This is a genomic window from Vibrio sp. 10N.222.47.A9 (assembly GCF_963872585.1).
GTDB classification, from domain to species: Bacteria; Pseudomonadota; Gammaproteobacteria; order Enterobacterales; family Vibrionaceae; genus Vibrio; species Vibrio splendidus.
Genome location: NZ_CAWNBB010000033.1, coordinates 1 through 57671 on the forward strand (window position 1 = coordinate 1; position 57671 = coordinate 57671).

At 40.3% G+C, this 57671-nt stretch carries 54 protein-coding genes (1 of these 54 running past the window's edge); 10 read left to right on the forward strand and 44 right to left on the reverse strand.

Annotated elements, in window-relative coordinates; all coding sequences use genetic code 11:
- Window positions 1-62 precede the first annotated feature (62 nt).
- Window positions 63-572, forward strand: a complete 510-nt coding sequence (locus AACT19_RS09470) for a methylated-DNA--[protein]-cysteine S-methyltransferase (protein ID WP_076646063.1) — start codon at window positions 63-65, stop codon at window positions 570-572.
- Between the two features lie 46 nt (window positions 573-618).
- On the opposite strand, the gene AACT19_RS09475 is transcribed toward AACT19_RS09470, so the two are convergent.
- Both AACT19_RS09475 and gpmM read right to left on the reverse strand, forming a co-directional pair.
- Window positions 619-1101, reverse strand: a complete 483-nt coding sequence (locus AACT19_RS09475) for a hypothetical protein (protein ID WP_065608328.1) — start codon at window positions 1099-1101, stop codon at window positions 619-621.
- 497 nt (window positions 1102-1598) lie between these two features.
- Window positions 1599-3131, reverse strand: coding sequence for a 2,3-bisphosphoglycerate-independent phosphoglycerate mutase (gene gpmM / locus AACT19_RS09480; protein ID WP_076646064.1), 1533 nt, complete (start codon window positions 3129-3131; stop codon window positions 1599-1601).
- Between the two features lie 351 nt (window positions 3132-3482).
- On the opposite strand from gpmM, the gene wecA (AACT19_RS09485) reads away from it, so the two are divergent.
- Window positions 3483-4547: a UDP-N-acetylglucosamine--undecaprenyl-phosphate N-acetylglucosaminephosphotransferase gene (gene wecA / locus AACT19_RS09485; RefSeq protein ID WP_065608330.1), complete on the forward strand. Its 1065-nt coding sequence runs from the start codon at window positions 3483-3485 to the stop codon at window positions 4545-4547.
- Window positions 4548-4791: 244 nt separating this feature from the next.
- Here wecA (AACT19_RS09485) and wecA (AACT19_RS09490) read toward each other — a convergent pair whose 3' ends face one another.
- From wecA (AACT19_RS09490) to AACT19_RS09570, 18 genes are all read right to left on the reverse strand, one after another.
- Window positions 4792-5871: a UDP-N-acetylglucosamine--undecaprenyl-phosphate N-acetylglucosaminephosphotransferase gene (wecA, locus tag AACT19_RS09490; RefSeq protein WP_065608318.1), complete on the reverse strand. Its 1080-nt coding sequence runs from the start codon at window positions 5869-5871 to the stop codon at window positions 4792-4794.
- A 102-nt stretch (window positions 5872-5973) separates the two neighbouring features.
- Window positions 5974-6840, reverse strand: a complete 867-nt coding sequence (gene galU / locus AACT19_RS09495) for a UTP--glucose-1-phosphate uridylyltransferase GalU (protein WP_076646065.1) — start codon at window positions 6838-6840, stop codon at window positions 5974-5976.
- Window positions 6841-7032: 192 nt separating this feature from the next.
- Complete coding sequence (locus tag AACT19_RS09500; protein ID WP_076646066.1) at window positions 7033-8199, reverse strand: nucleotide sugar dehydrogenase; 1167 nt, start codon at window positions 8197-8199, stop codon at window positions 7033-7035.
- 184 nt (window positions 8200-8383) lie between these two features.
- Entirely contained in the window at window positions 8384-9235 is an 852-nt protein-coding gene (locus AACT19_RS09505) for an ATP-grasp fold amidoligase family protein (protein WP_076646067.1), read from the reverse strand.
- A gap of 5 nt (window positions 9236-9240) precedes the next feature.
- Entirely contained in the window at window positions 9241-10065 is an 825-nt protein-coding gene (locus tag AACT19_RS09510) for a glycosyltransferase (RefSeq protein ID WP_083717876.1), read from the reverse strand.
- On the reverse strand, window positions 10062-10967 hold the full coding sequence (locus AACT19_RS09515) for a glycosyltransferase family 2 protein (RefSeq protein ID WP_076646068.1): 906 nt from the start codon (window positions 10965-10967) through the stop codon (window positions 10062-10064). The genes AACT19_RS09510 and AACT19_RS09515 overlap by 4 nt, the downstream gene beginning before the upstream one ends.
- Window positions 10936-12087: an O-antigen ligase family protein gene (locus AACT19_RS25525; RefSeq protein ID WP_076646069.1), complete on the reverse strand. Its 1152-nt coding sequence runs from the start codon at window positions 12085-12087 to the stop codon at window positions 10936-10938. The genes AACT19_RS09515 and AACT19_RS25525 overlap by 32 nt, the downstream gene beginning before the upstream one ends.
- A 23-nt stretch (window positions 12088-12110) precedes the next feature.
- Window positions 12111-13229 carry a glycosyltransferase family 4 protein gene (locus AACT19_RS09520; RefSeq protein WP_076646070.1) on the reverse strand — a complete coding sequence of 373 codons (1119 nt, stop codon included), beginning with the start codon at window positions 13227-13229 and terminating at the stop codon, window positions 12111-12113.
- Window positions 13226-14290, reverse strand: coding sequence for a glycosyltransferase family A protein (locus AACT19_RS09525; protein WP_076646071.1), 1065 nt, complete (start codon window positions 14288-14290; stop codon window positions 13226-13228). Before AACT19_RS09525 ends, AACT19_RS09520 begins: the two co-directional genes overlap by 4 nt.
- A complete protein-coding gene (locus AACT19_RS09530) occupies window positions 14274-15569 on the reverse strand; it encodes a hypothetical protein (RefSeq protein WP_076646072.1) in 1296 nt (431 codons plus the stop codon). Before AACT19_RS09530 ends, AACT19_RS09525 begins: the two co-directional genes overlap by 17 nt.
- 47 nt (window positions 15570-15616) lie before the next feature.
- Window positions 15617-16369 (reverse strand): glycosyltransferase family 2 protein, encoded by a 753-nt coding sequence (locus tag AACT19_RS09535; protein ID WP_076646073.1) that lies wholly within the window; start codon window positions 16367-16369, stop codon window positions 15617-15619.
- Complete coding sequence (locus AACT19_RS09540) at window positions 16370-16696, reverse strand: cupin domain-containing protein (RefSeq protein ID WP_207551960.1); 327 nt, start codon at window positions 16694-16696, stop codon at window positions 16370-16372.
- On the reverse strand, window positions 16686-17777 hold the full coding sequence (locus AACT19_RS09545; RefSeq protein WP_076646075.1) for a hypothetical protein: 1092 nt from the start codon (window positions 17775-17777) through the stop codon (window positions 16686-16688). Before AACT19_RS09545 ends, AACT19_RS09540 begins: the two co-directional genes overlap by 11 nt.
- Window positions 17770-18405 carry an HAD family hydrolase gene (locus AACT19_RS09550; RefSeq protein ID WP_076646076.1) on the reverse strand — a complete coding sequence of 212 codons (636 nt, stop codon included), beginning with the start codon at window positions 18403-18405 and terminating at the stop codon, window positions 17770-17772. Before AACT19_RS09550 ends, AACT19_RS09545 begins: the two co-directional genes overlap by 8 nt.
- Window positions 18395-19030, reverse strand: coding sequence for a hypothetical protein (locus tag AACT19_RS09555; RefSeq protein ID WP_076646077.1), 636 nt, complete (start codon window positions 19028-19030; stop codon window positions 18395-18397). Before AACT19_RS09555 ends, AACT19_RS09550 begins: the two co-directional genes overlap by 11 nt.
- A 19-nt stretch (window positions 19031-19049) precedes the next feature.
- Window positions 19050-20174: a non-hydrolyzing UDP-N-acetylglucosamine 2-epimerase gene (gene wecB, locus AACT19_RS09560; RefSeq protein WP_076646078.1), complete on the reverse strand. Its 1125-nt coding sequence runs from the start codon at window positions 20172-20174 to the stop codon at window positions 19050-19052.
- Between the two features lie 386 nt (window positions 20175-20560).
- Window positions 20561-20881, reverse strand: a complete 321-nt coding sequence (locus AACT19_RS09565; RefSeq protein ID WP_076646079.1) for a hypothetical protein — start codon at window positions 20879-20881, stop codon at window positions 20561-20563.
- Between the two features lie 99 nt (window positions 20882-20980).
- The gene (locus AACT19_RS09570; RefSeq protein WP_076646080.1) at window positions 20981-22114 is read right to left on the reverse strand and encodes a helix-turn-helix domain-containing protein; all 1134 of its coding nucleotides are present in this window, start codon (window positions 22112-22114) and stop codon (window positions 20981-20983) included.
- 286 nt (window positions 22115-22400) lie between these two features.
- Between AACT19_RS09570 and AACT19_RS09575 the strand changes: the two genes are divergently transcribed.
- The 3 genes from AACT19_RS09575 (at window position 22401) to AACT19_RS09585 (ending at window position 24176) form a co-directional block, all read left to right on the forward strand.
- Window positions 22401-22874, forward strand: coding sequence for a hypothetical protein (locus tag AACT19_RS09575; RefSeq protein ID WP_076646081.1), 474 nt, complete (start codon window positions 22401-22403; stop codon window positions 22872-22874).
- Window positions 22826-23431: an N-acetylmuramoyl-L-alanine amidase gene (locus AACT19_RS09580; RefSeq protein ID WP_165689843.1), complete on the forward strand. Its 606-nt coding sequence runs from the start codon at window positions 22826-22828 to the stop codon at window positions 23429-23431. Before AACT19_RS09575 ends, AACT19_RS09580 begins: the two co-directional genes overlap by 49 nt.
- 409 nt (window positions 23432-23840) lie before the next feature.
- Window positions 23841-24176, forward strand: coding sequence for a hypothetical protein (locus AACT19_RS09585; RefSeq protein WP_076646083.1), 336 nt, complete (start codon window positions 23841-23843; stop codon window positions 24174-24176).
- Window positions 24177-24439: 263 nt separating this feature from the next.
- Here the strand turns inward: AACT19_RS09585 and AACT19_RS09590 are convergent, their stop codons facing one another.
- From AACT19_RS09590 to rfbB, 22 genes are all read right to left on the reverse strand, one after another.
- Window positions 24440-26611, reverse strand: a complete 2172-nt coding sequence (locus tag AACT19_RS09590; RefSeq protein WP_076646084.1) for a polysaccharide biosynthesis tyrosine autokinase — start codon at window positions 26609-26611, stop codon at window positions 24440-24442.
- A 171-nt stretch (window positions 26612-26782) separates the two neighbouring features.
- Window positions 26783-27223, reverse strand: coding sequence for a low molecular weight protein-tyrosine-phosphatase (locus tag AACT19_RS09595; RefSeq protein WP_076646085.1), 441 nt, complete (start codon window positions 27221-27223; stop codon window positions 26783-26785).
- 171 nt (window positions 27224-27394) lie between these two features.
- The gene (locus tag AACT19_RS09600; RefSeq protein WP_076646086.1) at window positions 27395-28528 is read right to left on the reverse strand and encodes a polysaccharide export protein; all 1134 of its coding nucleotides are present in this window, start codon (window positions 28526-28528) and stop codon (window positions 27395-27397) included.
- Between the two features lie 782 nt (window positions 28529-29310).
- Window positions 29311-31578 carry a YjbH domain-containing protein gene (locus tag AACT19_RS09605; RefSeq protein WP_076646087.1) on the reverse strand — a complete coding sequence of 756 codons (2268 nt, stop codon included), beginning with the start codon at window positions 31576-31578 and terminating at the stop codon, window positions 29311-29313.
- Window positions 31578-32495 carry a capsule biosynthesis GfcC family protein gene (locus AACT19_RS09610; protein ID WP_076646088.1) on the reverse strand — a complete coding sequence of 306 codons (918 nt, stop codon included), beginning with the start codon at window positions 32493-32495 and terminating at the stop codon, window positions 31578-31580. The genes AACT19_RS09605 and AACT19_RS09610 overlap by 1 nt, the downstream gene beginning before the upstream one ends.
- A 21-nt stretch (window positions 32496-32516) precedes the next feature.
- On the reverse strand, window positions 32517-33221 hold the full coding sequence (locus tag AACT19_RS09615; RefSeq protein WP_076646089.1) for a YjbF family lipoprotein: 705 nt from the start codon (window positions 33219-33221) through the stop codon (window positions 32517-32519).
- Between the two features lie 113 nt (window positions 33222-33334).
- Entirely contained in the window at window positions 33335-33586 is a 252-nt protein-coding gene (locus AACT19_RS09620; RefSeq protein ID WP_065606481.1) for a hypothetical protein, read from the reverse strand.
- A 485-nt stretch (window positions 33587-34071) separates the two neighbouring features.
- A complete protein-coding gene (locus tag AACT19_RS09625) occupies window positions 34072-35994 on the reverse strand; it encodes a polysaccharide biosynthesis protein (RefSeq protein WP_065606483.1) in 1923 nt (640 codons plus the stop codon).
- Between the two features lie 258 nt (window positions 35995-36252).
- Window positions 36253-37074 (reverse strand): aldolase/citrate lyase family protein, encoded by an 822-nt coding sequence (locus tag AACT19_RS09630; protein WP_004733259.1) that lies wholly within the window; start codon window positions 37072-37074, stop codon window positions 36253-36255.
- 8 nt (window positions 37075-37082) lie between these two features.
- On the reverse strand, window positions 37083-38003 hold the full coding sequence (locus tag AACT19_RS09635) for a branched-chain amino acid transaminase (protein ID WP_004733257.1): 921 nt from the start codon (window positions 38001-38003) through the stop codon (window positions 37083-37085).
- 5 nt (window positions 38004-38008) lie between these two features.
- Window positions 38009-39223, reverse strand: coding sequence for a decarboxylase (locus tag AACT19_RS09640; RefSeq protein ID WP_017093649.1), 1215 nt, complete (start codon window positions 39221-39223; stop codon window positions 38009-38011).
- Between the two features lie 6 nt (window positions 39224-39229).
- Window positions 39230-39853, reverse strand: a complete 624-nt coding sequence (locus AACT19_RS09645; protein WP_004733254.1) for a sugar transferase — start codon at window positions 39851-39853, stop codon at window positions 39230-39232.
- A gap of 11 nt (window positions 39854-39864) precedes the next feature.
- Complete coding sequence (locus tag AACT19_RS09650) at window positions 39865-41097, reverse strand: glycosyltransferase family 4 protein (RefSeq protein WP_076646090.1); 1233 nt, start codon at window positions 41095-41097, stop codon at window positions 39865-39867.
- Entirely contained in the window at window positions 41097-42275 is a 1179-nt protein-coding gene (locus AACT19_RS09655; RefSeq protein WP_004733250.1) for a hypothetical protein, read from the reverse strand. The genes AACT19_RS09650 and AACT19_RS09655 overlap by 1 nt, the downstream gene beginning before the upstream one ends.
- The gene (locus AACT19_RS09660; RefSeq protein ID WP_076646091.1) at window positions 42272-43105 is read right to left on the reverse strand and encodes a rhamnosyl transferase; all 834 of its coding nucleotides are present in this window, start codon (window positions 43103-43105) and stop codon (window positions 42272-42274) included. Before AACT19_RS09660 ends, AACT19_RS09655 begins: the two co-directional genes overlap by 4 nt.
- Window positions 43102-44217 (reverse strand): O-antigen polymerase, encoded by a 1116-nt coding sequence (locus tag AACT19_RS09665; protein ID WP_076646092.1) that lies wholly within the window; start codon window positions 44215-44217, stop codon window positions 43102-43104. Before AACT19_RS09665 ends, AACT19_RS09660 begins: the two co-directional genes overlap by 4 nt.
- Window positions 44218-46305 carry an alpha-L-rhamnosidase-related protein gene (locus AACT19_RS09670; protein WP_242658939.1) on the reverse strand — a complete coding sequence of 696 codons (2088 nt, stop codon included), beginning with the start codon at window positions 46303-46305 and terminating at the stop codon, window positions 44218-44220.
- Entirely contained in the window at window positions 46292-47338 is a 1047-nt protein-coding gene (locus AACT19_RS09675; RefSeq protein WP_076646093.1) for a hypothetical protein, read from the reverse strand. Before AACT19_RS09675 ends, AACT19_RS09670 begins: the two co-directional genes overlap by 14 nt.
- A gap of 31 nt (window positions 47339-47369) precedes the next feature.
- Window positions 47370-47933: a dTDP-4-dehydrorhamnose 3,5-epimerase gene (rfbC, locus tag AACT19_RS09680; protein ID WP_076646094.1), complete on the reverse strand. Its 564-nt coding sequence runs from the start codon at window positions 47931-47933 to the stop codon at window positions 47370-47372.
- 3 nt (window positions 47934-47936) lie between these two features.
- Window positions 47937-48818: a dTDP-4-dehydrorhamnose reductase gene (gene rfbD, locus AACT19_RS09685; RefSeq protein WP_076646095.1), complete on the reverse strand. Its 882-nt coding sequence runs from the start codon at window positions 48816-48818 to the stop codon at window positions 47937-47939.
- Window positions 48818-49708 (reverse strand): glucose-1-phosphate thymidylyltransferase RfbA, encoded by an 891-nt coding sequence (gene rfbA / locus AACT19_RS09690; RefSeq protein ID WP_017093642.1) that lies wholly within the window; start codon window positions 49706-49708, stop codon window positions 48818-48820. The genes rfbD and rfbA overlap by 1 nt, the downstream gene beginning before the upstream one ends.
- Complete coding sequence (gene rfbB / locus AACT19_RS09695) at window positions 49708-50823, reverse strand: dTDP-glucose 4,6-dehydratase (RefSeq protein ID WP_004733238.1); 1116 nt, start codon at window positions 50821-50823, stop codon at window positions 49708-49710. The genes rfbA and rfbB overlap by 1 nt, the downstream gene beginning before the upstream one ends.
- Before the next feature lie 273 nt (window positions 50824-51096).
- On the opposite strand from rfbB, the gene AACT19_RS09700 reads away from it, so the two are divergent.
- The 5 genes from AACT19_RS09700 (at window position 51097) to AACT19_RS09720 (ending at window position 55802) form a co-directional block, all read left to right on the forward strand.
- Window positions 51097-51531: a rhodanese-like domain-containing protein gene (locus tag AACT19_RS09700; protein WP_012603060.1), complete on the forward strand. Its 435-nt coding sequence runs from the start codon at window positions 51097-51099 to the stop codon at window positions 51529-51531.
- Between the two features lie 116 nt (window positions 51532-51647).
- Window positions 51648-52124, forward strand: a complete 477-nt coding sequence (secB, locus tag AACT19_RS09705) for a protein-export chaperone SecB (protein ID WP_004733234.1) — start codon at window positions 51648-51650, stop codon at window positions 52122-52124.
- Between the two features lie 284 nt (window positions 52125-52408).
- Window positions 52409-53491 carry an NAD(P)H-dependent glycerol-3-phosphate dehydrogenase gene (gene gpsA / locus AACT19_RS09710; RefSeq protein ID WP_076646096.1) on the forward strand — a complete coding sequence of 361 codons (1083 nt, stop codon included), beginning with the start codon at window positions 52409-52411 and terminating at the stop codon, window positions 53489-53491.
- Between the two features lie 247 nt (window positions 53492-53738).
- The gene (gene cysE, locus AACT19_RS09715; RefSeq protein ID WP_009847961.1) at window positions 53739-54560 is read left to right on the forward strand and encodes a serine O-acetyltransferase; all 822 of its coding nucleotides are present in this window, start codon (window positions 53739-53741) and stop codon (window positions 54558-54560) included.
- Window positions 54561-54650: 90 nt separating this feature from the next.
- Window positions 54651-55802: a murein hydrolase activator EnvC family protein gene (locus tag AACT19_RS09720; protein WP_076646097.1), complete on the forward strand. Its 1152-nt coding sequence runs from the start codon at window positions 54651-54653 to the stop codon at window positions 55800-55802.
- Window positions 55803-56061: 259 nt separating this feature from the next.
- Here AACT19_RS09720 and AACT19_RS09725 read toward each other — a convergent pair whose 3' ends face one another.
- Window positions 56062-56700, reverse strand: coding sequence for a TetR/AcrR family transcriptional regulator (locus AACT19_RS09725; RefSeq protein ID WP_004733226.1), 639 nt, complete (start codon window positions 56698-56700; stop codon window positions 56062-56064).
- 157 nt (window positions 56701-56857) lie between these two features.
- On the reverse strand, window positions 56858-57671 hold the 3' portion of the coding sequence (locus AACT19_RS09730; RefSeq protein ID WP_076646098.1) for a nucleotide sugar dehydrogenase. It continues 350 nt past the right edge of the window; 814 of the gene's 1164 nt are visible here — the last part of the coding sequence; its start codon lies off the right edge, out of view; its stop codon occupies window positions 56858-56860.

The following is a 57671-nucleotide window of genomic DNA, read 5'->3' on the forward strand; positions in this document are numbered from 1 at the left end:
TAGAGCAGATGCGAGATTCGAAGAGCTTGAGAGCAGAAAGAGACTAGAAGAAGGAAGATGACATGGAAGACACCACTTACAAAATGCTTTATGACGCACCAATAGGCAAGATGATCATTGTGAGTAATGGTGTGTCGCTTATTGAAATTGACCATGTAAATCATGAAGAGCTAATGACTAGCAATCCAGATGACCTTTGCCAACGGGCGGCGAAACAGTTAGATGAGTACTTTGCAGGAAAACGTACAAGCTTTGATTTACCACTGCTGCCAAAGGGGACTGATTTTCAACGCAAGGCATGGACAGCTTTAACAACCATTCCTTATGGCGAAACCATCAGTTACGGTGAGCAAGCAAAGAGAATGGACAACCCAAAAGCCGTAAGAGCTGTGGGTGGCGCAAATGGCAAGAATCCATTTAGTATTGTTGTTCCCTGCCATAGGGTCATCGGCGCGAATGGAACATTAACCGGCTACACCGGCGGCATGAACCGCAAAGAGTGGTTGTTGGATTTCGAGCTAAAAATGGTAAACAACGAGCTAAAAATCTCAAACAAACAGATAGCCGAATAAACCAAGATACGTGTTTAAGTGCTCTTTAAATCTTCGCGACAGCCCTTTAAATCTTCGCAACAGCCATAGCGGAACGTTGTTTTTTCGCCACCCATAACCCGCCAACGATAAGAACAAAAAACAGAATATGCAGCCATAACTTTGGCCCGACATCGGTGTTCAGTGCAGATAACGTACTGATAGACGGTAACTGTTTTGTCGTCACGAGTTTCACTACCCATTCATTGGCTGGCGTTGCAATAAGCGTGGTTATCCAACCCAATACAGCGATTTGGATGAGGTTAACGGAAAACGATGAATTGAAGATAAAAATAAGATTCGAAAGAAAGGCATAACACAATGAAACGCCAACATGCACAACCCACGACAACACCAGTGCACTCGTTGGATCATAACCACCCAACGTCACGTACGCAGCAGCGTGTCGAGATGTCAGTGTCGACATACCAAACAAAGGCTGAATCAAGATAAAGGCAATACTAGCCATCAAGCCGACAAAAAATGTCATGATAAGCGTCTTTTTATTCATATTTTTAACTTCCATTAGAGAAATAGAACAACTTGAATAGAAAAACACTCCAAGTGTTCATCGTATTTATCTTCATCAAATTAAATTAAATTAAATTAAATTAAATTAACAGCTGAACGATCGTTCAATTACTGAAAAGTTAGCACTAACAAAATAGATGTGCAAGGTTTTGTTTATTTGATAAACAATGAGGAAATGAATCCATTTCGCTTCGATGCTTATGCTCATGCTCATGCTCATGCTTAGAATCAGGCTCAAACTCATCAAGAGCGGATGTCGGCCATATTGGCTATAAAATAGAAGCAGGATGAAAGATAGGTAGACAGGTAAACAGATAGACACTGGTTTTACTGGCTTGACATTGAGGACAGAAAAATCACAAAAAAAAACGGCCACACTCGCGTGCAGCCCGTTCTCGTATTCGATGAAAAGTAAGTAGCTATTTATCTAAAAAACATCTACTTAACTTAAACAGTCACTGCTTATCTTAAACAGTACTACTTAACTAAAATATCACCTGACATTTCAGCTGGAATTGCGATACCAGACAGAGAAAGCATCGTTGGTGCTAAGTCAGACAGCTTGCCGCCTTCTTTGAACTCAACGTCTTTGCTGCCCACATAGATAAGTGGAACTGGTAAGTTAGTGTGCGCCGTGTGGATGCCGCCCGTTTCTGGGTTTACCATCATTTCCGCGTTACCGTGGTCAGCGGTGATAAGCAGTTGGCCATCGGCTTCTTTGATTGCTTCAACCACTTTACCAAGGCATTCGTCTAACGACTCTACCGCTTTAACCGCTGCATCGTAAACGCCAGTGTGGCCAACCATGTCACAGTTAGGGAAGTTACAAACGATAGCGTCGTATTTACCGCCTTTGATTGCTGCAACAAGCTTTTCAGTTAGCTCTGGTGCGCTCATTTCTGGCTGTAGGTCGTACGTTGCTACTTTTGGAGAAGCAACAAGCTGACGCTCTTCGCCTTCAAACTCGTCTTCTTTACCGCCGTTGAAGAAGAACGTCACATGCGCGTATTTCTCTGTTTCAGAGATACGTAGCTGCGTTTTGCCTTCTTTCGATAGCCATTCACCGTAAGTGTTCTCTAGAGAAGCCGGTGGGAATGCACATAGAAGTGGGATGTCTGCTGCGTATTGAGTCAGCATCACGAAATCGATCGCTGGGAATACGTTACGCTCAAAACCGTCGAAGTTAGGCACGAACGCACGTGTGATTTCACGAGCACGGTCGGCACGGTAGTTCATGAAGATAACCGCATCGCCATCAACGATAGCTGCTGATTCTTCGCCTTCCGCTTTGATTTCAGTCGCTTTCACGAACTCATCGTTTTCATCACGAGCGTAAGCCGCTTCTAAGCCAGCAACCGCTGTATCAAACGTGAATTCACCTTTCGCTTCAGTAAGAAGGTCATAAGATTCTTGAACGCGATCCCAGTTGTTATCACGGTCCATTGCGTAGTAGCGACCAATAAGCGAAGCCACACGGCCTTTGCCCAGTTTAGCGAACAACTCTTGGAAACGCGCTAATGTGTTTTCTGCGCTGCGTGGCGGTGTATCACGACCGTCTAGGAATGCGTGTAGGTAGATTTTCTCTGCACCACGCTCTGCTGCCATTTCAACAGCTGCGTAGATGTGATCTTCATGAGAGTGAACGCCACCTGGAGACATAAGGCCCATGATGTGCACGGCTTTGTCTGCTTTAACCGCTTTATCAACAGCATTCACTAGCGCTTCAGTTTGACCGAATTCGCCGTCTGCGATTGATTTAGTAATGCGCGTTAGATCTTGGTATACCACTCGACCCGCACCAATGTTGGTGTGACCCACTTCTGAGTTACCCATTTGACCATCTGGTAGGCCAACATCTAAGCCAGAAGCCGAGATTAGCGTGTTAGGTTGGTTAGCAATAAGACCGTCTAATACTGGAGTATTAGCGTTCGCGATAGCGTTGTCTTGGTTGTCTTCACGGTAACCGTAACCGTCAAGGATCACTAGAGCCATTGGCTTCTTAGCTGACATAGGACTGACCTCGTTCAATTCAAAATAAATCGGTATAAAAACAAATTAGCGTAATTTTACTACAGTTTACAGTCAAAACTGTAGTGGAAGATCAAGAAAGGGCGCAGGTAGGAGGATCGAATATGAAAAAGAACGTCATTTTGTGTTTAAGGCACCTACAAAGCCTAAGCAATAATACTAGCCAAAACATCGTAGCCACCATTCTGAATTAACATTCAATTACATACTAAAATCGAATATCACATTCAAAATGCACAGAATAAAACATACTCAACCAAGTGTACATATTGATGGTTTTAGCGTAAGATGCACGCATTCAAAATTCATACAAAACATTGGCTAGAGTTCATCATGTTATTAGAGCTATCATTTGTTGGTTTCTTTTCCTTTTCCTCACTCTTTTTGATGCGAAAAGTGGCAAAATCCATTGGCTTAGTGGATAAACCAAATGAAAGAAAACTGCACAGTGGCGCGATCCCATTGGTGGGGGGGATAGCGATCAGCTTAACCATTAGCCAGTTCATCGTTACCCACCCAGACGTTATCCCACATAGCCCACTCTTTTTAGCTTCTGTCATTACGCTGATTATTATCGGGGCGCTTGATGACAATTTCGACATTAGCTTTAAAATACGACTGGTAGTGCAAGCGATTCTCTCCATCTGCATGATGTATTTCGCCGATATTCGATTAGAGAACATTGGCAACCTATTTGGTACTGGCGACCTGCATTTAGGGTTTCTTAGCCCTGTAGTGACGATACTTGCTGTGATTGGCGCGATTAACGCGTTTAATATGGTCGATGGTATTGATGGCTTATTAGGTGGGCTTGCTATTGTGACCTTTGGTGGTATCGCCATTTTACTTCAAGTCGACAGCCAGCACGGCTTAGCGTATTTATGCGTGGTGTTCATTGTCGCAACCGTTCCTTATATCATGATGAACCTTGGTATTCTTGGGCGAGAGCGTAAAGTCTTTATGGGCGACGCTGGTAGCATGATGATTGGCTTTACCGTGATTTGGTTACTGCTCGGTGCCAGCCAAGACCCATTAGAAACCATGATGCGACCAATTACGGCATTGTGGCTAATTGCTGTGCCGCTGATGGATATGGCTGCCATCATGTTCAGACGTGTACGCCGCGGTGACTCCCCTTTCAAGCCCGACAGAGAACACCTACACCATATTTTCCAGCGCCTTGGTTTTACGTCACGACAAACTCTGGCCATCATTTGTTTGATCGCAGGTAGCTTTGCAGGGTTCGGTATCTACGGAGAATTCCTAGAGATTGCTGAATCGACCATGTTCATCCTGTTTATGTTGTGTTTTGCTTCATACACTGTGGCCATGAGCTATGTTTGGCGTATCACAAGCTGGATTAGAAGTTGGCGTAACCTTCCAGAAAAAGTGTACTAGTGATTAGAAATGTATTAATGGCTTAGGTTTTAAAGAGAAGATGATTAAGAGCAAAAGCGCTTACATATAAAGCCTCTCAAGCTAAACGCAAAAAGGGCCCAACCTCATATTGAGATTGGGCCCTTTTTATATGCTTGTCTTAGTTTGAGCTATTGTGACTGCTTTAGCTCTCTAACTCTCTAACTCTCTAATTTAACCAGCTAAGCACTGCGATAGTAGACCTGTCCGTTAACGACACATCAAACTATTTCGCTTCTAGCTTCTTCCACTTTCTTACTATCTTCGCCATCTTAAAAGAGTGCGTCATCGCGTAAGTGTGGAATAAGAAACACGCCACGATGGTGTAGAACATAATGAACTCTGGCACTTGGAAGTATTCGCCCAATAGGCCCAGCGTTGAGTACACCAATTGCACCAAGCAAATCACCACTAAAGATTCACGAGGTGTAAAACCGATACGTTGCATAATGTGGTGAAAGTGCTCGCGATCAGGGTGGAACGGAGAATGCCCTTTGCGAATCCGGCGGATCATAATGGCCATCATATCAATCAAAGGCACTGCGATTAACCACAAGGCGGTGACAGGCCGGATGACATAAGGCCCCTCTTCAGATTGCGTTCCACCAATTAAAACCCAGATGACAATGAAGCCGATCATCATACTACCGGCATCACCCATAAACACTTTACGCAGTTTGCCAAAATACCCTAAATTGAACAGAACAAAGGGTAATAAGATCACCACCATCACTGCCATAAAAAAGGTATAAAACTCGAGTTCATAGGCGAAGAACACCACACCTAACGATGCAAATACCACCATGCTTAAGCCACCCAGTAGCCCATCAATGCCATCGACCATGTTAAAGGCGTTAATAGCACCGATCACAGCGATGACAGTAACGATGCTATCAACCACGATAGGGAAATCCAGCACACCCAATCCGAACACATTACCGACATGAGAGAGGGTTAACCCCGTATAGTTCATGATGATCAAAGCTAAGATAGCTTGCACGCCCATTCTGAGCTTAAAACTGATATCAAAGCGGTCGTCGGCGACCCCAATCAATACCAGTACCGTTAAGCACGCCGCCGCTACCTCAACCCTCTTGAACTCAGCGGCATTCACGTAAAGGAAGTACAACACGGTAATGCAGAGAGAGATCCCGCCCACCAAAGGAACCACACCTTCATGATGTTTTCTGGCATTCGGTTTATCGACCAAGCCAATGACATAGCCTACTTTACGCATACAGTACAATACCGAAAAGGAGAGAAAAAAGAACATAGAGAGTTCGATAAGATATTCAAACAGTGGCATCGGTTTAAGCCTTGGAGATTGTTAGAAAAAGGTGATTCCATGGAACAATGAAGCGACAGCAATAAAGATAAAAACTATCGCGATTGATCGAACTTATATGCGCTACACCTTTTCAGTAGCGGTTTGATCCATTTCTGCTTTGCTGCCTTTCAGATAGACATTTTTATAACAGTAGTTCGTCGCTTCGATATAGCCATCGACGCTACCACAATCAAAACGCTTACCTTTAAACTTGTACGCAATCACACAACCATTTTTGGCTTGCTCTAAAAGCGCATCCGTAATTTGGATTTCGCCGCCTTTACCCGGCTGCGTTTCTTCCAAAATATCGAAGATATCTGGAGTTAGAATGTAACGACCAATAATCGCTAAGCTACTTGGCGCAGTACCTTGCTCTGGCTTCTCGACCATATCGGTAATGCGAATCAGATCATCACTTAAGTGCTCACCGGCAATCACACCGTACTTGTGCGTTTCAGATTCTGGTACTTCTTCTACCGCGACAATAGAGCAGCGGAACTGACGATACAAAGCGGCCATTTGAGCTAACACGCCTTTATCATCATTAATGCAAAGGTCGTCAGCCAGAACAACCGCAAATGGGTTATCACCGACCAGTTCTTTGCCTGTTAAAATAGCATGCCCTAGACCTTTCATTTCGCGTTGGCGAATAAACGTATACTGAGCTGAATCAATCAAAGAACGTATATCATCGAGTAAAGACTCTTTGTTAGTGCCTTGAATTTGGTGCTCAAGCTCGTAGTTCTTATCAAAGTGATCCATTAACGAGCTTTTACCGCGGCCAGTAACAACGGCCATGCTGGTCATGCCCGCTTGAATCGCCTCGTCAACGCCATATTCAATAAGCGGCTTGTTAACGATAGGCATCATTTCTTTTGGCATGGATTTAGTTGCAGGTAAAAAGCGCGTACCATAACCGGCTGCGGGGAATAAGCAGTGTTTAATCATTGTTTTATTTCTTAGGTTTTATTGACTGACGTATATATAAAATATTGCGGGTGATATTGAGGCATTTTCGCCCCAAATAGAGCCTCGAACTAAGCTAAGCTGAGGCACAATAATTATTAGAGTTTTGAGGTTTGCTGAAATATGAACGGCTCAAAGTAATGCACATTTGAAGCGTTACTGGAAAGCGCAGAACTAATCGCTGCCGAATAGATCTCGGGTATAGACCTTATCCGCGACATCTTTCAGTTCTTCGACCATACGGTTAGAAACAATCACATCCGACATCACTTTAAACTCGGCAAGATCTTCAATCACAGCGGAATGGAAGAACTCTCTTTCTTCCAGTACAGGTTCATACACCACCACTTCAATGCCTTTGGCTTTAAGACGCTTCATGATGCCTTGGATTGAGGATGCACGGAAATTGTCGGAGCCTGATTTCATGATCAAACGATAAATACCCACGCGCTGCGGGTTGCGTTTGATTATGGAATCAGCAACGAAGTTTTTGCGAGTAGTATTGGCATCAACAATCGCGCCAATGATGCTGTTTGGCACATCCGCGTAGTTAGCACGCAGTTGCTTGGTATCTTTTGGTAAGCAGTAGCCACCGTAACCAAATGACGGGTTGTTGTAGTGCGAACCGATACGAGGGTCTAAGCCGACACCTTCAATGATTTGACGGGCGTCTAAACCATGAGATTCAGCGTAAGAGTCCAACTCATTAAAGTAGGCAACGCGCATCGCTAGATAAGTATTCGAGAACAGCTTAACCGCTTCCGCTTCTGTTGAATCCGTAAATAAGACTTCAATATCTTTTTTAATTGCCCCCTCAACAAGAAGGTTCGCAAACACTTCCGCACGTTCACTACGCTCACCAACGATAATACGAGATGGGTGCAGGTTATCGTATAACGCTTTGCCTTCACGTAAGAACTCTGGCGAGAACATAAGGTTTTCACATTCAAGTTCCTTTTTAATGCGCGCGGTATAACCTACAGGAACGGTCGATTTAATCACCATCACTGCATTGGGGTTAATCGTCATCACATCTTTAATGACCGCTTCAACTGATGAGGTATTAAAATAGTTAGTTTCAACATCGTAATCTGTAGGTGTTGCGATGATGACATATTCAGCATCTCGATACGCAGTTTCAATATCTAAGGTTGCGGTGAAGTTGAGGGGTTTGCTGGTAAGAAAATTTGTGATTTCAGTATCAACAATAGGTGATATTTTATTGTTTAATTGAGTGATTTTCGCCTCTACAACATCTACAGCAATAACTTCGTGATTCTGCGCTAACAGTATGCCATTTGACAAACCAACATAACCAGTCCCTACAATAGCAACTTTCATTTTTTCTTCCTATAATTAACTTAGAATGAACGAATATACTTCATCCGTAGCTTATTGAATTTTGACAGGTATACCCCACTAAATAGGATTCAAATATATGACCACCAACACGTGAGTTAAAAAGTGACTACCATAATCGCCGCTATTCCTAGAAACAAATATAGTAATTCAAATCTCGCGTTTTTTATTTCCATAAACTCCCCCATTCAATTTCAAAATGCCTAGAGCTAAACTTTTCAAAACCACTACCAGGAGTGAGTGTTATTTCTCCAAAATAGACGTCACCATCTACAAGGTATAAGTCAACTCTAGCGTAGCTCATTTCTCCGCAGAGTTTAATTGCGAGCTCAGCCATAAAATCGAGCTCTTTCTTAGCTGGAAGACAATACTTTCCATTAGGTCGTAAAACTTGTAGGTCTAGAAGGTTCAAGTTTGAATCATAGTAGTTGCGGTGATGATCTTCATACCGACCAAAATCTACCTGTAAAAACCACCTCGGTGAACCATCATTAGTAAATACATGGAACTTGAAATCATGGGGTACACTCGATAGATTACCGAGCCTTTGTTCTATAATTACCTTTCTGTCATAACTAGAATATTGCACTTCACCGTACAATTCTCCTGCATATGATGAGCAGAGAGCTGACTTGAATTTTGAAACAATCTCAATATTTGATTTTTTTGAGGGCAAAAATTCAATATGGTCTAGACCACTACCATGATTTGTTTTTATAACGGCTGGTACTTCTAAATCAGGGATAGAGTCAAACTCGTCGCCATCAACTGACCATAGCAGTGGAATTAAGTATTCACTCCCAATAGTTCTTTTAACGTAGTCCCTGACTGCAAACTTATCTGACAACATTGCATAATGAGTAATATCACTCAACTTACGAGCTTGTATTTTTTCACTAAATAATTTAGGTGTACTAAATGAGAGAAAAAATTTGTGTTTAAATAAAAACATCAAACGAATTCTGGATGACAGTGGTAGCGATTTTATTATAAATTTTAATATATTTTTAAAATACATGTAACTCACCTAAGGTTCTTGTAAGCTATTTTCAAAATAGAAGGAGGAAGTAAATATGTAAAAAACTTAGACAATATTTTAATTATATTCAGCATGGAAACCCTGTTCATTGATTTCATGTGACAAAACCTCAAAAAAAGTTCATTAACCCCTTTCCGATAACCATTTCTCCTAAATAATGTGGCGTTAGAGATTCTAAAATCTAAAACGACATCATCTAAATTAGCAAATATGAAACCTTCTCTGAGCAACTCAACCCAAAAACACATATCTTCAGTTAATATATTATCTGTTGGGTATCGAAAACCTTTTTCAAATAAACAGATATCAAATATTACAGTTGGGTGGATGAGAGGGCACCGTGAGATACTATAATCTACTATTTCACTATGTTTTAAGGGTACTTTCTTGCATTCTAACGCCATATCATTGCCAAATTCTCTACAGTATGCACCTGATAGAGAGACTTCAGGATTATTTTTCATGAAGCTGACTTGCTTGGATAATCGTTCCACTCTAGAAATGTCATCACTATCCATTCTAGCGATATATTTAAAGTAATTTCTATCAACTACAATGTCAATTAATTCATTTAGCGCATGAGCAAGCCCCATATTTGAATCTGAGAATATAACTTGAACATAATCATTGTTAGAAACATCCCTTAAAAACATTTCCATCTCACTTTTAACGGGGCCATCTACATATATATAAACTTCAAACTTATGATAACTTTGATTTAAAATACTATCGATAGACTCTTTAAAATCGATGAGAGAATCATTAATATATACACTCATGATTACAGCTACATAGTCATCTTGAATCACTTGATGTACCCTCTTAAAAATAAATTAAATTTTCTTCCAAAACAAATTGAGACCAATCTTAGCAGGTCTTTTAAGGAGTGGGATTTTACAAGATTTCGATACTGATACATGATTGCGGACTTAATATTATTGTTTAATAGACACCTATGGCTATAGTTTCTATTTATCCAATATACATGCTCATCTAATTCGCATTGAGTAAACTCATTATAGTCCTCAGCATAAATAGAATGAATTAATGCAAACGCATCATCGTTTTTAGTATTAGATTTGGATACACTACTTTCTGAAAGGTAGTAATGATATAAGGTCAAAGGTTTATCTAAATAGCGAAACTTATAATCATTTTTTGCTAGCCTTAACCAGAGCTCATAGTCTTGAAGTGCAGGCATATCTTCATTAAACATACCAACAGAAATCATCGAGCTTTTCCTTAAAATTACCATCGGTGTTCCACCAATGCAATTTGAAATCAGAAGGTCTTTATATTTAAATTCACTTTTTGGTGATGACTCATAATTGATTTTATAGCTGTCAAAAACAATCCTAGCCTTGTGATAAAAGATATCAATCTCAGGAGAATCAGAGATAGCAGCTTCGATCACTTCAATTTTATCATGAGTGAATAAATCATCATCATCCAAAAAAGCAATGAAATCACCGGTTGCCCTTTTAATTCCCAAGTTCCTTGAGTAATTTCCACCTTTAGGAACTTCATTCCGAATTAAATGGCAAGAGATCTTATCTTCTAGCCCTTGAAATATAGAGCTTTCAACTTTCGGATAGGACCCATCATCAACAATTACAACTTCAAAGCCAAGTGAGGTCTGATAACTCAATTCATCAATAGTCTTTTTTAGTAACTTTGGCCTATTGTGTGTTGGAATGACAATTGATATCACGAGATTTACCTTTAATAATGAATATAGAGAGAATAAGAATTAAAGAGGTACAGAAAAAATCATATGAGCTGCCAATAGAGCCGCCGACTTGATACCTCATGACATAGTACATTGCATAACCTGCTATCAGCTTTAAACTTAGATTACTTGAAGAAAAACCATGAACGACCTCGCGTAAAGTAGTAATCATAAAGTAAGAAGAAATAATGATACCTAACAAACCAATTGATAGACCAGACTCCAGAATAAAATTATGAGGAACATAGCCCAGTAGTCCGACCGACGATTCCGCTCCATACCCAAACGGAGAGTCCATTATGAGGTCAAGAGCTTGCTTCCAAGTAATAATCCTAGGTTCATCCGAAATAATGTCAGGAAAATTCTCTACTCGACTACGGAGATGATATGGCAGCGAAGAAATCAGCAGATCAAAATAAAGAATAATCGAGTATATCAAGACGGATATAATAGAGAACCCAAGAAATAGGTTGTTTTTAATAAAACCAACGGATAAATATACGAAAAAGATTAACATTGGGAATATCAATGGGCTCCGACCATATAATGATAATAGAGATAGAAAACAAACTGTGGAAAAACCCAATATAACTAATTTAGTAGTATATTTAACTTTAGAAAATAAAATGATAAAGCATGACAATAAGGTACAAGATATCGGATGCCCCACTTGTAAATAATTTATCTTAGTCATATCTACCAAGTTGACACTGTATAAAACAGCGACTATTGCCCCCCATGCCACATTAGCCCATATATAATACTTTATACTTGAATAATTAAATAATATAGCAACAAGTGGAAATACCAGCATAATATTTAGATACTTTGACAAGTAAAAAAAATCAAAGTACTGACTGTTAAATACCCCAGAAAATATAACCAAAGTATAGAAAAAAATTAATGCACATAGGTAAGTTTTTACTTTCTTAATATACCCATATTTACTATCACTAATGAAAAATAGCATTAATAAAAAAAGCAAAGGCACAAGATTTAAATATTCTGACTGGATGTATAACTTAATAGTCGGTAAGTTAAGCAAGAAGGCGCATATAATGCCTACTAATGGGCCTATAGAAAATTTCAATGAAGTGGACATAATTATGGTTTGACTCAATTATATTATAGTTTCTTCTCTGCTGATTTGACTAATTCAACCCAATTACGAGACCACTTTTTTATTGAAAATCCAAGTTCAACAGTTGACTTGGCATTTTCAGATATTACTTTAAAATCTTTATCACTAATCGACTCTAAATAGTTGAGAGAATCAAGATAACTAGATTCATCAGGTTTAATTAAAAATCCATTATACTCATTAACAAGAATATTAGTTATTCCTCCTACGTGAGAAGCAACGACTACACACCCAACCGACATAGCTTCCAATAGGCTTAAACTTGTCCCTTCAGAACCTAGGGAAGGAACTAATGCAAAAGAAAAATTAGAATGAACACTTTGAGATTCTGTTTGGTGAAACCTAGTAATAGAGATATTTCCCGGGTATTTATCCCTTAGGTCTTCTATAATATGCTTATCTTCACCATCACCAGCGAACGTAAATTCCAATGTCCCCCCACCGGCAAGATATTTATCAATGACACGTGCGATCAGACCTATACCTCTACGCTCAACGAAACGCCGAGCAATGATCACTCGTTTATTTCTAGGCACCTCTTCGTTCGTGACTCTACTAAAATTCGGAATTACGCTAATTCGATTTTCGTTATGAGAACCATATGTCTTAATCCAATTATAATAATTATAATCCACACAACATAATATATCACCGATACTAGCAATCCTTCTTGCATTAAATCTTTGCAGAAATTTATATATTGGAATCAATAACAAGTTATTAAATATTTTCCTTTTTCCTTCAAAAGCCTCGATATCGTAAGCAATTCCATGTTGGATATTTATTGTTACATAGTTTGGAAGCTTAAATGCAAACTTATCAGTTCCGTAGATAACGATTGTACTAGCTCGGTCATAGTTACTAGCTATATACCCTCTGACGCCTTTTTTATCTGTTTTCCCTGTGCCTATCACTTTTATTGACTGAACTTCAACTTGGAATTCACTGTCAGAGAATTGAATAATCTCACACGAATAATTCCCGCTGTGAACTAAGTTCTTTGCCAACTCTTCTAGATATGTTTGTACTCCACCGATAGTAAAACTGTTTCTATCCTGATTCAGGATATTGTTAATAAATATAACAACTTTTATTTTATTCATTTTTCGATACTCTTAACATAACTACTTAGCGTTCGGGATTTGATTACTAATTTAAAACATAATTCTTTGATTTTTCTAAGCATCGACCCAAGTCTGCTTGGTTCCTGCCAGTGGCTAAACATAGCATCTAGCGTTGACAAGTTGTTTAACCGGAGCAAGTAACCATTCATAAGATGCATCCTTGAAAGTTCGACATCTTCTTTTTGATTCCAAAATAGCGATTCATTATACTTTATTGACACACCCACATTTTTTTTAAAAACATTTACACCACCCGGCATATAGAGATGTTTAGACCAATAACTCTCGGGGCATATCTTGTTTACATCATATGGATTATCCATCTCGGCTTTGTTCTCTAGCCAATAGGGTAAGTTACGATTTTTGAATACCTGCGGGAGTGACAAAACATCATAGTCGCCGCCATATTCATTAAATCCTGAAAACCAATTATCTGAAAGAATGTACCTATCGTGTAGTATACAAATATTGTTATATTTTGCAGACTCAACTATTATGTTCTTCTTCCTAGTAATCCAACCTAAATCATCTTTCTCATTGAAATTTATTAGCTTTACATAATCATTACTATAATTTTCTATTTCACCCACATTGCCGCATATAATAACTTCACACTTCGGTATCTCTTGAGATTTAATGCTTTCTATGATTTTGGCAATATAATCTTTTCTTTTACCTGCGGTTATGATGCCAAAAGTCCAATTATCAACGGAGCAGTCAGAGTAATGACAATTTTTCACCAACTGAATGTTACCTTTATTATATGCAGATATGTGGAAAAATCTCTGTATTAGTATTCTTAAAAAGATATCTTTTGATAAATCATGATGACCAGTTATTAAATTCACTTCACCTTGATACGCTATTTTATTTGAAATCTCACGTATTATAACTGGTGCATAACTTAACTCATTTTTTTCTAAGTAAATATTAACAGAATCAACATCTTCAAATTCTTTATAATTGGTCATTCTAATTAAATTAGATAATCTCTGAGAGATCTCATATTCCCGACCACGAGATTTATATAAAAGTTTCATTAGAAATAACCTTAAGACATATTGAGTAGTAAAAAATTGCTCCAAAAAAGTAAACTAAAGAGGTTAGCATCAATACTTCAGGAAATATTAGAGATAATTGATTACCAAGTAAATAAATAGAAAAAAAGGCAATAGCCATGATTAAGCTAGTATTTTTCATAAATTTAAAATATTTTCCTAAAGAAAGAAGTATAGTTCCCGAAAGATTTTGTAACCCAACTCCAATTGAAAAAAACCAAAAAGCTACGATATACTCGAAGCTCAATTGATATCTGTTTCCGGTCCAATTTTTGAATATTTCGTCGCCCAATATAGAAAGAGCTGTTGATATTAGTATAGATATTAACACACAGAAGCAAGATAGCTTTAAAAAAGATACTTTTGCATTTTCATTTTTTGAAGAAATTTCTCTTGTTAGCCGATGTATAAATGTTTCACTTACGACTTTAGAAACTAAAGTGCAGCCTAAAAATATCTTCATCCAAAGTGAAAAAGTCACCAAGTCTCTTTCTAAAAAAAAAATGGGGATCAGTATGTAAGATGCATTATAGATAAAAGACTCACACAATGAAAAAATCATATAATTTGTAGCCTTTGACGCGTATCTTTTTTTTATCTCATTAACGTTTATCCATAATTTTTTCACACTATAATCTATAAAAAAACCTTTTACCTCTGACACCTTGAGAAAAACAATTATGACCGAGATCATTCCGCTAATAAACATAAATATCGATGTGAGAATAAAACTGCTATCGTAGAAAAGAATGAAGATAGAAGAGTAAAAAAATACTGATTTAATTAATTCTATTTTTTGACAAAAAAGATATTTTTCTGATGCCAAGAGCGGTATTTTTAAATTATTGAAACCTACCGTTATAGATAACGTAGCACTGAAAAGGAATATTGAAATTGCACTCAAGCTGTAGGATCCATTATGATAATATTTATACATAATCAAAGAAGTAAATATTAACAATGTAACAAACATTATCATTAATGAAGCTATGGATAAAAGAGAGACTTCTGAACCAATATCATCTCCATCCAAGAACATTTTTCTAAGTCTAGCATACGCTGGCTTACTAATACCAAAATCAAAAAATACTAGATAGCTTGCTAACCCAGAAATGAGAAGGATAAATGACAAATCAGACTCATCTAAAGTTCGGATGAACACTGCAGGTTGAATAAAACCAAATACAATGCCAAATAGTACGGTGAAAGATTTAAGAAATAAAAGTTTGGATTCAGAACTGGATATATTTTTACTATTCATTTTAATATCATGTACCAGAAGTTCTCTGATCTTAGTTATAGATCTGATTAAAAATTAGTTGCTCGCTCTGCAACTTCCAGTGATAAAAATAGCTTCAAATCACTTGGAATCCCCAACCCATACATTCCATCAGTTTCTTTACCTATATTGTAAACACCAATTTTCTTATTGGCTTGAGCCATGTAAGTGTAAACTGGAGCAACATAAAATTCACCGCCACTGCGGATATTATTCTGAACCATATAGTCAGCATATTTACAAAAGTCGGCCCCGTTAGAAAAGTTATAAATTCCAACAGTTGCTTCATCAGACACAACCACTTTTTCGACCACTTCTGTTACATAACCTAAATCAGAAACTTTAGCATATGACCATTTAGAATCATCTGCTTTCATTGTTAGCATACTGCCGAATAAGCAACGTCTTTCCATATCATTGAGATACTCATTGATATTAACATCAACCCACTGATCGCTATTAGCAATCATCAATTGGTCATTATTTTCAAAATATTTACGCGCTTTTAGTACAGTAATTGCTGCACCTTCAGTAATACCGTCAATGGCAACGATTTCAAAATTTTCGCAAGATTTAGAGAAGATTTGATTCAAATCATATTTTTCAATGTGTTCACTCTGACAAACAAATATGAAGCGATGTTCACAATTTGGTTTAAGGTTATTTACAACAACCTCAATCATGTGCTTTCCATTGACATCAATAAGTGGTTTTGGAAGCTCATACCCTTCTTTTGCAAAGCGACTACCACGACCAGCCATAGGGACAACTATATTTAACATTTATTTCTCCAAATACTTATCATTAAGTGCACCGGGTAATTTTACTACCGTTGTCACTGTGTCTTCTAAAGCCTCAAAATCAGTATATTCACCGGGGTTAATGCGTAAAATATCGCCTGCATTGAGAACTATATTTTTCATTTTAGCTTTCCCCGTAACAATCATTGTTATTTCAGTGGCAATTTTATGGCAATGGCTTGCTTCTTTATCGCCTTTCTTAAATTTCTGAATCGCAACTTCTACATCTGTAGTTTTGAATAATGTAGGTTCAAAACCGCCCACAAACCAACCGCGAACAAAGTCATTAATATTATGTTTATCCATCATTATTCTCATAAAGGTAAGCTTTCATTTCTTCCATTTGTAATTTTTTGTTCCACTTAATAACATCAGTGCCAACAATTTTTTTTCCATCAATAATTAATTCAAATTCGATAATGGAGTAGAAATTTTCAGTTTGATATATGTTCAGTGCTGTAAAACACATATTTGTCGTTGAGTCAAAAATACCTTGAATGTACTCCTGAACTACGGAAGCCCCCTTAAACTGACCTGCGGGGTCAATAAGCAAGAAGTCATCTGAAAAAAGTGGGGTTATCATATCTATAGATTTACTATTAAAGGCTACAACATACTCTTTGGTCCTACGCAATATCTCAGAATGTTCTCTTCCAATATTGTCTATAACTTTTTGCTCATAGTTATTTAATTCATGCTCATCAGTAACATGGAAATAGCAAGATTTATCAATATCGATAGCTTTTACTTTACCTTCATTTAGAATTATTTCATTTAATGTTGGGGAAATAAAAAAACTCTCATTCGTTTTTACATCTTTACGTATCATTGCTTTAGCTGAATCAATGAACAATCTTGCAGACTTAAAATAATACAGACCAGCTACAGCTTTGTTACTAATTGGCATTTTTTCAGCAGCTTGTGTGACAAATCCATTCCTATCAACTTTTACAAACGACCATTTAGGATGCATAGCTTCAAAAGTAAATACACCGGCATCGACCTCCGAATCAATAAAGTGTTCTATATGGCTGTTAATATCAAAATCAAGTACTTGCTCAAAACTGGAAATAACCAGTGGTGAGTCGAGATCTAGCTCTTCAATTGCAAGTAATGCAGAGCAAGCCGAACCTTGTGTATTCCCATTAATAGCACAGCATTTAATTTTGCTGTCTAATAACTTCATGACATTATTTAACTGGTATTTACTTGCTTCTGGCTGAGGGAGGGCGACTGTGATTTTTTTGTCTAACTTTAGGTCTAAGAATGGCTTTGCTGCCCGCTCAATTAGAAGCTTACCATTAATATCATTTAAAATTCTTGGGAATTTATTTTCTTTTGAAACACTGAATGAACCGGCTCCAGAGAGAGGTACTAGGATATTAAGCATTCGACTCAACCTCTTTAATAAATTGTGTGATATTATCAAAATTTACATCATGGATTGTTTCTACTTTCAGTACATTAGCACCTGAAGCGTAAGCTGCTTTCAATCCATTCTCATTGTCTTCAACAATTAAACATTCTTCTGGCTTAAGACCTAATTTTGAAATTGCTAAATTGTAAATTTCAGGATCAGGTTTGCCGTTTGATACATCTTGGTTAGATAAGTAGAAGTCGAGATACTCTAGCAATGCAGATTTTTCCATCATCACTTTAACTGTATTGCGGATAGAGTTAGAAGCAACGGCTACTTGATAACCATTTTCTTTCAATTTAGACAAAGCAAACTGGTGATGAAACATTGGTTTACAGAGTTGGTGAGTGATGTCCATTGTATACTGTTGTTTCATTTCATTAATGAATTCATGCAAAGATTCAGGCAGAACATAAACCTTAGATAGCATTTTTAACTTTTGGCCTGTTGATAAACCATCAAAAGTTGTTAAATGTTCATGACGACTAATATTGAGACCGAAGATTTCAAGCGCTTTATTTAATGCATCATAATGCCAATCTTTAGCATCGATAAGAACACCATCCATATCAAAGATAACGGCTTTAATTTTATTTTTCATTGAAGTAATCTCGCGCTTTTGAAGGGTAATCGGTGCAAAGCCCAATATTATCAGACCATTGTGGATTCGAGTTAATAAACTCTCTCAAATCTGACCAATAACCTGATTCATCTTTTTTGTGTAGTTCGGGAGAAACCAGCACAACATTCTTATTATCTTTTAGAAATTTATCTAAAATTACCAAGTTCAATTTATTATCATTAAAGTTATCCAACCAAATTCCTTTGCAGTCGCCATATAACGAAGGTTCTTCTTCGATATTTGAATAACGGCTAAAAACATTCATTGATTTTTTTAGGAAGCCAATCATATCCGGAACGGACATATCGAAATAAAAATGTTCATTCTTTATATCAAATTCTTCCAACAATGGTTGTAGTCCATCTGCTTTGATATTTAGTGCTATTTTTTGGTCTTTCCTAGAATGCTTACAAATACCCAAGAATGTATCAAACGGCATTGCATCTACACTGGGAACATCATGGCTAATAACCAGAGACTGATTTCTATCCCTAAGATCTGTTTCGATACCAAAACCATTAGAAAGTGCTCTTTCAAATGCTACTTTTGTATTCTGCTCAGATGTCTTAAGCCAAAAGCCCCGGTGGGCGATGATATCTTTCATAATTAGTTCCCAATCAAAATTAATTTAAAATTTGGTTTAGTATTTTTCCACACGCCCTTCCATCACCATAAGGGTTGTGAGCAAAGCTCATCCGTTTATATTCATCATCATCGTTTAACAATAAATCAAGATTGGCTGTAATTTTAGTCACATCAGTACCAACCAACTTAACCGTGCCTGCTTCAACGGCTTCTGGTCGCTCGGTCGTATCGCGCATCACCAACACAGGTTTACCTAGTGAAGGCGCTTCTTCTTGAATGCCACCGGAGTCAGTTAAAATGATGTGCGCGCGACTCATTAAGTAGATAAATGGCAGGTATTGCTGAGGCTCAATAAGGTGGATGTTATCAATGTCTGCAAGAATGCGGTTAACAGGCTCGCGCACATTTGGATTAAGATGCATTGGGTACAAAATTTGCGTATTTGGATGTGCTCTAGCCGTAATAGCAAGCGACTCACAAATGCGCTCAAAGCCACCACCAAAACTTTCACGGCGATGACCTGTCACTAAAATCAGTTTTTTGTTTACGTCTAAGAACGGGAACTGAGCTGAAAGTGTTGCGTTTAAATCACTATCAGAGTCAATTTTATCTTTTACCATCAATAGCGCATCAATCACAGTGTTGCCGGTAACGCTAATGTCTTCTGGATTGAAGTTCTCTTTAAGCAAGTTTTCTTTAGACGTTTGCGTTGGTGCAAAGTGATACTTTGTTAACGCGCCGGTGAGGCGACGATTGCCTTCTTCTGGCCATGGTGAATAAATATTACCTGTGCGAAGGCCAGCTTCCACGTGACCGACTGCAATTTGCTCATAATAAGCCGCCAAACTTGCAGCGAACGTCGTCGCTGTATCGCCATGAACTAAAACCACATCGGGTTTGAATTCTTCTAAAACTGGCTTAAGCTCTAACAAAATACGCGCGGTCACTTCATTGAGCGTTTGTCCTGCTTTCATCAAGTTAAGGTCATAGTCAGGCGTAATTTCAAATAACTCTAAAACTTGATCAAGCATTTCACGGTGCTGAGCCGTCACGCAGCACTTGGCTTCAAAGCGGTCATCGGCCGCTAGAGCATGAACCAGAGGTGCCATTTTGATGGCTTCTGGACGTGTGCCAAAAACCGTAAGAATTTTTTTCTTAGTCATTTTATGAAGTTTCCAACCGACAGGTGAAATTAAAGGAAGTGATTTTTATAACTTTTAGCCTCAGTATTTAAAATAGCCCTGAGACACTTTTTATTCATTTTGAGACAGTCTATTTTGGACAATCCCTTATAAAACCTAGATTTTGCTACCTTTTTAAAAACCGCCCCAATAGGCCGCCAAAACGGCTTTCAACCTTTAGGCTTACCACATAACTTGCTAGCCAGTCGCATTTGGGTACGCTACCGCCCTTAGGTTTGGCTCCTAAAGGCAATAGTCACAATTTGTTCGCTTTATGCGGTTTTCATACGGTTTTAAATATGCGGGGCATTCTAGCAAAGTAAGTGCATATTAACCAGTTTGAAGTTGACTCTTGCATGACAAACAACTCACCACGCATTCAGCCACCGGAAGCATTGTACGTCTTGCAGGTATTGAGTGCCTATGTGGTAGCGGTTTTCTTGTGATGCGTCGCAGTAGCGCTTTTCTATATCAATGAAAATATTGCCGTTTCTATACAGCGAGACGAAGCTCGGGTTGTTGTTTACCGCCAGTAACGCTTTAATCTCTGTGCGTGTTAACCCCTGTGGGTAGTGGTTAACCAGCAGTTTCAAGAACTCGCCAATGCGCCCTTCTACTCGCGCTATCTCTTTTTCTAAAATGGTGACTTTTTCTTCCGTTGTCAGTTTTTTTAGGCTGATATCGTCCATTTGCCCTCTCCTTAATTCTACTTTTTTTTCTTGACGTTTTTTGTCTGTGTTCGCTTTTGGCTGTGTGAACAAGTGCTTAGCCTGTGAATAATCGAATGGTCACTGCTTAGAATCCGTGCCGGGCGATTTGGATTGAACTAGGGCCTTGATACGTGCTTCGAACGGGTTGGTGGTGCTTTTGGCTTTGTAGTCCGCTAGGGCTTGAGAGACGGGCGTGGGTTGTTTGTGAACCATGGGCTTGGCTGCCGGTTGAGTTTTAGCTTCCTTGGTCGATGTAGAAGCAGAAGCCCTTGCTGGTTTAGCCGTTCTTGTTTGCTTAGAGACTGGCGATGAGTCTCGCTTCGATTTGGCTTGGGCGCTTCTTCTTAGCCAGCCATTCACAAAGTGGCCAATGTGCTCAAAGGGTTTGCGCTTATCGGGGTTGATGTACAGCCACGCTTGCATGGCATGCAGTTCTTGCAGCACATCTAACTTGGGGTAGGTGCGTTCTAATATGGTGGTGAACTCATGATAAATCGGCGCACAGCCCTCTTTGGTGAGCAGCTGAATTACAGCTTCATTCTTTTGGCTTATTGGTTTGGTAGCGTTGGTTTTAGGTGTCGAGATCTCATGTTGTTCAGAACCGCTTGGAGGATCAAGTACATCGGTGTCATCTAAGATGCCGTTTTTCAAGCTCAACTCTGTTTTATGTTCTTTATGAAAGATTATGTGTGCCAGGTGATCACTCTCCGTGTTGGATCTTGAGTCACCCAGGGGAGTGTCTGAATGGTCTGTTTTCTGCGCCTGTTCTGTTTTCTTTTCTCGTTCTGTCTTCTGTGCATTTTCTGGCGAGGCTGGCGGTAAGTCTGTTTGTTCTACATTAGCGTTATCTGGGTCGGTTTGATCATTTAGGTCTAAATCTCTGTCTTCTTGATCTAGAGCTCTGGCTGCTTGGTCTAGATCGGCCTGCTGAATGTGGCTGTCGTTGGGTAGGCGCAGCTGATATATATTGCTGCGCTGGCGTCCTGAATCATCAAACCGCTTTATCCGCTTCACAAAGCCTTGTTTTTCCAATTCGTTAACGTGTCGTTTCACGGTTCTTACCGACACTTCGCAATATTGCGCCAAGTAATTTAGGGAAGGAAAACACACGCCGCGCGCGTCTGCATTGTCGGCCAATTTTAATAACACCAACTTGCTGATGGGCGACCCGGTTTTTAATGGGATGAAAGAAAGAATAAGAGAAACACACATGGTTAACGCTCCTTGTTAATTGGGCATTCATACAGAAATCCATTGATATAAAGGGCATTAACAACATTTTTTGGCGCTTTAGGGGCGAAAGCCCGATGAGATAAGTTGTAAGAAAAGATGTTTGGTTAATCGCCTCGGATAGATATGCAATATCAACCTTATTGATCAATGACTTTTCGAAGCACCTCTCACTTTTCTGTGTTCCGCCGTTTTCGCGCTATTACCGCCAACCCCAATTACAAGTCTTGAAGTACATTGCCCTCCCCATGCAGCAATAAGGTGCTTAATGAAGGCGATAGTTTCTCTTTTTATTTCAGCGTATCAACCCGGCATGGCGAGCATCGAGTGCCGTGCTAACTCCCTCATTCAGTCACGCCAGCCGTTATTTTTTAGTGATAGTGATGGGTCTGGCCAAGTACTGAGCTATGAAGCCGGCGGTTCTAAAGAAAGCCAAATGGAAGATTGTTATTTTAATGAGGATGAATGCGGTGACGCCCCCAGCTATGAGGATATTTGTTGGATGATCAGCCGAGCACGGCGCGCCCAACCATTAGGTTATTGCGTGATGTATTTACGCTATGTAAGCCACCACTCTGGTTATGCCAAAACCGTAGCAGCAAGCTTGCGAAAACACATCGCATTACACCCTAATTTAAAAGAATCGTTATCAACGTCTTTAATCGCCTATTTACAACAACACGAGGATTTATTTTGTCAAACACTCCACCAGCAACTGATCGAGTTCCACACCAGCCGTTAAAAGCGCCTGGCTTGCAAGCGACTGCTGATTCACAAGAACTGGTTGACTCGAAAGAGCAGGCTAGCAAGGTGGAGCTTATCCCTTCGTTAGAGCCTTGTTTACCTTCAGCATCCTATTCATTCAGCCTAGTTTCGGTTTTACTCCGCTTACCTCATTGCCCGCCATATTCCTTTATTACTGTGCATTGCAGCGCCACGCCGCCACAGCAAGATGTAGGCGTAGCCGAGATTCGCCGATGGCATAAAAAGAGAGGCTGGCGCGATGTCGGGTATCACTTTGTTATTCGTCGCAACGGGGATGTCGAACTCGGCAGGCCGCTGTCGCAAACAGGCGCGCATGTGAAAGGACACAACAAGGGCAATATTGGGGTTTGTTTGGTCGGTGGCTGTAATGCCGAGCTGCAACCAGAAGATAACTTCACACTTGCACAGCGTAAGGCGCTGTTTGGTTTGGTGGCAGCATTACAAGAGCAGTTCTTGATTTCAGATGAGAATGTTAAGGGGCATAAAGATTGGAGGGTGAATAAGGCGTGTCCGGTTATGGCTTTAAGAGCTTAAGAGCTTGAAGCAGATGCGGGATTCGAGTAAGCGGGATACGAAGAGCTAAAAGAGCGGATGCGAGTGACGGGTATCGAGATTCGAAAAGCTAGAGGAGCAGATGAGGGTAACGGGTATCGAGATTCGAAAAGCTAGAGGAGCAGATGAGGATGACGGGTAAACGAGTAGCGAAGAGACTAAAAGCGGATTCCAGATACTTCGTTCCTCAGTTCTGGAATGACGGAGTCGTGGGATTATTAACTTAATAAAAGTAGTCGTCATTCCCTACAGTGAGGGACGAACGTGATAGGGAATCTAATTCAACAGATAAATGACGGAGGAGAGGTCTCGCTAAGGTTGTCGAACCATAAGGTTATACAGTCAAAGGCTATACATGCGGTCAAAGCCAATCAATAAACCAAGGAGCAGTATGACATTGTTCGGAAGAATATTTGGGAGCCAGTCTTCGATTAGCAAGGGGTTAGATGTACTCACCAACACAGGAGATGCGATGTTTTTTACTGATGAAGAAAAAGCGAAGCACAAGCTGGCACTCCTTAAAGCGTATGAACCTTTTAAGTTAGTACAGCGCTACATTGTGTTGTTGTTCACCATTCCTTATGTGGCACTGCATGTAATGGTGATTTTAGGCTGTATGCACGGCTACGATTGGAAAGCGTTGGGGGAAATGACCAATGAAGCGTTTGGTTATCCGGTGTTAGCAGCAATTGGATTGTATTTAACGGGTGGAGTGGTGAAGAAGTAGAAGTGCAGATGCGAGTGGATAAATAATAGATACGGGTAACGAGTAAACGAGATGCGAAAAGCTAGAGGAGCAGATGAGGGTGACGGGTAAACGGGATGCGAAAGGCTTAAGAGCGGATGCGGGATACGGGTAAACGAGTAACGAAGAGATGAAGAGGTGAAGAGCAGATTCGAGTGGCGCTTTTCGTATCTCGCCACTCGAATTTCGTATCTGCCTTTCAGCTCTTCGTTTACCCGGTTACTCGCATCTCGTTACTGCTTTCTTTACTTCTTGTCGCTCGAATACGTGTAGTTGTAGTAACCATAGCCGTAAGAGCTTGAAGCTTTCTTCTCGATGGCGTTGAAGATAACGCCTTTCACTTCGATGCCTGATTGTTCGAAACGGTTACGAGCAACGTCGATCTCTTTAATGGTGTTTTGGCCGTAGCGCGCCACCATTAGTGTGGTGCCAGCGAAGGCGCCGACAATGCTTGGGTCGGTTACCGCAAGTACTGGCGGAGTATCGACAATCACCAAGTCATACTCTTTTGATGCCCATTCCATTAGCTCGGCAAAGCGTGGGTGCATCAGCAACTCAGATGGGTTAGGTGGCACTTGGCCGCGAGTAATAATATGTAGGTTTTCTACTGGTGTGGTTTTCACTGATTGAGCGAACTCTTGCTTACTGCTTAATACATCAGAAAGGCCGTTATCCCAGTTCACACCAAAGCTTTGTTGTAGGTAGCCTTTACGCATATCCGCATCAATCAACAATACTTTCTGGCCTGTTTTTGCGGCTACTGCAGCAAAGTTAGTCGAGATGAATGATTTACCAATGCCCGGCGCAGGGCCAGAGATCATTAACACATTGTTTTTCGCTTCTAGCATCGCAAAGTGCAAGCTGGTACGAAGGCCACGCAACGCTTCAACCGAAAGATCCGCAGGGTTCGATTCAGCAAGCAGAGCTTGGGTACCCTTGGTTTGCTGTTTCTTCGAGTTAAAGCGGTTGGTTAGCTCAATCTGTAAATCTGATTTTGGTACCGCTGCGTAAACCGGAAGGCCGATTTGTTCAATTTGGTCAGGGCTTTCAACACCGCGGTGGAACGCCGCTTTAACCAATACAAACGCGACACTTAACATGCCACCCAGTAGCGTCGCTAATACAACAATCAATGGCTTCTTCGGTTTAACGGCGCGAGCATACGCTTGTGCATCATCTAAGATACGAACGTTACCAACCGTACCGGCTTTGATAATGCTCAGTTCTTGCACCTTGTTTAACAGCTGAATGTAGATTTGTTGGTTCACTTCAACATCACGTGTCATACGCAGTACTTCACGCTGTGTTTTTGGCAGCTTTTGTACTTGCTTGTTTAGGCGTTCTTTCTCACCTAATAGTGTTTTGCGCTTATCAAGCAAGGCTTTGTATGCAGGGTGATCTTTAGTGAAGCGTTGGCTGATTTCACTCTCTTTAAACGTTAGTTCATTCAATTGAGCTTCAAGCTCTACCATTACCTTCAAGGTTGATTGTGCTTCTAAACCCAAATCGATCGATTCGTTCTTTTGGCGATAATTGTTCAGTACGTCTTCATAGCCGGTTAGCTCAGATTTAATACCCGGAAGGTGGCTCTCTAAGAACTCTAGGCTCTTCTCTGCTTCCGCTGAATTACGCTTCACGTTTTGTAAAAAGTAGATCTGGCTAATATGATTAAGAATTTCAGAAATTTGCTGTTTGTTTTCGCCTTCAAAGCTCAGCTTCAAAATGCCAGTTTGTTTGCCTTGTTCAGACAGAGACAAAGAAGCTTTCAACCATTCGATCGCTTCTAGTCGGTTACGTTGACTAATAGAGAATTCAAAATCGTTGTGTGATTCAAAACCTGCCACAAACAAGCTGTAGTCGTCGGCTGTTGCTAGCTCACCCACTTTGCCTTGCAAGATAACGCGCTCATCGCCACGAACCAATTGGTAAGTACCCTGTTCAGCATCGACGATCTGAATGGTGTGAGCATATTCGCTCGCATAGCTTGGCAAGGTAAAGCGGCTTACTGCGATGTGGTTGATGTCGCCAGTTAAGCGAGCAAACCCTTTACCCACGATGGGTGCATAGTTAGGAGATGTCACCGTCGTGAGGTTAAACTTATCCACCGTTTCGCCCAAGATCATACGAGACTTGATGATCTCCACTTCTGTCGTGGCAGAAGACTCCTGAGAGAACATGTCTCCCATATCGCCGACCATCGATGAAATGCCGCCAGAGCTCTTCTCTTCAATTTGGATCAGGGCATCCGCTTTGTATATCGGCGTTGAAAGCAATGCAAACGCAATACCAAACACAGCAAAAGCGAATGTGGTCAGCATGATTAGCCATTTAGCGTCCAGCAGAATGCCAAGCAGTTTTCCTAAATCTATCTCATCAGAGTTATCTGTATGCGATTGCTGAGAGGGTTGTGTTGTCATTTGTTTGCTACTTCCTAAATTATTGCTATTTAAGAGACGATATATACGCTCCGCGTACTTCTCTTTTATATGATTCTGTTGGTGGCTTAGCCAAGCCTATGTTTAGAGCATGACATTTAAAAAGCTGTCTATTTAAAACCTACTGCATTTAAATCTACTGTATTTTTAAACCTACAGTTTTTTTGTCCACGCTTGCGCCGCTTCGTCAATCAGCTTGTAAGCGTATTCAAACGCTTCACGACTTTGACGGTGCGGATCGGGGATGTCTTTTTGGCCAATCCACTGACCAAACAGCATGGTTTTACCACGAGCTTCTGGTGAGATTTGAGTGAGCGCTTCTAAATGGCCCTTCTCCATCACCAAGATCAAGTCATACTGAGCACAAAGTTGTGGCGTCACTTGCTGAGACTGATGGTTTTCAACATCTACCCCATTTTCAGCGGCAATTAAGATTGCAGTTTCATCTGCTGGCTTACCGATTAAACGACTTTTTTCGGCAGCAATACCCGCAGAGGCCACTTCTTTGTTGGGAAGCAATTTTTGTAAAACTCGCTCTCCAGTTGGGGAACGACAAATGTTGCCCACGCATACGACTAAAATTTTATTAAACATAACTGACTTCTAATTGTAATGGGCTTATCAAGCTGAACGTAGCTATAAGCTAAATGATTTAATAAACGAAACAAGCTTTTAAACTGAGTTTACCGACAAACTGTAATGTATTTATAAGCATAAAAAATCAGGTTACACGCTAAATGCAACCTGATGATTAATATTCAGTTATTACCAATTACGAACGCGCAACATACCTTCGGTTAGGTTGTTAAATCCATTGATGGTCGGAAGCAACTGTCCTATAACACGGTTCCAGCGGCTGATTGGTGCTGCCGTTACGTAAACAATGTCGTAAGGCCTTAAATCAAACTCGGTGCCAATCACTAAGGCTGATGCATCTTCGATATCCAGTTGGTAGATGTCCGCCATCCGTTCTGATTTATCATCCGAAGTACGAATCACAAACACACCCGTTGCATCGGCCGTGAGTTCGTTGATACCACCGACATTGCTGAGTGCTTCGGTTAGGCTCATTCCTACGCGATCAATCTTCAACAGTTTCGGCTCTTTAACTTCACCCATCACGAAGACTTTCTGATTGTCGTTACGAGGCACGTGAACAATATCACCCGCTTGCAGTAAGCGGTTTTGCGTTAGGTCACCACGTTGCATTAAACCGTAGAGAGAAAGGTTCTCTTCCACGCCATTGCGGGTTAATGAAACATTACGCCAATCCGCATCTTCAGACAAACCGCCAGAACGGTTCACGGCATCCAGTAAGGTTAAGGGGATGTTGGTGATTGGCTGCTGGCCAGGTTTTGAAACCTCACCCGTAATGTAAGTTTTCTTAGAGCGGAAGGCCGCTACGTTCACATCAACTTGAGGGCTTTCGATGTATTTAGCTAAGCGATTTGCAATATCAGCACGCACTTCGCGAACGGTTTTGCCAGCCACTTCGACGGTACCAATGTAAGGGTAAAAGATGGTGCCATCGGCATGAACCCAGTTACCCGCTTCTGTGCTACTACGGTAAGAGCCGGCAGGAATCGTCAGCTCTGGGTGATCCCAGATCGTAATATTTAAGATGTCACCGATACCCACTTGGTATTCATATTTGGCGATATCAATATCAAGCTCAGGGTTGGCTTGTGAAACCGACAAAACGTTAGTTTGATAACTCGATACTGACTGAGCCGTCAATGGGTAAAGATTAACCACATCAGAAATGTCAGATTCTTGCTGTTCTTCTGAAGGCTGAATCACATTCTTATTGTCGGTAGAAAGGTGAGTCCCTGGAGTAGTACACCCTGCCAGTAATGCAGGAAGGAGCGCTAAAAGGAGGCGATTTTTATTAATCTTCATGTTTACCAATTCATAGAAACGGAATGTGTCTGGCGCCTAAAAGGACATCCAAAGAATAGAGGTATTTTGATTTCATCAGTTACACAAGAGGGAGTTCGGGGGAAGTAGCAAGATATGACTCCCATTTAAATAAGTGGGGGAAATGCTACCGCCCTTTGATAATCCGCGACATCACACTGCGTAACTTATTTGATTTACTCACTTAGCTGGCCCAAAAAGACGCTTAAAATTGAACAGGGCTATCTAACTAACTGAGCAACTAAACGTCGCAAAAAATACCACTGCACACGGTTAGTTTAATTCGTGAACATTATCCACAATTTATGCTTATTATCAACCTAGTTGAATGGTTAAAGAGCAGATGCGGGTAGCGAGTAAACGAGTGACGAAGAGCTTAAGGGCTCAAGAGCAGATGAGAGTAGCGAGATACGAGTAAACGAAGAGCCAAGAGCAGGTCAAGAGCAGGTTAAACCGTAACGGGATGCTTTTAGCTCCTCCCCTTTATCACAGGTGCAGCTTGGCAGAAAACACCAAGATAAGGGGAGGCTGGGAGGGGTTGGTAGCACATAGTTTAACATCCCCCTCTAACTCCCCCTTTGATGAACATCACCGCTCACAAACGAACGGCGCTCAAGGGGGAGAACCAAAAGATAGGCTTTCGTAGGCTCAATTTCTCTCACCTACCTTGAAGCTCTTCAAGACCCGATCACCCGAATCTCGTTGCTGACCTTCCCCTGCTCTTCGCATCCCGATTACTCGTTTACCCGCATCTGCTTTTCATTCTACTTCACGCTACTTGGTCTTTGGAACCAAGGTGAGCGCGCATCGGTTTGCTCAAACAAGTTGTATTGCTTATTCAGCACTTGTCCGCCATCACGCGTGATCGGTAACCAGGTAAAGCCAGCGCGGCTTGAGCTTGGTTTCACTGTGACTAAATCAAACGGAATTGATACGTAGAAGCCTTTGGTGTAGCTGCCTTCACCGTACTCTTCAGTTGTCATGTCGGTTAAGCTGACAAACGCACCGGCAATCACGCCGCTCTTGAACTGCTTAGAGAAGTCGACACGAGTACCGATATCACCCGCAAGGAATTTACCGACGCCCACTTTCAGCAAGGTATCGCTCAAGAAATCCCATTGTGGGGTGTAGTAACCGGTAATGAAGCCAGTCGTGCCTTTGTCGATCACTTTGTACGTTCGACTGCTGTCGTCTGGGTTGACCTGGATCTCTTCATCAAACGTACCGAACCAGCTTTCAGGATCGCGCTGACTTATTGCTGTCATGTCTGCGCCAATGGCCCAGTTTTGGTTGAATGGACGATACAGAATTTCGCCACCTACGCCAGCAAACATGCTCTCTAGGTAACCACCGTAGGCTTGGGTGTAGACACCGCTGCCGTAGTCTTCAAACCAAGTCAGTTGTAAGCGATCTAAGCGAACTGTATCGTCAACATAAGAGCGGAACAAGGTGCGCACTCTTGGTGTTTGGTCGGTGCCGTCTGATGGGATTTCGTAATTAAACTTATCGTAGTTATCAATTAAGTTAACGTAAAGAGAACCCGACAGTTCGACATTGTTTAACGCCCAGAACGAAGCGTTGGTGTATAAGCCCAAACTGTATAAGTAGAAGTTTTCAGCTGAACCGAACGATTGAGCGAGGTTTGGTGAAACCGACACATCGAATCGCTCACGTCCATCATGATAAATAACGGATTTCTTACGCTCTAATTCGTGAGTATTTGTTGCATCACTGGTTTGAGCGTTAAGGTAGCTGTTGTTAGCAGCCGCTTTGAACGCTTGAGCATCTACCGTTGTCTCGGTGAGTTCTAATGACTTATCGTTTTCGATGATTTTGTAGGTATCGATGTAACTCGGCACCGCATTGGCAATCACGGTCGCACCGCGCTCAAGAGCGATGTCTCTGTCTCGGTATTTAACCTGAGTGCCCTTTACTACAATGCTGTTATCGTCGACCAAGATTTGCGCTTGTTCATAGCCTGCGACGGTTTCAAGTTCTTTAGCAAGGGCCGCCATATCAATATCGTCAACCGTATCGACACCACTTGGGCGCAATTCTGCTGTTTCGGTATCTCGCCACACCGAATACATTTCATTGAAGTTAGTCGAGAGGTCGAAACCAAGGGTTAGCGTATCACCTCGCTCGTAGCTGACTTTCGCTGAGCCCCAATCAGTGAAACGGTACACAGCGCCGACGTTCCATGGCGTGTGTTGTGTCATGTCGACACCACCACGTCCTACTGGGAAATCTTGAGAATAATCATTGCCATCGTATTCAAGCTTCAAGGTTAGCGGCTTATACGGGGTTTGATATTCAAAACCACCATAGATTGCTGCATCGCCTTTAAACCAACGCTCAAAATCAACACTGCCGCCATTGCCTTTAAAATCAGACGGGCGTTCACAATACTTGTCACTGGCTTTACACAATGGGTTGGTGAAGTTGCCACTGGTGCCCATGTATCCCCAAGCCATGCCCAAGGTAAAATCAACAGGGCCAAAGCGTTTAGTTGCCGCAACAAATTCGCCATCAAACAGACCGGTACCACCGAAGTCACGCACGCCTACCGACACTTCCGGTAAGTAGTACCCTTCTTCGATTAAACGCAGTTTAAAATCGATGCCTTTGTCCGTGTATTTAGTACAGCCACTGAATGAGTTTTGAGAACAATCTTGGTCCGCGCCTCCGCTATAAAGCAGATCTTGTACTTGAGTGTAACGAATGGTGGTTTCAAGCCAAGGCATCACCTGTAGGCTTACGTTATAGAAGTAATATTCATTATTAAACGAAGCACTAAAGTTAAACTCCCCTTCTGACGCCATTCGGCCTGTTGGCATTTGCATTAGGCCAACACCACCAAAGTTCATTTGCGACGTTCTGTATTCAGTGTCGTCGAATGATGATTTTTCTGCTCTGATCGAAGAGGAATCAATGGTTGTTTCTGCTCTCGTCGGCACGCTGTTAGTCATTAACAAAGCGCAGGTAACCGCTGTGCACACTGCCGATAGAGGGAATGATTTCTGTTTCAGCATTACAGGCCAACCTTATGACGTAGCAAATCGACGATATCTTGGTTCAACGTTGAGTATTCTGATGGCAAAGAGTAAAACGCCATAAATACGATGGCACCTGGTGCTAGGTAAACTGGCTGTTCGTTCCAGTAAGCGTATTGAATGGTTTGCACCACGCCATCTGGCTGAACAACATACGCCACGCTTTTATCTGCGGATTCACCAATAAAGCCGTTCGGCAATGCATCGAGATAATCATTCAACGTTCCATGCTCAATCAGATTCATTGTTACCGACTCTTTCATTGCCCCCATCAACTGAATTGACGTTGGTCGTTGTGGCAAGTACAGAGAAAAGGCTTGAGTTTGACTGGCTGACGGCTTGTTAGTATGAGAACTTGAAACAAGCAGTGGATTCTTATCTGATTGCGAGATAACCGCATTACGGTCTAATTCAATAAACACTCGATTGAGATATTGGAAAGAAGCTAATTGTTGCTTTACTAATTTTGCTTCTGGCTCTTCTACTGAGAAAGCGTCAAGTTGGTTAAATACATTGCGCTTTTTGGCTTCGATAGTTTTGTTAGCTTCAGTCGCTTTATTAGATTCAGTATTGGTTTTATCAAACAGTTGAGCTGAAAGGGGGAAGTAACCAATACTGCCGCTAGCATTTTCGTTAGAGCTAGCATTCGCATTAAAGCTAGCGTTCGCGTCGTCTAACACCTGAAGCAATCTAACGCTAGCTTTATACTCAAGCGTCACACCTTGAAGAGGAAGCTCAATTGTTGTCTTAACCGACGAAGAGCGTTCAGGCGTAACAAAATCAGAAGCCGCAGAAGCGGAGCTCAAAGCAAACAAAGCGCTCATCATTAACAGAGCTCTCACTACTGGCAACCGACGTCCCGTCATTTTTGATGCGTGACTCATATAATTCATCATTTTAGTTCATTACCCTGTTCGTTAATTGCTTTGATAATGCTTAAGGACGGTTAACTCAAGCCTTGTCATATCAGGGCCTAAATACTGTATGGTTTTGACCACTTTGCCTTTACTGTCGACCCAATATTCGTTGGTGATGTCTTGATCTAACATTGGGAAGTTAATTTTTTCTTGGAACTTCTTGGTATCGATAGACGCTAACGGTGTTTCAACCGTTTCATTTCCCGCATACGTTCGGGTAATGTTCGCTTTATAGCCGAATCGATAGTTAGGTTGCCAGTCGTACACCGCTTGCCACTTTTGGGCACCTGGGTTCGCTGACACATCAAACGCAGAAGAAGAGTCTGGCGACGAGCTGTTTGCAGACGAGAACGTATTTAACGGTTGGAATGCCAAACCAGAAAGGTTTTCGTAAGGAAGCAATAGCGTTTGTACGATACGTCCATTTTCAGTGACGATCATCGCTTTATCAGAAGACATCCACTTTAACTGCTCTGCGCCCGTGTGAGGGTTTTCACCGACGTACGCCAAGACCATAAAGATTTTACCTTGGTCATTCACTTCCGCATAAATACTGGAATAAGGTAAAGTTTGAATGTATTCCTTTGATAGCTCAACATCAGAGCTTCCAAAAAAGGCTTCATCAAAAGTAGAGTTAACGTCTTGAAACTGCTGAGAACAACCAGCAAGAAAAAGACCAAGAGATATGATTAGAGGTTTAAGCATGACGAGTTCTGCTTCCTAGCAATCTGATTGCTGATGTCCAATATGAAAATCTGATATAAAAAAACCACTTTATGCTTTCACATAAAATGGTTTTAAACATACCCTAACAAAAATTAGTTAGTTGTAGTTGTAGTCGTTGCACCGCTTTCGTTAGAAGCAACGGCTACTGCTGCCGCTGCTGCTACTGCTGCTGTCGCAACTGCAACTGTTGTTGCTGTGCCCGCTGCTGCTGCAGATGCACCAGCGCCTGCTGCTGTACCTGTGCTCGCGCCAGTACCAGTGCCAGCTGCTGCTGTCGTTTCTGCTGCAAATGCAGCACCTGAGAAGCTAACTGCTAATGCAGCTGCTAGAGCCATCTTTTTCATAATGATTTCCATTAATATAAACGTTTATATGTAGAGGGTAAGTTTTACACCCTCAATCAGTTGCTCAGCTTAAACAACTGATTGATCATGATAGATAATAACCACAATCAAGTAAATGGATAAATCATAAGCAATACCTTATAAAGCATCATTTAGGAAATAGCGTCACATAAAAACAAGTGCAAAGCAGAAGCCAATGCCAAGGTAAGCACATAAACAGATAGTTAAGCTTAGAAGATAAAAACAAAGCTAACTAAACGCGGTTACCACAGACTTTGCTTGTTTGCACCACATGAACCTGAATATGCATCGGAAAAGTAAACACTAAGCTCAACATCGTTGGAAACAACAGCAATACATGATGAATCTATCGATGTTAGAAGCTGCATTAAAAACATGCCTTATTCGGTTGAAACTTAAGTATATTATGAGGTTGTTTTGCTACCAATAAGCAGGATTTCCATATAGGCCTCCTTTGAGGCAACCTATCCTCTTTGCACCTGAGCTGCATTCCAAACCAAATCACCAATCCCGTCTGTAGGCTTAAACCCAGTTGGTGCATCAAGCAAAAGCTGGCGAATCGAATTATGCTCTAAGTTATGGCAAGCAAAATCTAAAGATTCAAGCAACGTGTTGTATTCGTTAATTGGTAAAAACACCTCTTGTGCTGTCATAATTCTTTCATGGGCTGTTCGCTCTACATTATCGCCGATCAATAACTCCTCGTAGAGTTTTTCTCCTGGACGTAAACCCGAAAACTGAATCTCAATATCACCATGTGAGTTATTTTCATCCTTTATAGATAAACCAGAGAGCTTAATAAGATTTTCAGCAAGATCGATAATTTTCACCGATTCCCCCATATCAAGCACAAACACATCTCCACCTTTGCCCATTGCTCCGGCTTGAATCACCAGCTGAGCCGCTTCTGGAATCGTCATAAAGAAACGCGTAATATCAGGGTGAGTCACAGTTAGTGGGCCTCCCGCTTTGATTTGCTTCTTAAAAAGAGGAATAACAGAACCGGAAGAACCGAGCACATTACCAAAACGAACCATACAAAAACGAGTACCATTCTCTTTTTGATTTTCTTGCTCGGCTAAAGCCTGTAGGCCTAACTCAGCCATACGCTTCGTCGTGCCCATAACATTGGTAGGACGTACAGCTTTGTCTGTAGAGATAAGTACAAAAGACTCAACCCCAGCTTCAATGGCAGCTTGCGCTGTATAGTAAGTGCCAAACACATTATTACGAACTCCTTCAACCACATTATACTCAACCAGTGGAACATGTTTATACGCAGCAGCGTGATAGACAGTTTGTACACCAAAGGATTGCATTGAAGTTAGTAAGCGATGTGGACGCTGAACCGAACCTAGTAACGGTATAATTTCTACTTCTAGACCTTCTGAGTCTTTAAATAACGAAAGCTCATGATTGATTTGATACAAACCAAATTCAGAAAGCTCAAATAATACCAACACCTTAGGTTGTTGCTTCAAGATTTGACGACAAAGCTCTGACCCGATAGAACCTCCTGCGCCCGTCACCAAGACAACTTTACCTTTGATGTTAGCTTCCATTAAAACTTGCTGAGGCGCTACCGCATCACGGCCCAATAAATCTTCGATCGGTACATCGGAGAGTTCATCAATCTTCGCTCTCCCCGATACAATATCCACCATATCAGGAACAGTTTGAATCTCGACAGGAAGCGGGGCTAATAAGTCTAAAATCTTCTTACGACGAGCTCGTGATGCACTAGGTATCGCAAGCAATATTTTGGAGACATCATATTTATCAATCAAGTACTCAGCTTTATCTAGATTAACAACCGACAACCCCAAGATGAAGGTATTCGTTAGCGTTTTATCTTCATCAATAAAAGCTCGAACTCTATAATCTTCAGAAGCACGAAGCGCCACTGCGAGCTGTCGCCCACCGCCTCCCGCGCCGTAAATCAATACTTCTTGTCGTAAACCTTTTGACGGCGATGTTGTCGCCACCAAGTTTCTCACTGCTAAACGAGAGCCACCACATAACAAAGTTAAATAAGATCCATAAATAATTGGTACGGTGCGAGGAATAGGTTCCTGTAAGTAATATGCAAACACAGCCAACGCTACGGCCGACAATATCGCACCGGTCATAACAACAAATAACGCTTGAAAGGTAAGGTATCGAAGCACAGCACGATACAAACCAATTTTAGTAAAAATAAGCACGGTCGCGATGACAGTTAAACCTGCAAGTAAGACGGTATCACCTTCACTGAGAAACTTAACATGTCCTAACCTCGTCCATAGAGCAACATGGAGAGAAAATAAAATCAGTAAAATATCAATCGTGATGCTAATAATGCGCTTATGCATGCGGGACAATTGCCATATAAAATTTAGACGTTGCATAAAATTATTCTTAATAGTTATTTAATAAGCAATTGGAAAGAAATAGGATTACAAATAAGAACAAGGAAATATCCTTTTTATATTAAGAGCTGGAAGCTAGCCAAAATATCAAGCTAGATCATCAACAATAAGAAGTTTAATTTACTTTCACAATAAGTACTCTGAAAACTAATTTTCCTCTATTGAACTTTCCAGGCGTGCCGCCAACCCTTGCTTCTCATAAACTCCTACCAAACAGGAAACTAATTAGAAATTCAACTAACCATTAGAGCCATTAGAGCCATTAAGGAGCTTCGATACGATAGCTTTAACTTGCCCTGTCAACTCTATCTTACTTTTTAACAGTTCAAGTTCGCTTTTTTTCTTCGCGTCACAGACGACTTGGTCAATCTTAAGAATCTCTACTCTTAAGCTAGATGGATCCATATTCACATCTTTAAACGCGCGAGACAGTATGACTCTTGTAGAACCCAACCTGACATGTTCATTTAGGATATTATCAGCCTTCAACATCCCCGTCCCAACTCGAGATACTCCTCCTATTCCAAATTCAATGCCTTTCGCTTTAAATTTATCAGTAAGGTATTCAAGCAGAGAACCCGACATCAACTCAAACATAAAAGTTAAGCCAAGAGCAAGATGCAAATCATTAAGACCAATATGAATTTCATCGATACCATCGACTTCTAAAATTTCATCGATTCTAGCTAAAGCTTCTGAAGTCTCAAGTAATAATGATATTTTTGCAGCGCCATTAACCAAACGAATAAAAGTTTCCACTTCTCCTTTCGTTTTGAACATCGGGAGCATAATAATATCAGCTCCAGCATCAATGACAGCCGAGATTTCTTCATCGCTATGAGCATGTATTGGGTTGATGCGAACCAACAGGTCCGCATTCTCAATCACCTTACGAGCTTCGATCACGTCAGCAATCGTGTGATCGCTAATTACAGTATCTAATCCGCCTTGCCTGTCAATTTTTCCATTGATCTCCAAATCCAGAAAGATACGGTCTATGCCAACTTCGTCGTACATTTTTATTTTGTCGACATCATTGTCCAGTATCATTTTTATCATTATAAGCCTCAATATACAGGTGTTAGCCAAGCACTATTTTTGTCTTTTTTGCCCGTGATAATATCAAAATATGCTTTTTCGATACGTTTCGTAATCTCACCTTCATCACCATTTCCGACATTAAGTCGGTCAACACTCAAGACTGGAAGGATCTCTACTGCTGAACCACACATAAATACTTCATCAGCAATATATAATTCGGTTCTATCAATCTCTCGCTCAACAACAGATAAGCCAAGTTCGTCCCTTGCAATCTGAATAAGAGTTGTTCTAGTGATACTTTCCAAAATAGATGAAGTCACTGGAGGCGTAATTAGCTCACCATCACGAACCATAAACACACAAGAACCAGGACCTTCAGATACCTTTCCGTCAGCAGTTAAAAATAAAGTAGAATCATAACCATTTCGAACTGCTTCCATTTGCCCCAGTCGACTATTCATGTAATTAGCACCTAATTTAATTTTAGGAGGAAGGCATTTGTCACTAATTCTTTCCCAAGAGCTTACACATACATGAATGCCTTTTGATTCAGCTTCAAGCTGGCGTCCTTTGGCAATCGGCGCAATAAACATCCCAGTCGGCCCTGTTGATGCCCAATTCCCAAAACCATCCACAAATATCGTCTGTCTAACTGCAATATCTTCTTTGTATTCGTTAGCTCTAACAATTTCAAGAACACTGTCTTGCAAATATTCGAGCGTATAGTCGCAATCAAATCGCATCATCTTAACTGACTTAAGCAAACGCTCTGCATGTTCTTGCAGTCTGAAGATATAAAGCTGACCCTGCTCTTCATTCCAGTACCCGCGAAGTCCTTCGAATACATTAAGACCAAACTGGCTCGTTGGAGATAGAACATGAATTTTAGCATCTTCTAAAGGAACGATCTCACCGGATAACCAAATCATTCTTTTTTGTTCGTTCATTTATATTAACTCTCAAATGTTGTAAAAATATCTTCAACCGTTTCCTTTCTTTTCACAATCTCAAATGATTGCTCAGCCATTTCAAGCACTGGAAAGTTTGGTAAAATGAAAGGCGGTTTAAATACAATTGAATATGAGCCGACATTACTCAAAACAACGTAATCATCCTTGGAAAGAGGGCCATTATACCCTTTATAAAGGTAATCACTTTCAATACACGTGAACCCTGAGATATCTATATCACTGAAGTACTCACCTTGTTCTTTAGAGAAAACTTCTATCGGCATATTTACTGATGAAGACAATAGTCCAATATTAAATTTACTACCAGAACTCATCGCTATAAATTTGCCTCTAACAGATTTTATATCGATGATTTTAGAGACAAATTTCACAGTATCGCCGACAATAGCACTACCAGGTTCCAGTATTAATGTTGGCTGTTCACTTTCAGGCAAATCACCATAGCGTTTTGCAAATTGAGAAGCTATATTTTCAGCATATTCATCATATTCATGATAACTAGAGAACTGGCCTTTAAGTGCATCTGGCATTTTACCAAAATATCCACCGCCCACATCAATATACTTAGGCGGAGTCTTAAACAATTTATCAGATAATGCGATAATTTTTTCAGCTCGCACTTTATATGACGGTGCATTTCGGTCAGGAAAATGACAATGTATACCGACAACTTCAAGGTTGGCAATTTCATTTATAAGCTTAAACTGCTCAAAAAAGGTACTATCTTCAACATCAATGCCAAATCTTGATACGACGTCATTGCCTATATCGAAGTTACACCTAATACCGACTTTAAGCTGCTTATCTGGGTTATCTTGAGCCAGTTCTTTTACTAGTTCAATTTCAGTGTAGGAGTCCAAGTTTACTATACTCCCCCCGAAAATTGCTTCCTTCAAAAACTTCACAGGCTTATAAGGGCCGTTAACAACTATATTTTCCGCTCTAACAGATAACTTCAGTGCAAGTGCATATTCCATATCAGAAACCACTTCGGCATAGCCACCTTTGCGATCTACGATCTTACACAGTTTGGGAGTATAATTTGTTTTATAAGAATAACCGATATTCGTTTTGGAATAATACTTCTTAAATGCAAGTAAAAACTCATCATAGTTATCTTCAAACTTTGACGAATCAAGAAGGTAAAAACTATCACCATGCAGTGAATCTAGTTCATTTAATAATTCATAATTCATTTTGGCCTACTTTTTATTCATTCTTTTTTTATCAGCTTCGATATTATCGGACAATTCATGGCTACCTTCATTCTTTAAGACTTTGACAATAGTCAAAAGTATAATTTTAATATCAAAAAGAAGGCCATAAGATCTATATTTTTCAATATACTCTAGGTTAAGTTTTGTTTTCTCGTCCCAGTTGAGTTCATTTCTACCACTCACTTGCGCTAAACCAGTAACACCAGGCTTAACAGAGAAGCTTTTCTTAAGGTCAGCATCCCAACCTTCATAATCACCCAATTCATAAGTAACAGGTGGTCGAGGTCCAACAAAACTCATGTCACCTCTTAATATATTTATAAATTGAGGAATCTCATCTAAACTTGAGTTTCTAAGGAAGTTTCCTGTTTTCGTCACCCGAGGGTCATTAGCGGTATTAAAGATCCCTCCTTCCATATTCTCAGCATTTACTACCATAGTCCTGAATTTAATGATGCTAAATACTTTACCATTAATGCCAATTCTTTTTTGAAAAAAGAATATTGGACCTGAAGAGTCAATTTTTATAGCTATCGCAATAACTAATAAAATGGGCAAAACTAAGGTTAATCCGATAAGTGAGAAAAATATATCAAAAAATCTTTTCATAATATTAAGTTCTATTCTTGTATTGTATTAGATAAGTAGTTTGCCATTTCTTCATAGACTGTGTCCGCAGAATAGTTTTCAACAAACGACCTTCTTGCTTGTTTCCCAAGCTTCTCTAGCTTAGCAGGGTTTGCCACCAAATCTTCTAGTTTTGATTGAAAATCCCTAGAGTCACTCGCTTTGTAGGTAAAACCAACTTCATGATGCTCCAATAAATCTTTTGTTTCTGTTTCCAAAGAAGACAATATTGGAAGGCCTGCAGCAAGATACTCAAAGACTTTGTTAGGCAAGCCTTGAGGCGCACCTTTTCTATACGCCATTAAACCAATAGAAGCGACCGTAGATAGATAAGCGATACCTTTTCTATCAACCCACCCTGTAAATATAACATTATCAAGGTCTGATGCCATTTTTTTCCAGAGCTCTCCCTGCTCACCTTCACCAGTAAACACGAACTGAACATGAGGATTATCAATTGCACGAGCAGCTTCTATGATAGGAGATAAATCATAAGTTCTTCCAAAAGTCCCCACAAACCAGACAATTACCTTTTCAGAATCAACCCCTAGCTTTTCAAAATGCTCGATTACTTCAGGTAAGCCATCTGATTCGTCATCAGATATCTTGTAGGCTAAAGGAAAAACAGAGTCCCTGCTATCAATGGTTCTCTTGGAGAAGCTTTCCGTCCAAGTTAAATACTTCTTCGAAACGGCGGTAATAGCAGTACAATTTTCAAAAATGTAATTGGTTTTTTTGTAATAATTTTTAAGGGCAAGTTTACCAAAAGGGCGAGCAAAACTTGGGATAGCATCCAAGAATATATCTGGCCATAAGTCTCTTACATCAACCACAACCGGAACAGACATTTCCATACCATATTTGGTTGCCTCATAGGCTAATTCAATGGTTGGGTAACAACAAAGAATTAGATCTGGTTTACTTTCATTTTTCGCCAACTCGATAAACTGCTGCGCAACTTCCCCATGGTTGATGATTCTAGATAGGGATACATTCTTTTTATACGGTCTATTAGAATGAAGGAACTTCATTGATAGATTGGCTTTGACATCAAGATGCTTATTATTATCAAACAAATACGATTTTGATTGATGATCAAATGTCGTTGTCCACCATGTAACTGAATGCCCAAGTGTGGACAATACTTCCGACAATATACCTATACGGTGAGGCCTCTCTCCATAGAGAGCCAAAGGTTCACCAGTCATAACTAACCAAATATTCATTAATTCTCGCCGTTCTTCTTTTTAAATATGAAAAACAAAATACTCATCAAGAGTGCTAGTTCTCCTAAAAACAACACTAAAGCTGGGGATAGTGCGTTAGTAGAAGTCATAATAGCAAACAACAATATAAAAACTATTACTTGCATAAATGTAGAGGCTCTGAAAACTTTAAGCATTGAGTTAGGTAGAATATAAAAATAAAGAATAACCGCAGAGCTCACTGATGTGAATGCAGCCAATATATAGTAATAATATTCACCTATATCTCTAAATCTTTCGAAAAAGTAAAATGCCACCTCAAAACGAAAAACCAAATAAATAGTTAAACCTAAAACAAAGTTAAATGACAACATCGAAACAATGCCGATAAGCATTTTCGATTGAAAGAATGCTTTATCACCACAGAATTTTAAATACGCTATTTGTATTATCGGCTGTACAATCGTTGTATACATGGATTTTAATCGCTCACCAAGTACATAAATAGCTGATGCAGAGTTCCCATAAGCAACCGCTATCACCATTGGAAGGAGGCTGTATATGGAGTAGGCAAGCGTCTTAGAAAGAAAGACTTCTTTGAGATACCCCAGCGAAGCCTTAATTTCAACATGACTTGGTAAAGCAACGGATCGTATTGTGTTATTGATTCGATATATTATTATCAGAGAGATCAATCCATTAAATAGTGCGACACCAGCTAAGTTTATATAAGACGTTGCAATCCATAGGTATGCAGCACCACCTAACCGGGTCAATGTCAATAATATAACCTCTGGTAACTTAATTGACTTAAAAGTCGCCCATGATGGCAATATCATTACGGGTAAAAAGTAACATAGGTAGCAAACAACCCATATGGCACTTAACGGATCATTAGAGAGAATCCCCCAAAGGTAATAGCCTATTATTGTAGTAAAAATGTAAATAATGACACTAATACCAATAAAAGCACCGGCCAATTTTGCCGTATCTCCCTTATAATCATTATTACTTAATGCTTTGGGGGCAACATACGAAATTCCACCTTCTGCAACAGCATAAGCAAGTACGCTTAAGCCTACTGCTGTCGAGAATAAAACAAACTGTTCAGGACTAAGGTTATTAGTAAAAACCAAAAAAATGATAAAGTTTATCGCCGATACGAAAATCTGACAATAAACTGCATATGCCGATCTCACCTGTAATACCTAGACAAAATATATTCAATGCTATCCGCGTGGAATTTTCTTCTTTTGTCTACTCCAACAAGACTAATCGATGCATGGCGCTCATCGTAAACCGCCAATGAAGGTTCATAAACTATAGTTTTATCTCGTGCTACTGCCTCTTCAGCGATGAATATCTCTTCACCAAATAAGAAACATTCAAATTCGGGTAGGTCTTTAAAGAAACCAATATCAGTAAATACAAATACAGCACCGTGCGGTGCATAGATTTCTGTACCAGCTTCGAAAGTGTCAGCTTCTCGTTTTAATCGCTTGAAGATCCACTCTTTTACTTTCGATAAAACATCATGTGTTGTAAATAAAAGACTATTACTATAGATTTTCTCTAAGAATTTAAGCTTAGAAAGACTCAACCGACTCATGTATTTAGGGTTTTGATCTACATCACCACCAATCGTAATAATAGCAGGAGCGATCATCGCGTGTTTTTTATTTTTCTTTTTATATAAAGAATCAAAGAAGCTTATATCGAAATACAAATCGCAATTGCAATATATAACTATATCAACATATTCTCTTGCTGAAACTAAATCCTGACATAATTTTAACCCTCCAAAGTAACCAGAATTAAAACCCAAAGTGTGTATTTTAAAATCAATATCATGTTGTGTTAGACTATCATTTAGATTTTTTAGCTCTCCACTATTTTTTCCAGAGTTATCCAAAATATTGAGTTCTAATTCGACATCGTTAATTTGATTTTTCGATTCAATCATCGAAGATACAAATCTATCGATTAAGTGATCATTATGGTAATTTACTGTAAATATTAATACTTTCATTTACTTCCATTCCTAACCAAGCATAAAAACACATAAGATGTGCACATAAAAATTGACAGTAACACTGAATTATATACAGCAATTGTCACAGTTAATGAAATCATAGCGCAAAATAACAACACCAATCTTATGCTTTCGGAAACAGCATAATTACCATTTTTGGTAAAGAACACATAAAACATAGAAATAATGCTATTGATTAAAAATAGTCCTAAGACTGAAAAGTCCTGAATTAAATAACGAAATGCTGTATAAATATTTGAAGCATTACCATATACATAGTAGCTCTCAGAATAGACACCTGAACTTCTAAATACCCCAGTTAAAGAAGGAAAGAAACTGAGAGGACCAATTAAAGTATACTTACCTAGAGTCAAGGGAACTTCGTTATACTCATTTACTAGCCAGTAACCTAACCCATAATAAGATGATAACAGGTAGTGGCAAATCATATTTAATAGTGAAAGGATAGATTCTGACTTACCACTTCTAAACATCAAAGTAGAAATAGCAAGCATTCCAACCAAAACGAGGTACTTAGAATTACGTATCAAAAACCTGAATACATCTTTCAAGCTATTAGAATAAAAAACACCACAGAAGAAAAAAACAAAGGCAAGAAATGAAGGCCATTTCTCAGTAGTTAAGACGGTATAAAGTACTATTGGCAAGAAAAGTAAAACAGTTTTAATACCATTATTTTTTTCCTGATTAAGGCCAACAATAAACAACAAAAAAAGGGAAATGGCTAGTATAAATGGATTGCCACTATTAGTTGTTGAGCTTCCTTCATAACGTATTGTCGTCGATTTATAAGATATTGCTTTAATTCCATCAATAGAAAAAATATCACTTAAGCTTCCGCCTGCATTATTAGCAATGACATATAAATTAGTTAACCCTGCAGCCAACCCCAATATAACAATGAAGTATGGTATTTTAGGGAAGCTAAACTTTATATTTGTTTCAATGTATTTTGTATACTTATAGCTAACCAAAAAAGGAAAAGAAACAAAAAAAACACATACAAAGCTCAGGTATGAATAGAATGACGGCACATATAATATAGCTGCAATTGAGTAAGCCATAAAAATCAAAAATATTAATAACACTTATTGCTTCCCATTATTACAGTTCCATTCAAAGATATACTTCCCAGGTTTTATGCTATCAAGCTTCAAGTCTTTATCGACTAGATTAATGCTTTTACCATCTGCCAATAACTGTGCATCATCACAGACTGGAAAACTGAAATCAATTTCCGCCGTCATCCCCCCGTCAAACTCTAAGCTATAAGAAATTGAATTATCAATCGTTATTTTATTAAGTTTAATATCACCATTGATAGTTGGTGTAATTGACTCATAGTTATCAATCCCCTCATCCTTAGGGGAAACTGTAAATTTTTTAAAACCTGGAGCAAGCGGTTTAATACCGACTAAATACCGACTAATAATGTTTAAAGGAGCAGTCCCCCAAGCATGATTAAGGTCCATATCAGGTTTGACAACAAAGTTCCATGACTCTGTTGTCATAGTGCTTTTTAGTATATCCATCATACCTAACCAACTTCTATTCCCAGAAGACGTTATAATCGCTAAGGCTTCATTGTGTTTTCCATTTTCATAAAGAGCTTCAAGAAAGTACTGATAAAGATAAACGCTACCAGACCGATCACTTAAAATACTCTCTAACACATCAGCAACATATTTTTCTGGTACGAGCCCAAACCTAAGGGCAAAAACATTTGATTGCTGTGACGAATGTTCCGACCAAGGTGCATCTTTTATAAGTCCACTTTTCTCATCAATGAATAATCGATGGTAAGATTTTTTTACAAGTTTAGCTCGTTCGCTAAAAAATTGAGCATCTTCATCGTAACCTAGTTCATTGGCCAAATAAGCCATTTTATTCAGCGTCGAAAAATGAAAGGCATTTACGACAGAATTAACTTCAGGTAACAGTCTAGAATTATCAACATATCCTTCAAGGTCTAATCGGTAAGCTATCGCTGCATTAGGAAGTGGAAACATTTCAACAATCGCTAAACGAAGTTTTTTAAATACTAGCTTAGTATAATACAACGCTAAATTACCTCGATCATCAATCGTGGCAAAATTGTCTCGCTCTGATATTGGCCAATCAACAATATCTGTGATTTTTTGCCCCTGATAGCCTATAGATTCAAGTAATTCTGGAGTTTGATTAGAAGATGAAATCAGGTAATCAGAGTTGGCTAAATCAACAAGAGTTCTAGCCTTTAATCGCTGATAATGCTTGGCAAGGTATTCAAGATCTCCTGTATAAAGATAGTCAGTATACGCGATAAAAACAGAATGCATGATCCATTCCGTTGGCCATGTACCTTTATTCAATAAGTGATCTTGCGTTCTTCTCGTCAAGGTCGGATCTGAATCAATCGCATAGACACCTAACTGATTAATATAAGCATCAGCCTCATAAGGCAGAATTTCACGATAGCCATCGATATGCATTCCTGCAAAACTCGTTGCTAGTATTGTGTGCCTAGTTAGGTCATAAACGCGATTCAAGTCATTACTACTTGACTTAAATTTACCTTTTTCACCATGAAAATCATAGGTTAATGCAACTTGATAAACATCATTCTCAATACCTTTATAACACCCATTCAGCACCTCGACATATCTAAATGGCATAACGCCCTTTAGATCAAAAGGAAGTTCGTAACCGCCAGGTATTATTCTTCGTGGAATGTCAGCATAATTATCTTCACCTACATTAATTGGCACGTCAATTGTTGTACGGTAGTATGCAATATTCTCTTTTTTGTTTTTTATTGAATTATATATATGTATACCATCGTGCAATTCACCTATTTTTATATCTAGGCGCTTTCCATAATTTTGATTATTAGCTGTGATACCTACACTGCCAAACCACGTGTTTTCAAACGAAAGTAAGCACTTCCCAGAGCTTATATACTCTACTTTCACAGGTTTGTATTTCGTTAATGTCATCCCTTCTAGTATTTTTTCCTGTGGAGGAAACTGCGCTAATTCAGCTCTGGTACTAGGGTCAAGTGTAAGTTCACTATCTTTTTTAATAACCTGCCTTACTTCTGCAACAAAGAAAATTAAGACAGCAATTACTGTAATAATTGCTATTGTTACCAATAATATCGGAAGTCTACCTTTCTTGGAGAAATCAAACATTTTCATTACTTTCCCCCCCCCTAAATAAAGATAATGACAATCCTAAAAGCAGTCCTAAAAGAGTATTTACAAAAATCAAGAGCCAACCATAAGATTTATTATCCTGTTCAAGGAAATTCACTATTGTTGAGAATTTATGTTTTACTGGTAGAAACGTTAGTTTATTTAGATAAGCTAATTTCCTGTTCTCTTTTTCGTAAGAGTAGTTTTCAGATATGCTTGAGTCACTTTTCATAGAATTTTGAAAACTATCATTTCTTGATTTAATCTCACTTACGAAAGATTGCTTAACGCCATCGATTATCTTAACTAACTCAATACCAACTTTACTATCAATGAATGATATATACTCATTCAATATTTTAACGGTGTCATTTTTAATCGGAAAATCATACTCGAGGTAATAGACTTCAGCATTAAGACGGTCAATACGCAGAGCATTCATGCTATTTATGAATTCTGAACTTGACTGTTTCCCTAGGACCCCGCTAGAGTGCTCGTTATAAAACTCTAGCTTTATTTTTTCTTTATTGAATTCATTAATAAAAAGTTCGAATGCATAATTATCTCGATTCATATTATCTAATGCACAAAGACGAGAAATATTACTTGTATATCCACTTTCGATTAGTTTATCAATACTACCATTTTCAGCAAGAGTATTTAGTTCATCGCTTGATAGGTGTCTAAATAACTCACCATTAAAGAATAACTTGTATATATCACATTGACTTCGAATCTTATACGCACCTCGGGAGTCGAGCCTTTTAAACTCTTTTAAAAAATCACCTACTAACTTTTTAGTATCGGGATTTTTTTTGCTATCACTAAAATCATTATAAACAGAGTTTTTAAATTCCAAAACATCATGTTTAAACCTATAATAATCATCTTCAGGAGATACATCAGATTTAGTGACTGTATACTTTGCCTCCCAAGATTGCTCTTGATTGGAAACATAAAGAAGTGAGCAAAAAAAAGAAACTGATGTGAATAATATAATCCACCATCTGCCTTTAAGAAGTAATTTTAAAATCATATTTTAATTCATCACTAACAAGTAAAAGATATTATATGGAGTGTGGATATTGTAGAGGTTTACAACTACATAAAGCGATGCCTTCGCTGTCTTTCTTTGATAAGAATGCTTCACCTAACAGAGGCCACTCAATACCAATATCTTTATCATTCCAGCAAATCGATACTTCTGCATTTGGATTGTAGTAATCCGTACACTTGTAAACAAACTCAGCTTCTTCACTGGTAACATAAAAACCATGCGCAAAGCCTTCAGGTACCCATAGCTGACGTTTATTTTCAGCCGATAAGTACTCCCCCACCCATTGACCAAAAGTCGGTGAGCCATCTCGAATATCCACGGCAACATCAAACACTTCGCCAGAAACAACACGAACTAACTTGCCCTGTGTGTTCTCAGTTTGGTAATGCAGGCCGCGTAAGATACCTTTCTTAGACTTAGAATGATTATCTTGTACAAAGCGTGTTGGCTTGCCTGTTACTAGCTCTTCAAATCGCTTTTGGTTCCAAGTTTCCATAAAAAAACCACGCTCATCACCAAAAACACTTGGCTCTATGATTTTTACATCAGGGATACGGGTATCAATTACTTTCATGTTTTATCCTGTATACGCTTGAATATTATTTAGTACGGCCTTCCAATCACTCGCTTCAACAGAAAACGCTTGTGTGATTTTATCAGTGCTTAACCGTGAATTGCTTGGACGTTTCGCTGGTGTTGGATATTGCTCGGTAGTAATACTGGATAAACTTGGTTTTTTAACCATAACGTTTTGCTTAACGGCTGAGTCAAATATAGCTTCTGCAAATTCAAACCAACTTACGTGTGGTAAGCCTGAAAAATGGTAAATACCAAACTCAACATTACCGCCTTGGGTTATGCACTTAGCCATTTGAATTAATGCTGTAGCAATATCGCCTGCGTAAGTTGGACCACCAAATTGATCACCAACAATGCTTAATGCATCGCGTGTTGCGCCTAGACGTAGCATGGTTTTGACAAAATTATTGCCGTTCTCACCAAACACCCAAGCAGTACGAAGAATAATGTGTTTATCACACGCGGCTGCTACAGCAAGCTCACCCGCTAATTTGCTTTCACCATAAACCCCTTGCGGATTGGTAGCATCCGTTTCCACATACTCACCCTCTTTGTTGCCTTCAAAGACATAATCGGTTGAGATATGCAGCATTGCAGCACCCACGCTTTGTGCCGCGAGCGCTAAGAATTTGGGTCCATCGCGATTTATCGCATAAGAAAGCCCAACTTCCTCTTCTGCTTTATCGACTGCAGTATGGGCGGCGGCATTGATGATGACCGTTGGCTGAAATTCAGCAACTGTCGCCTGTACTGCCTCTTGATTAGTGATATCAAGGTGCTCTTTATCCAAAGCACGAACTGTAATATTTTCGTTATTGGATAACTGTTGAATTAAACAGGAGCCCACTTGACCATAGCAACCCGTAATCAGTATTCGCATCACTTTATCGCCTTATTATTCTGAATTTCGTTCACTAAGCGCGTTAAATATTGGCCATATTCATTTTTCATCATTGGTTTGGCTAGAGTCAAAACTTGCTCATCACTCAACCAACCGTTACGCCACGCGATTTCTTCTAAACAAGCGACTTTCAAGCCCTGTACGTTCTCAATCGTTTGAACGAAAGAAGAGGCTTCATGAAGGCTTTCGTGAGTACCTGTGTCTAGCCACGCAAAGCCACGGCCTAATAACTCAACATTCAGAGAACCACCATTGAGGTACATTTCATTAAGTGTGGTAATTTCGAGTTCGCCACGGTGAGATGGTTTAACCTGTTTGGCCATTTCAACGACACGGTTGTCGTAAAAATACAACCCAGTTACGGCATAGTTAGATTTTGGTGCTTCCGGCTTTTCTTCAATTGAAACGGCTTTCATCTCTTCATCAAATTCCACCACACCAAAACGCTGTGGATCTTTGACTTGGTAACCAAACACGGTTGCGCCAGATTCTCTTGAAGCGGCACTTTGTAGTGTTTTAGAAAAAGATTGACCATAGAAAATGTTATCACCAAGCACTAAACAAACACTGTCGTCACCAATAAATTCTTCTCCGATAATAAAAGCTTGCGCTAAGCCATCCGGGCTTGGCTGAATCGCGTATTCAAGGTTAATACCGAAATCAGAACCATCACCGAGTAGGCGTTGAAAACCTGCATTGTCTTCCGGTGTGGTAATAATCAAAATGTCTTTTATGCCAGCGAGCATTAATGTCGAGATTGGGTAAAAAACCATAGGTTTGTCGTAAATAGGTAATAGTTGCTTTGATACTCCGCGAGTCAACGGGTATAAACGAGTGCCAGATCCTCCGGCTAGAACAATACCTTTCATTATTTATTTCCTTTTGATCCTGTTGCTTCTACACCCAAACGCTCACGTTGATAGCTACCATCTTGCACGTTTTGACACCATGTCGAGTTATCTAGATACCATTGCACTGTCTTGCGAAGACCCGTTTTAAATGTCTCTTCCGGCGTCCAGCCAAGTTCACGTTGCATTTTAGATGAATCAATAGCATATCGACGGTCGTGACCAGGGCGGTCTTGAACATAAGTAATTTGCTCTGCATACGCTGACTCTTTCGGCACTAACGTATCTAGGATTTCACAAATCGTGCTCACGACTTCGAGATTTTTCTTCTCGTTGTGTCCACCAATATTATAGGTCTCGCCTACCTTACCTTCAGTCACGACTTTGTAGAGTGCTCGAGCATGGTCTTCCACAAACAACCAATCACGAATCTGATCACCTTTACCGTAAATAGGTAAATCTTTGCCTTCTAGCGCATTAAGGATAACCAATGGAATCAGCTTCTCCGGAAAGTGATACGGGCCGTAGTTGTTTGAGCAGTTCGTTACCATAGTTGGAAGCCCGTAAGTGCGTAACCATGCACGAACTAAATGATCGGAGCTTGCTTTTGATGCAGAGTATGGGCTTGATGGCTCATACGAGGTTGTTTCTAAAAACATCGGCAGCTCTTCATTAGCTGAAGGCTCTGTCCCCGTTTCAAGATCATCGGGATGTGGAAGGTCGCCATAAACTTCATCAGTAGAGATATGATGAAAACGAAACTCTGACTTTGCACTTTCTTCAAGCGTATTCCAATACTCTCGAGTCGCTTCTAACAAGGTATAGGTGCCGACAATATTAGTTTCAATAAATGCCGCTGGGCCAGTGATTGAACGGTCAACATGCGACTCGGCTGCGAGGTGCATCACCGCATCCGGTTTATGCTCAACAAAAACACGATCAAGTTCTGAACGATTACAAATATCAACTTGCTCGAAGACATAATGCTCGTTCGAATCAACTTCAACAAGTGACTCTAAGTTTCCTGCATAAGTGAGCTTATCAACGTTGATTACGCTGTCAGATGTATTATTTATAATATGACGTATAACTGCTGAACCGATAAAACCAGCACCACCGGTGACTAATATCTTCACAAAAACTCCTAAAGTAAGCCTGGAAAATCAACTCCTAGCACGTAAGGCGCTTGCCATTAAGCATGCTACCGCCCATTGGTCATAAAGCGAAACCACACTACGCATTCAAAGTTAAAAATGTAAATTCACCTATTATCTATGCATGAGTGAATATAATCAAAAAAAAATCCAGTTATGTGCGTCAGTAAGCTAACTCTATGTACACCAAACCCAAAACCTCGCTATACTCCTGACCTATAGTTTTTCGCCCAATAACGAATAAGAGTTCAAGATATGCAAGAGTTAGTTCCATTTGTTCAAGAGAATATGATTTTAGCCATCGTATGGATCGGCTTGGTTGTTGCCATCATTGCGAACGTTATCAAGACATCAAACGCAGCCTACAAAGAGATCACGGCAGCGCAAACCACACACATGATTAACCGTGAAAACGGCATTGTGGTTGATATTCGTACTAAGGATGAGTTCAAAAAGGGCCATATTACGGACGCAGTTCACATTTTGCCGTCAGACATCAAAGCAAATAGCTTTGGTAGCCTTGAAAGCCACAAAGCAGACCCAATCATCGTAGTATGCAAGACAGGTCAAACCGCTCAAGAAAGCGCTAACCTACTGGTTAAAGCAGGTTTCGAAAACGTAAGCGTACTGAAAAGCGGCTTAGTGGCTTGGAGCGAAGCTAACCTTCCTTTAGTTAAAGGCAAGAAGTAGTTAAAGGTAAGAAATAGGTTAAAGGCAAGAAGCGGCTGACCGATAAACTAACTTTCAGGCTCTGTTCGATAAATATAATGAACAGAGTCTAATTTAAAATTTTTAAGGACAAGAAAATGGCTGAAGCAGCACAACAAGACGCACAACAAAACTTCGCAATCCAACGTATCTTCCTAAAAGACGTCTCTTTCGAAGCGCCAAACTCTCCAGACATGTTTCAAAAAGAGTGGAACCCAGATGTAAAACTGGACCTAGACACTCAAAGCCGTGAACTTGGCGAAGGCGTTTACGAAGTCATCCTACGTCTAACGGTTACGGTTAAGAACGCAGAAGACACTGCATTCCTTTGTGAAGTTCAACAAGGCGGTATCTTCTCTGCAAGCGAAATGGAAGCTGGCCAACTGGCTCATTGCCTAGGTGCATTCTGCCCGAACATCCTATTCCCATACGCTCGTGAAACGATTTCTAGCCTAGTGGTTAAAGGTACGTTCCCACAACTGAACCTAGCGCCAGTAAACTTTGATGCTTTGTTCATGAACTACCTACAAAACCAAGCTCAACAAGCTGAACAAACTGAAGGCGAGCAAGCTTAAGTTTTCAAATAGAGCTTAGGTTTTCAAATAGAGCTTAAGCTTTCAAGTAGAGCTTAAGTTTCGAAATAGAACTACTCTGACTAATGCTCAAATCGCTTATTTTTAAGAAGCTGGGCTTTTATTAGATAGCTAGTTTTCGTTAAATAGTTAGCTTTTAAATGCACATCGTAGCTTCTGCGATGTGCATTTTTTATTTACACTGTACTTTGATAGAGAGATTTTTCTTCTTAGTAAAGAGTTTCTCCCGAACTCCTCGATTTCCCTCATTATTTTTAGGTGGAAGCATGACAAAAACAACTCGCCCGACTCACGCGAAAGCCGCTTACGGTAAAGATAGCGCTTACGGTAAAGACAGCGCTTACGGTAAAGACATCGCTATGACAGTGATAGGCGCAGGTTCTTATGGGACATCTTTAGCGATCTCTCTAGCGCGTAACGGTGCCAATGTTGTTCTTTGGGGACATGACCCTGTTCATATGGCTCGCCTTGAATCTGAGCGTGCGAACAACGAGTTTCTACCAAATATAGAATTCCCAGAAAGTTTGATCATTGAATCTGACTTAGAAAAAGCAATAACTTCAAGCCGAGACCTTTTGCTTGTTGTCCCGAGCCACGTATTCGGCGTCGTGCTTAACAGCATTAAACCTTACTTAGCCTCAGACTCTCGCATCTGTTGGGCGACCAAAGGCTTAGAGCCTGAAACCGGTCGTTTACTTAAAGATGTCGCGCATGATGTGCTTGGTGATGGCTACTCACTAGCTGTTCTATCAGGACCTACCTTTGCCAAAGAGTTAGCGATGGGCATGCCAACGGCTATCTCTGTAGCTTCACCTGATGAAGTTTTCCTAGAAGAGCTTCAAGAAAAAATTCACTGCGGTAAAACATTCCGCGTGTACGCAAACTCCGATTTCATTGGTATGCAGCTTGGCGGCGCAGTGAAGAATGTTATCGCAATTGGCGCAGGCATGTCGGATGGTATTGGCTTTGGTGCTAATGCACGTACCGCACTCATCACTCGCGGCTTGGCTGAAATGAGCCGATTAGGTGCTGCTCTTGGCGCGCAACCAGAAACCTTCATGGGTATGGCTGGATTAGGCGACCTAGTACTAACGTGTACTGATAACCAATCACGTAACCGTCGCTTTGGTTTGGCGCTTGGCGCAGGCAAAGATGTAGATACCGCACAAGAAGAAATTGGCCAAGTCGTTGAAGGTTATCGCAACACCAAAGAAGTTTGGTTATTATCAGAACGCATGGGCGTTGAGATGCCAATTGTTGAACAAATTTATCAAGTGTTGTATCAAGGGAAAGATGCACACTTAGCAGCACAAGATCTACTTGCACGAGACAAGAAGTCAGAAAGATAGTAAGAGCAGATACGGGATTCGAGTAAACGAGATACGAAAAGAGTAAAAGCGGATACGAGATTCGGGTAAACGAGATGCGAAAAGAGTAAGAGCAGATTGAGCGCTTAAAGAAGGCTGCTTTTCGTTATCCGCATCTCGCGACTCTAATCTGTTCTTTACATCTCGCTCTTCGTATCTCGGTTACTCGCATCAGCTCTTATCGCTCTTCGAATCTAGCATCTGCCCCTTAAAAATAATGGATGGTAAAATGAAACACTGTGAACAACAAAAAGTTTGGCAATGCATTGTGAAGGAAGCTCGACAGCAGTCGGAGCAAGAACCTATGCTTGCGAGTTTTTATCATGCCACGATCATCAACCATGAAAGTTTAGGCGCAGCCCTTAGCTACATCCTAGCAAACAAGCTAAAAACAGCTTCAATGCCTGCAATGGCGGTGCGTGAAGTGGTTGAACAAGCATTTAAACAGGACCAATCTATTATTGATGCGGCAGCTTGTGATATTTGCGCGACAGTAAATCGAGATCCTGCGGTCGAGATGTACTCGATGCCTCTGCTTTATCTGAAAGGCTACCATGCTCTACAAGGCTACCGAGTGGCTAACTGGCTATGGAAACAAGGTCGCATTGCGCTTGCCACTTACTTACAAAACCAAATTTCGGTTGCTTGCCAAGTGGATATTCACCCAGCAGCTCGTATCGGCAAAGCTATCATGCTCGACCACGCGACAGGCATTGTAATTGGTGAAACAGCCGTCGTTGAAAATGATGTATCGATTCTTCAAGACGTGACCCTTGGTGGTACAGGTAAAGAAGGTGGCGATCGTCACCCTAAAATCCGCGAAGGCGTAATGATTGGTGCCGGCGCTAAAATACTCGGCAACATTGAAGTGGGTGAAGGGGCGAAGATTGGTTCTTGCTCTGTGGTTCTACAAGCCGTACCACCTCATACAACAGTCGCTGGGGTTCCTGCAAAAATTGTCGGTAAACCGAAAACAGACAAACCCTCTTTGGATATGGACCAAGGGTTCAACGGTCGCTCTCAGAACTTCATCCATGGTGATGGGATTTAAGAGCAAATTCGAGATGCGAAGAGCTTAAAAGCAGATGCGGGATTCGATTCAGCGAAATTCGAAAAATCAAGAGCAGATGAATACAACTAAATGACGATAATGATGAAACAAATTCGAGCCATTAGCCGGACTCTTATGATATCTGCCAGCCTTTGCGCTGCTCTGTTATCTACATCGTCATTTGCCGCCTCTCAGGGGGAACTGAAAGGCGTATCGAGCGAAATATCTCGCCAACAAAAAAACCTTTCCTCACAGCAGAAAAAACTCGATAGCCTACAGGCAAACCTCAAGAAACAAGAGCTGTCGATTGTGTCGCTTGAAAAGGCGATTCTAGACAGTAAAAAGCAACTCAATACGGCCAATGCAAATCTTGCCAACTTAGACACCAAGATTAAAGCGCTTACGGCTCAGAAAAAAATCCATACCGACAAGTTAGAACAACTGATTCAAACTTACTACATGACAAGTCGAGCTAAAGCGTCTTCTCACATCCTCAACACTGGTGTGGAAGAAGATCGTATCAGTCACTACTACCAACACCTTGCCAAAGCGCGTTCCGCAACAATCAAAACGATTGAACAGACGCAACTTGAATTAGAAGAAAGCCATAAACAGCGTCAACTTGAGCAAGAACAGATAGCAACACTGCTAAAACAGCAAACCACCAAGCGCGACAAGCTATCTAAGACTCAAACTCAGCGTAAGAAAACCGTTGGCAGTATTAAAAAGAACATTTCGGGTGATAAGAATTACTTGGCGGAGCTTCAGCGCAATGAAACTCGCCTAAAAGCTGAAATAGCGAAAGCGGAAAAAGCTGCTCGCGAGAGACGTAATGCAATCCCTATGGATGGGTTAGCCAAACGTAAAGGCAAACTGCCTTGGCCAATCAAAGACAAAGTTCTGCATAACTACGGCTCACGCCAAACGGGTCAAATAAACTGGAAAGGCATGGTGATCAAAGCTAAGTACGGTCAGCAAGTTAAGTCTGTTTATTCAGGCACGGTGGTTTTTGCTGAGTACTTACGCGGTTATGGTTTAGTAGTACTGCTTGATCACGGTAAAGGCGATATGACGCTCTATGGCTTTAACCAAGCACTACTGAAGAAAGAAGGTGACAAGGTTAAAGCGGGTGAAGCGATTGCACTTGCTGGTGACACTGGCGGCCAAACGCGCCCATCTCTGTATTTTGAGATTCGCAGAAACAGCCAAGCTCAGAATCCAAAGAGTTGGTTAGTTAGGTAAGAGCAGATACAGGATTCGAGTAATCGAGATGTGAAGAGCGGAAAATCTCTGAATTTATATTTATCAGGCTTCGTCATTCCAGAATTGAGGAACGAAATATCTGGAATCTCGCTACTACATTGTTAGCCTCGAGGATAAAGAGATATTCCCTATCACGCTCGTACCTCGCTGTAGGGAATGACTTCGCGGTTCATATCCCACCCCTCAAACCTGCTCTTCCCCGTTCTTCGTATCTCGAATCTCGGTTACTCGCATCTTTCTACTTGGAGTTCAAAGCCCTTACACCATCTTCCAACAATGTCAGCTGTTCAAAACCTTGGGCAGTCGCAATCGGCTTAACGGTGGCGATCATCTGCAACATTCCTTGATGTACCACTTGCTCGGTAATTTGGGCTTTTGGAGACATCGCAGATTGATAAGCTAACCAACCTGATGCGATCAAGTGAAGAGAAGTGACCATCGACTTCATTTCCGTATCCGTTGCTTTGAGCAAGTTCAACTCAACGAAGGCTCTCATAATATCCACAAGATTCGTTTGCAGCTTTTCTTGTACGGCCATGTAATCAAGGTGGAGTTTTTCATCACGTGACAATATTTCAGGTAGGTTCGCATAGAAGAATCGGTACTTCCACATCAACGTGAAGATAGAATCTAAGTAGCGTTTTAGTAGCGTCAGGCTTTCTTGTTGGCCTTGAATCGGCGTGAACCTTTCAAGTAACTCTGTTGAATAGAGCGTAAAGATGTCACGTACAATTTCTTGTTTGTTACGGAAGTGGTAGTAGAGGTTACCAGGGCTAATCTCGATATGCTCAGCAATATGATTGGTCGTAATACTGCGCTCACCGTGCTCATTAAAAAGCTCTAGAGCAGCGTAAACAATCTTGTCACGTGTTTTCATTAGTTATTAGTATCCCTATCCGTTTAGTGGTTCAGTATATCGCCACTAAGCGGATAGATCGAGCTGATAACATCTGGTCGAATTAGCAAGCGCTAAAATTCACCTTCAATCCATAATACCTTTGATCAATCACAGCTGTAATTAATCGCTGCTGGAATCAATCACTGCCAAAGAGGTCTCGTGTGTACACCTTATCTGCAACGTCTGCGATTTCATCGACCATTCTATTGGATACAATCACATCTGATACGGCTTTGAACTCTTCTAGGTTAGAATAAACCTTCGAGTTAAAGAAATGCTCTTCTTCCAACACAGGTTCGAACACGACCACTTCAATACCTTTAGCTTTCAAACGCTTCATGATGCCTTGAATCGACGACGCACGGAAGTTGTCCGAGCCGGCCTTCATGATCAAGCGATAGATACCTACAATTTTAGGCGAGCGCCTAATAATGGACTCCGCAATAAAGTCTTTACGAGTGCGGTTAGCGTCAACAATAGCGCCCACAATGTTGTTAGGCACATCTTGGTAATTCGCCAACAACTGCTTGGTGTCTTTCGGTAAGCAGTAACCACCGTAACCAAATGAAGGGTTGTTGTAATGATTGCCAATTCGAGGATCTAAGCCAACACCTTCGATAATCTGACGAGAATCCAAGCCATGCGCTTCAGCGTAAGAATCAAGCTCGTTAAAATACGAAACACGCATCGCGAGGTAGGTATTTGAGAAGAGCTTGACTGCTTCCGCTTCTGTAGAGTTAGTAAACAGTACGTCGATATTCTCTTTTTCTGCGCCTTCAACAAGAAGGTTTGCAAATACTTTAGCTCGCTCAGAACACTCACCAACGATAATGCGTGATGGGTGTAGGTTATCGTACAGGGCTTTGCCTTCACGTAAAAATTCTGGTGAGAACATAATGTTGTCACAACCTAAATCTTCTTTAATCTGCGCAGTGTAACCGACAGGGACT

Coding starts and splice junctions, on each gene's coding strand:
- AACT19_RS09575 (WP_076646081.1), top strand. CDS start 22,401: ATGAAGGCGATAGTTTCTCTTTTTATTTCAGCGTATCAACCCGGCATG.
- AACT19_RS09530 (WP_076646072.1), bottom strand. CDS start 15,569: ATGAATAGTAAAAATATATCCAGTTCTGAATCCAAACTTTTATTTCTT.
- AACT19_RS09675 (WP_076646093.1), bottom strand. CDS start 47,338: ATGATTTTAAAATTACTTCTTAAAGGCAGATGGTGGATTATATTATTC.
- AACT19_RS09545 (WP_076646075.1), bottom strand. CDS start 17,777: ATGCTTAATATCCTAGTACCTCTCTCTGGAGCCGGTTCATTCAGTGTT.
- AACT19_RS09505 (WP_076646067.1), bottom strand. CDS start 9,235: ATGTATTTTAAAAATATATTAAAATTTATAATAAAATCGCTACCACTG.
- AACT19_RS09540 (WP_207551960.1), bottom strand. CDS start 16,696: ATGATGGATAAACATAATATTAATGACTTTGTTCGCGGTTGGTTTGTG.
- AACT19_RS09535 (WP_076646073.1), bottom strand. CDS start 16,369: ATGTTAAATATAGTTGTCCCTATGGCTGGTCGTGGTAGTCGCTTTGCA.
- rfbC (WP_076646094.1), bottom strand. CDS start 47,933: ATGAAAGTAATTGATACCCGTATCCCTGATGTAAAAATCATAGAGCCA.
- AACT19_RS09520 (WP_076646070.1), bottom strand. CDS start 13,229: ATGAATAAAATAAAAGTTGTTATATTTATTAACAATATCCTGAATCAG.
- AACT19_RS09630 (WP_004733259.1), bottom strand. CDS start 37,074: ATGATAAAAATGATACTGGACAATGATGTCGACAAAATAAAAATGTAC.
- AACT19_RS09625 (WP_065606483.1), bottom strand. CDS start 35,994: ATGCAACGTCTAAATTTTATATGGCAATTGTCCCGCATGCATAAGCGC.
- AACT19_RS09590 (WP_076646084.1), bottom strand. CDS start 26,611: ATGACAACACAACCCTCTCAGCAATCGCATACAGATAACTCTGATGAG.
- AACT19_RS09585 (WP_076646083.1), top strand. CDS start 23,841: ATGACATTGTTCGGAAGAATATTTGGGAGCCAGTCTTCGATTAGCAAG.
- AACT19_RS09600 (WP_076646086.1), bottom strand. CDS start 28,528: ATGAAGATTAATAAAAATCGCCTCCTTTTAGCGCTCCTTCCTGCATTA.
- AACT19_RS09635 (WP_004733257.1), bottom strand. CDS start 38,003: ATGAACGAACAAAAAAGAATGATTTGGTTATCCGGTGAGATCGTTCCT.
- AACT19_RS09525 (WP_076646071.1), bottom strand. CDS start 14,290: ATGAAACTTTTATATAAATCTCGTGGTCGGGAATATGAGATCTCTCAG.
- gpsA (WP_076646096.1), top strand. CDS start 52,409: ATGACAAAAACAACTCGCCCGACTCACGCGAAAGCCGCTTACGGTAAA.
- AACT19_RS09615 (WP_076646089.1), bottom strand. CDS start 33,221: ATGCTTAAACCTCTAATCATATCTCTTGGTCTTTTTCTTGCTGGTTGT.
- AACT19_RS09700 (WP_012603060.1), top strand. CDS start 51,097: ATGCAAGAGTTAGTTCCATTTGTTCAAGAGAATATGATTTTAGCCATC.
- AACT19_RS09475 (WP_065608328.1), bottom strand. CDS start 1,101: ATGAATAAAAAGACGCTTATCATGACATTTTTTGTCGGCTTGATGGCT.
- secB (WP_004733234.1), top strand. CDS start 51,648: ATGGCTGAAGCAGCACAACAAGACGCACAACAAAACTTCGCAATCCAA.
- AACT19_RS09610 (WP_076646088.1), bottom strand. CDS start 32,495: ATGATGAATTATATGAGTCACGCATCAAAAATGACGGGACGTCGGTTG.
- AACT19_RS25525 (WP_076646069.1), bottom strand. CDS start 12,087: ATGTCCACTTCATTGAAATTTTCTATAGGCCCATTAGTAGGCATTATA.
- rfbD (WP_076646095.1), bottom strand. CDS start 48,818: ATGCGAATACTGATTACGGGTTGCTATGGTCAAGTGGGCTCCTGTTTA.
- AACT19_RS09725 (WP_004733226.1), bottom strand. CDS start 56,700: ATGAAAACACGTGACAAGATTGTTTACGCTGCTCTAGAGCTTTTTAAT.
- AACT19_RS09620 (WP_065606481.1), bottom strand. CDS start 33,586: ATGAAAAAGATGGCTCTAGCAGCTGCATTAGCAGTTAGCTTCTCAGGT.
- wecB (WP_076646078.1), bottom strand. CDS start 20,174: ATGACTAAGAAAAAAATTCTTACGGTTTTTGGCACACGTCCAGAAGCC.
- galU (WP_076646065.1), bottom strand. CDS start 6,840: ATGATTAAACACTGCTTATTCCCCGCAGCCGGTTATGGTACGCGCTTT.
- rfbA (WP_017093642.1), bottom strand. CDS start 49,708: ATGAAAGGTATTGTTCTAGCCGGAGGATCTGGCACTCGTTTATACCCG.
- gpmM (WP_076646064.1), bottom strand. CDS start 3,131: ATGTCAGCTAAGAAGCCAATGGCTCTAGTGATCCTTGACGGTTACGGT.
- AACT19_RS09720 (WP_076646097.1), top strand. CDS start 54,651: ATGACGATAATGATGAAACAAATTCGAGCCATTAGCCGGACTCTTATG.
- AACT19_RS09640 (WP_017093649.1), bottom strand. CDS start 39,223: ATGAATTATGAATTATTAAATGAACTAGATTCACTGCATGGTGATAGT.
- AACT19_RS09565 (WP_076646079.1), bottom strand. CDS start 20,881: ATGGACGATATCAGCCTAAAAAAACTGACAACGGAAGAAAAAGTCACC.
- AACT19_RS09650 (WP_076646090.1), bottom strand. CDS start 41,097: ATGAATATTTGGTTAGTTATGACTGGTGAACCTTTGGCTCTCTATGGA.
- AACT19_RS09595 (WP_076646085.1), bottom strand. CDS start 27,223: ATGTTTAATAAAATTTTAGTCGTATGCGTGGGCAACATTTGTCGTTCC.
- AACT19_RS09645 (WP_004733254.1), bottom strand. CDS start 39,853: ATGAAAAGATTTTTTGATATATTTTTCTCACTTATCGGATTAACCTTA.
- AACT19_RS09555 (WP_076646077.1), bottom strand. CDS start 19,030: ATGAAAGATATCATCGCCCACCGGGGCTTTTGGCTTAAGACATCTGAG.
- AACT19_RS09570 (WP_076646080.1), bottom strand. CDS start 22,114: ATGTGTGTTTCTCTTATTCTTTCTTTCATCCCATTAAAAACCGGGTCG.
- wecA (WP_065608330.1), top strand. CDS start 3,483: ATGTTATTAGAGCTATCATTTGTTGGTTTCTTTTCCTTTTCCTCACTC.
- AACT19_RS09605 (WP_076646087.1), bottom strand. CDS start 31,578: ATGCTGAAACAGAAATCATTCCCTCTATCGGCAGTGTGCACAGCGGTT.
- cysE (WP_009847961.1), top strand. CDS start 53,739: ATGAAACACTGTGAACAACAAAAAGTTTGGCAATGCATTGTGAAGGAA.
- wecA (WP_065608318.1), bottom strand. CDS start 5,871: ATGCCACTGTTTGAATATCTTATCGAACTCTCTATGTTCTTTTTTCTC.
- AACT19_RS09500 (WP_076646066.1), bottom strand. CDS start 8,199: ATGAAAGTTGCTATTGTAGGGACTGGTTATGTTGGTTTGTCAAATGGC.
- AACT19_RS09670 (WP_242658939.1), bottom strand. CDS start 46,305: ATGAAAATGTTTGATTTCTCCAAGAAAGGTAGACTTCCGATATTATTG.
- AACT19_RS09660 (WP_076646091.1), bottom strand. CDS start 43,105: ATGAAAGTATTAATATTTACAGTAAATTACCATAATGATCACTTAATC.
- AACT19_RS09550 (WP_076646076.1), bottom strand. CDS start 18,405: ATGAAAAATAAAATTAAAGCCGTTATCTTTGATATGGATGGTGTTCTT.
- AACT19_RS09470 (WP_076646063.1), top strand. CDS start 63: ATGGAAGACACCACTTACAAAATGCTTTATGACGCACCAATAGGCAAG.